54 protein-coding genes and 1 other annotated feature (2 of these 55 only partly in view) are annotated in these 56,986 nt (G+C 55.5%); of the genes, 22 read left to right on the forward strand and 32 right to left on the reverse strand.

Annotation, left to right across the window (positions count from 1 at the left end; genetic code table 11):
* Both GUC22_RS20375 and GUC22_RS20380 read left to right on the forward strand, forming a co-directional pair.
* Positions 1-111, forward strand: the 3' portion of a protein-coding gene (locus GUC22_RS20375; RefSeq protein WP_098363292.1) for a hypothetical protein. The gene continues 2,058 nt to the left of window position 1, outside the view; only the last 111 of its 2,169 coding nucleotides appear in the window; its start codon lies off the left edge, out of view; the stop codon is at positions 109-111.
* Positions 81-797, forward strand: coding sequence for a DUF3142 domain-containing protein (locus tag GUC22_RS20380; protein ID WP_049131892.1), 717 nt, complete (start codon positions 81-83; stop codon positions 795-797). The genes GUC22_RS20375 and GUC22_RS20380 overlap by 31 nt, the downstream gene beginning before the upstream one ends.
* Here GUC22_RS20380 and cueR read toward each other — a convergent pair.
* On the reverse strand, positions 794-1,204 hold the full coding sequence (gene cueR, locus GUC22_RS20385; protein ID WP_004129970.1) for a Cu(I)-responsive transcriptional regulator: 411 nt from the start codon (positions 1,202-1,204) through the stop codon (positions 794-796). The two genes, GUC22_RS20380 and cueR, sit on opposite strands and share 4 nt — an antisense overlap.
* Before the next feature lie 105 nt (positions 1,205-1,309).
* On the opposite strand from cueR, the gene copA reads away from it, so the two are divergent.
* Positions 1,310-3,811, forward strand: coding sequence for a copper-exporting P-type ATPase CopA (gene copA / locus GUC22_RS20390; protein WP_024359010.1), 2,502 nt, complete (start codon positions 1,310-1,312; stop codon positions 3,809-3,811).
* Positions 3,812-3,884: 73 nt separating this feature from the next.
* Here the strand turns inward: copA and GUC22_RS20395 are convergent, their stop codons facing one another.
* The 5 genes from GUC22_RS20395 to GUC22_RS20415 are packed head-to-tail and all read right to left on the reverse strand — an operon-like array spanning position 3,885 to position 9,219.
* Complete coding sequence (locus GUC22_RS20395; RefSeq protein WP_049088814.1) at positions 3,885-5,135, reverse strand: phospholipase D-like domain-containing protein; 1,251 nt, start codon at positions 5,133-5,135, stop codon at positions 3,885-3,887.
* The gene (locus tag GUC22_RS20400; RefSeq protein ID WP_004137930.1) at positions 5,128-5,775 is read right to left on the reverse strand and encodes a MotA/TolQ/ExbB proton channel family protein; all 648 of its coding nucleotides are present in this window, start codon (positions 5,773-5,775) and stop codon (positions 5,128-5,130) included. The genes GUC22_RS20395 and GUC22_RS20400 overlap by 8 nt, the downstream gene beginning before the upstream one ends.
* A gap of 19 nt (positions 5,776-5,794) precedes the next feature.
* Positions 5,795-8,035 (reverse strand): TonB-dependent receptor family protein, encoded by a 2,241-nt coding sequence (locus GUC22_RS20405; protein ID WP_004137932.1) that lies wholly within the window; start codon positions 8,033-8,035, stop codon positions 5,795-5,797.
* Between the two features lie 34 nt (positions 8,036-8,069).
* The gene (locus tag GUC22_RS20410; protein WP_004137935.1) at positions 8,070-8,813 is read right to left on the reverse strand and encodes an energy transducer TonB; all 744 of its coding nucleotides are present in this window, start codon (positions 8,811-8,813) and stop codon (positions 8,070-8,072) included.
* A 1-nt stretch (position 8,814) separates the two neighbouring features.
* A complete protein-coding gene (locus GUC22_RS20415) occupies positions 8,815-9,219 on the reverse strand; it encodes an ExbD/TolR family protein (protein ID WP_024359012.1) in 405 nt (134 codons plus the stop codon).
* Between the two features lie 322 nt (positions 9,220-9,541).
* Between GUC22_RS20415 and GUC22_RS20420 the strand changes: the two genes are divergently transcribed.
* Complete coding sequence (locus GUC22_RS20420; protein WP_116943818.1) at positions 9,542-10,336, forward strand: TraB/GumN family protein; 795 nt, start codon at positions 9,542-9,544, stop codon at positions 10,334-10,336.
* A 201-nt stretch (positions 10,337-10,537) separates the two neighbouring features.
* Complete coding sequence (gene ybaK / locus GUC22_RS20425; protein WP_049085218.1) at positions 10,538-11,017, forward strand: Cys-tRNA(Pro)/Cys-tRNA(Cys) deacylase YbaK; 480 nt, start codon at positions 10,538-10,540, stop codon at positions 11,015-11,017.
* A 115-nt stretch (positions 11,018-11,132) separates the two neighbouring features.
* Here ybaK and ushA read toward each other — a convergent pair whose 3' ends face one another.
* Entirely contained in the window at positions 11,133-12,785 is a 1,653-nt protein-coding gene (gene ushA / locus GUC22_RS20430; RefSeq protein ID WP_049085219.1) for a bifunctional UDP-sugar hydrolase/5'-nucleotidase UshA, read from the reverse strand.
* Between the two features lie 163 nt (positions 12,786-12,948).
* Between ushA and GUC22_RS20435 the strand changes: the two genes are divergently transcribed.
* Positions 12,949-14,169: an MFS transporter gene (locus tag GUC22_RS20435; protein ID WP_024359016.1), complete on the forward strand. Its 1,221-nt coding sequence runs from the start codon at positions 12,949-12,951 to the stop codon at positions 14,167-14,169.
* A 233-nt stretch (positions 14,170-14,402) separates the two neighbouring features.
* Positions 14,403-16,079, forward strand: a complete 1,677-nt coding sequence (gene ybaL, locus GUC22_RS20440; protein WP_024359017.1) for a YbaL family putative K(+) efflux transporter — start codon at positions 14,403-14,405, stop codon at positions 16,077-16,079.
* A 42-nt stretch (positions 16,080-16,121) separates the two neighbouring features.
* Here the strand turns inward: ybaL and GUC22_RS20445 are convergent, their stop codons facing one another.
* The 9 genes from GUC22_RS20445 to GUC22_RS20485 form a co-directional block, all read right to left on the reverse strand.
* On the reverse strand, positions 16,122-17,426 hold the full coding sequence (locus GUC22_RS20445) for an inosine/guanosine kinase (protein WP_004137947.1): 1,305 nt from the start codon (positions 17,424-17,426) through the stop codon (positions 16,122-16,124).
* Positions 17,427-17,489: 63 nt separating this feature from the next.
* Complete coding sequence (gene hemH, locus GUC22_RS20450) at positions 17,490-18,452, reverse strand: ferrochelatase (RefSeq protein ID WP_004137949.1); 963 nt, start codon at positions 18,450-18,452, stop codon at positions 17,490-17,492.
* A gap of 127 nt (positions 18,453-18,579) precedes the next feature.
* Complete coding sequence (adk, locus tag GUC22_RS20455) at positions 18,580-19,224, reverse strand: adenylate kinase (protein ID WP_004137951.1); 645 nt, start codon at positions 19,222-19,224, stop codon at positions 18,580-18,582.
* Between the two features lie 176 nt (positions 19,225-19,400).
* Entirely contained in the window at positions 19,401-21,275 is a 1,875-nt protein-coding gene (gene htpG, locus GUC22_RS20460) for a molecular chaperone HtpG (RefSeq protein WP_049085225.1), read from the reverse strand.
* A gap of 111 nt (positions 21,276-21,386) precedes the next feature.
* Complete coding sequence (gene recR / locus GUC22_RS20465) at positions 21,387-21,992, reverse strand: recombination mediator RecR (protein ID WP_004129946.1); 606 nt, start codon at positions 21,990-21,992, stop codon at positions 21,387-21,389.
* Complete coding sequence (locus tag GUC22_RS20470) at positions 21,992-22,324, reverse strand: YbaB/EbfC family nucleoid-associated protein (RefSeq protein WP_004129943.1); 333 nt, start codon at positions 22,322-22,324, stop codon at positions 21,992-21,994. The genes recR and GUC22_RS20470 overlap by 1 nt, the downstream gene beginning before the upstream one ends.
* Positions 22,325-22,381: 57 nt before the next feature.
* Positions 22,382-24,283, reverse strand: coding sequence for a DNA polymerase III subunit gamma/tau (dnaX, locus tag GUC22_RS20475; protein WP_024359019.1), 1,902 nt, complete (start codon positions 24,281-24,283; stop codon positions 22,382-22,384).
* Positions 22,985-23,049, reverse strand: a sequence feature (DnaX frameshifting element). Its footprint overlaps the gene before it by 65 nt.
* Before the next feature lie 91 nt (positions 24,284-24,374).
* Entirely contained in the window at positions 24,375-24,926 is a 552-nt protein-coding gene (gene apt, locus GUC22_RS20480) for an adenine phosphoribosyltransferase (protein WP_024359020.1), read from the reverse strand.
* A 150-nt stretch (positions 24,927-25,076) separates the two neighbouring features.
* Positions 25,077-25,454, reverse strand: coding sequence for a DUF454 family protein (locus GUC22_RS20485; RefSeq protein WP_049131895.1), 378 nt, complete (start codon positions 25,452-25,454; stop codon positions 25,077-25,079).
* Between the two features lie 69 nt (positions 25,455-25,523).
* Between GUC22_RS20485 and priC the strand changes: the two genes are divergently transcribed.
* From priC to GUC22_RS20500, 3 genes are all read left to right on the forward strand, one after another.
* A complete protein-coding gene (gene priC / locus GUC22_RS20490; protein WP_004136061.1) occupies positions 25,524-26,051 on the forward strand; it encodes a primosomal replication protein N'' in 528 nt (175 codons plus the stop codon).
* Between the two features lie 14 nt (positions 26,052-26,065).
* Entirely contained in the window at positions 26,066-26,239 is a 174-nt protein-coding gene (gene rsmS / locus GUC22_RS20495) for a pleiotropic regulatory protein RsmS (RefSeq protein ID WP_004136059.1), read from the forward strand.
* A gap of 66 nt (positions 26,240-26,305) precedes the next feature.
* On the forward strand, positions 26,306-26,824 hold the full coding sequence (locus GUC22_RS20500) for an Rpn family recombination-promoting nuclease/putative transposase (RefSeq protein WP_049131896.1): 519 nt from the start codon (positions 26,306-26,308) through the stop codon (positions 26,822-26,824).
* A gap of 36 nt (positions 26,825-26,860) precedes the next feature.
* Here the strand turns inward: GUC22_RS20500 and mscK are convergent, their stop codons facing one another.
* Both mscK and acrR read right to left on the reverse strand, forming a co-directional pair.
* Entirely contained in the window at positions 26,861-30,202 is a 3,342-nt protein-coding gene (gene mscK / locus GUC22_RS20505; RefSeq protein ID WP_004136058.1) for a mechanosensitive channel MscK, read from the reverse strand.
* A 130-nt stretch (positions 30,203-30,332) separates the two neighbouring features.
* Positions 30,333-30,983 carry a multidrug efflux transporter transcriptional repressor AcrR gene (acrR, locus tag GUC22_RS20510; RefSeq protein ID WP_004136056.1) on the reverse strand — a complete coding sequence of 217 codons (651 nt, stop codon included), beginning with the start codon at positions 30,981-30,983 and terminating at the stop codon, positions 30,333-30,335.
* Positions 30,984-31,125: 142 nt separating this feature from the next.
* Between acrR and acrA the strand changes: the two genes are divergently transcribed.
* The 5 genes from acrA to maa all read left to right on the forward strand — a co-directional run bounded on the left by acrA (position 31,126) and on the right by maa (position 37,304).
* The gene (gene acrA, locus GUC22_RS20515) at positions 31,126-32,319 is read left to right on the forward strand and encodes a multidrug efflux RND transporter periplasmic adaptor subunit AcrA (RefSeq protein WP_004136054.1); all 1,194 of its coding nucleotides are present in this window, start codon (positions 31,126-31,128) and stop codon (positions 32,317-32,319) included.
* 22 nt (positions 32,320-32,341) lie between these two features.
* The gene (gene acrB / locus GUC22_RS20520; RefSeq protein ID WP_004848339.1) at positions 32,342-35,488 is read left to right on the forward strand and encodes a multidrug efflux RND transporter permease subunit AcrB; all 3,147 of its coding nucleotides are present in this window, start codon (positions 32,342-32,344) and stop codon (positions 35,486-35,488) included.
* A 468-nt stretch (positions 35,489-35,956) separates the two neighbouring features.
* The gene (gene tomB, locus GUC22_RS20525; RefSeq protein ID WP_004129911.1) at positions 35,957-36,331 is read left to right on the forward strand and encodes an Hha toxicity modulator TomB; all 375 of its coding nucleotides are present in this window, start codon (positions 35,957-35,959) and stop codon (positions 36,329-36,331) included.
* Between the two features lie 26 nt (positions 36,332-36,357).
* Complete coding sequence (locus GUC22_RS20530; protein ID WP_004099646.1) at positions 36,358-36,576, forward strand: HHA domain-containing protein; 219 nt, start codon at positions 36,358-36,360, stop codon at positions 36,574-36,576.
* A 161-nt stretch (positions 36,577-36,737) separates the two neighbouring features.
* Positions 36,738-37,304, forward strand: coding sequence for a maltose O-acetyltransferase (gene maa, locus GUC22_RS20535; RefSeq protein WP_004136050.1), 567 nt, complete (start codon positions 36,738-36,740; stop codon positions 37,302-37,304).
* On the opposite strand, the gene GUC22_RS27460 is transcribed toward maa, so the two are convergent.
* The gene (locus GUC22_RS27460; protein WP_223226911.1) at positions 37,276-37,410 is read right to left on the reverse strand and encodes a hypothetical protein; all 135 of its coding nucleotides are present in this window, start codon (positions 37,408-37,410) and stop codon (positions 37,276-37,278) included. The two genes, maa and GUC22_RS27460, sit on opposite strands and share 29 nt — an antisense overlap.
* 20 nt (positions 37,411-37,430) lie before the next feature.
* Between GUC22_RS27460 and GUC22_RS20540 the strand changes: the two genes are divergently transcribed.
* A complete protein-coding gene (locus GUC22_RS20540; RefSeq protein ID WP_004136048.1) occupies positions 37,431-37,901 on the forward strand; it encodes a YlaC family protein in 471 nt (156 codons plus the stop codon).
* On the opposite strand, the gene GUC22_RS20545 is transcribed toward GUC22_RS20540, so the two are convergent.
* Positions 37,876-39,330 carry a PLP-dependent aminotransferase family protein gene (locus GUC22_RS20545; RefSeq protein ID WP_049131897.1) on the reverse strand — a complete coding sequence of 485 codons (1,455 nt, stop codon included), beginning with the start codon at positions 39,328-39,330 and terminating at the stop codon, positions 37,876-37,878. The genes GUC22_RS20540 and GUC22_RS20545 overlap by 26 nt on opposite strands.
* A gap of 100 nt (positions 39,331-39,430) precedes the next feature.
* On the opposite strand from GUC22_RS20545, the gene GUC22_RS20550 reads away from it, so the two are divergent.
* Positions 39,431-40,129 carry a GNAT family N-acetyltransferase gene (locus GUC22_RS20550; RefSeq protein ID WP_004136044.1) on the forward strand — a complete coding sequence of 233 codons (699 nt, stop codon included), beginning with the start codon at positions 39,431-39,433 and terminating at the stop codon, positions 40,127-40,129.
* Here the strand turns inward: GUC22_RS20550 and ykgO are convergent.
* From ykgO to GUC22_RS20565, 3 genes are all read right to left on the reverse strand, one after another.
* On the reverse strand, positions 40,126-40,266 hold the full coding sequence (gene ykgO, locus GUC22_RS20555) for a type B 50S ribosomal protein L36 (RefSeq protein WP_003859006.1): 141 nt from the start codon (positions 40,264-40,266) through the stop codon (positions 40,126-40,128). The two genes, GUC22_RS20550 and ykgO, sit on opposite strands and share 4 nt — an antisense overlap.
* Entirely contained in the window at positions 40,266-40,529 is a 264-nt protein-coding gene (locus GUC22_RS20560; protein ID WP_004129897.1) for a type B 50S ribosomal protein L31, read from the reverse strand. The genes ykgO and GUC22_RS20560 overlap by 1 nt, the downstream gene beginning before the upstream one ends.
* 111 nt (positions 40,530-40,640) lie before the next feature.
* Entirely contained in the window at positions 40,641-41,714 is a 1,074-nt protein-coding gene (locus GUC22_RS20565) for a LacI family DNA-binding transcriptional regulator (protein ID WP_024359025.1), read from the reverse strand.
* A gap of 269 nt (positions 41,715-41,983) precedes the next feature.
* On the opposite strand from GUC22_RS20565, the gene GUC22_RS20570 reads away from it, so the two are divergent.
* Complete coding sequence (locus tag GUC22_RS20570) at positions 41,984-43,255, forward strand: maltoporin (protein ID WP_160183745.1); 1,272 nt, start codon at positions 41,984-41,986, stop codon at positions 43,253-43,255.
* A 123-nt stretch (positions 43,256-43,378) separates the two neighbouring features.
* On the opposite strand, the gene GUC22_RS20575 is transcribed toward GUC22_RS20570, so the two are convergent.
* The 6 genes from GUC22_RS20575 to GUC22_RS20600 form a co-directional block, all read right to left on the reverse strand.
* Positions 43,379-43,693 carry a glucose PTS transporter subunit EIIB gene (locus tag GUC22_RS20575; RefSeq protein WP_049131898.1) on the reverse strand — a complete coding sequence of 105 codons (315 nt, stop codon included), beginning with the start codon at positions 43,691-43,693 and terminating at the stop codon, positions 43,379-43,381.
* A gap of 65 nt (positions 43,694-43,758) precedes the next feature.
* On the reverse strand, positions 43,759-45,816 hold the full coding sequence (locus GUC22_RS20580) for a beta-galactosidase (RefSeq protein ID WP_024359027.1): 2,058 nt from the start codon (positions 45,814-45,816) through the stop codon (positions 43,759-43,761).
* A 31-nt stretch (positions 45,817-45,847) separates the two neighbouring features.
* A complete protein-coding gene (locus tag GUC22_RS20585; RefSeq protein WP_024359028.1) occupies positions 45,848-47,050 on the reverse strand; it encodes an arabinogalactan endo-beta-1,4-galactanase in 1,203 nt (400 codons plus the stop codon).
* A gap of 4 nt (positions 47,051-47,054) precedes the next feature.
* A complete protein-coding gene (locus GUC22_RS20590) occupies positions 47,055-47,906 on the reverse strand; it encodes a sugar ABC transporter permease (protein ID WP_004136033.1) in 852 nt (283 codons plus the stop codon).
* Positions 47,907-47,916: 10 nt separating this feature from the next.
* Entirely contained in the window at positions 47,917-49,224 is a 1,308-nt protein-coding gene (locus GUC22_RS20595) for a carbohydrate ABC transporter permease (RefSeq protein ID WP_154915347.1), read from the reverse strand.
* A 56-nt stretch (positions 49,225-49,280) separates the two neighbouring features.
* The gene (locus GUC22_RS20600) at positions 49,281-50,513 is read right to left on the reverse strand and encodes a maltodextrin ABC transporter substrate-binding protein (RefSeq protein ID WP_004136030.1); all 1,233 of its coding nucleotides are present in this window, start codon (positions 50,511-50,513) and stop codon (positions 49,281-49,283) included.
* A 353-nt stretch (positions 50,514-50,866) separates the two neighbouring features.
* On the opposite strand from GUC22_RS20600, the gene GUC22_RS20605 reads away from it, so the two are divergent.
* Together GUC22_RS20605 and GUC22_RS20610 are read left to right on the forward strand one after the other, a co-directional pair.
* Entirely contained in the window at positions 50,867-51,976 is a 1,110-nt protein-coding gene (locus GUC22_RS20605) for an ABC transporter ATP-binding protein (RefSeq protein ID WP_049131448.1), read from the forward strand.
* A 243-nt stretch (positions 51,977-52,219) separates the two neighbouring features.
* Positions 52,220-53,806, forward strand: coding sequence for an EAL domain-containing protein (locus GUC22_RS20610; RefSeq protein WP_004136026.1), 1,587 nt, complete (start codon positions 52,220-52,222; stop codon positions 53,804-53,806).
* Positions 53,807-53,808: 2 nt separating this feature from the next.
* On the opposite strand, the gene GUC22_RS20615 is transcribed toward GUC22_RS20610, so the two are convergent.
* A complete protein-coding gene (locus tag GUC22_RS20615; protein WP_004129869.1) occupies positions 53,809-54,081 on the reverse strand; it encodes a metal-sensing transcriptional repressor in 273 nt (90 codons plus the stop codon).
* Between the two features lie 166 nt (positions 54,082-54,247).
* Here GUC22_RS20615 and GUC22_RS20620 point away from each other — a divergent pair, with 166 nt between their 5' ends.
* Positions 54,248-55,063 (forward strand): nickel/cobalt efflux protein RcnA, encoded by an 816-nt coding sequence (locus GUC22_RS20620; protein WP_049131447.1) that lies wholly within the window; start codon positions 54,248-54,250, stop codon positions 55,061-55,063.
* A 46-nt stretch (positions 55,064-55,109) separates the two neighbouring features.
* Here GUC22_RS20620 and GUC22_RS20625 read toward each other — a convergent pair whose 3' ends face one another.
* Together GUC22_RS20625 and GUC22_RS20630 are read right to left on the reverse strand one after the other, a co-directional pair.
* Positions 55,110-55,463, reverse strand: coding sequence for a DUF1428 domain-containing protein (locus GUC22_RS20625; RefSeq protein WP_004136022.1), 354 nt, complete (start codon positions 55,461-55,463; stop codon positions 55,110-55,112).
* A gap of 92 nt (positions 55,464-55,555) precedes the next feature.
* Positions 55,556-56,170, reverse strand: a complete 615-nt coding sequence (locus tag GUC22_RS20630) for a YczE/YyaS/YitT family protein (protein ID WP_024359031.1) — start codon at positions 56,168-56,170, stop codon at positions 55,556-55,558.
* An 87-nt stretch (positions 56,171-56,257) separates the two neighbouring features.
* Here GUC22_RS20630 and GUC22_RS20635 point away from each other — a divergent pair, with 87 nt between their 5' ends.
* Positions 56,258-56,986, forward strand: partial view of a PLP-dependent aminotransferase family protein gene (locus GUC22_RS20635; RefSeq protein WP_024359032.1) — the 5' portion only. Its footprint extends 699 nt past the window's final position; 729 of the gene's 1,428 nt are visible here — the first part of the coding sequence; its start codon is at positions 56,258-56,260; its stop codon lies off the right edge, out of view.

Raw genomic sequence — 56,986 nt, forward strand, 5'->3', positions numbered from 1 at the left:
GAATGCGGCGGCGAAGATGTCGAAAAACTGCAGCGTAAGGGCTGGTTCACGCAGTTGAAAACGCAGTATCCGGGAAGCCCGTGGGCGCAAAAACTCAAATATTACTGGTAATCGCGCTGCTGTCCGGGCCAACGCAGGCGGCGGAGCGCGTGGATGCGCGCCAGCATTCTGCCTTCTGGCTGTGGTCCGGGGTGAAAGCCAGCAACGATCTGCAGAACGCGCAGACGGTGTATCTGCATCAGGGCGAGGTGCTGACGCGCGCGGGCGAGGTAATATTCCAGCGCCTCGGCCTGCCGGTCAGCCGCCTGACGTTTCCCGCAATCTGGCTTACCGTCCGGTTTACCACACTTGATGTGCCGCAGACTATTGTGCCGCGGATCGTACGCCTGATGCAGCGTTGGCGGGCGGCTGGCAATCAGGTGGTTGGTCTGCAGGTTGACTTTGACGCAGCCACATATCAGCTCGCCGACTACGCCCGATTTTTGCAACAGCTACGCCAGCAGCTGCCGCCTGAGTTCGCCCTGGGGGTAACCGGCCTGCTGGACTGGGCTAAAACCGGCGATATTGCCACACTGAACGCGCTTGCGGTTGATGAACTGGTGGTGCAAAGCTATCAGGGTCGCCACACGGTGGCGAATTATCAGGATTATCTCCCCGCGCTCAGCCGGCTGCGTATCCCGTTCAAACTCGGGCTGGTGCAAAACGGCAGTCGCGATCGGCAGGCGGAAATGCAGCTGAATGACTCTCCATACTACCGCGGCACGGTGGTCTTTATGCTCAACCCGGCGCGGCGTTAAGCCTGCGCTTTGCGGTGACAGCAGCCCGAAAGATTATCGATGATCGGGCAATCCGCGCTGTCATCGCCGGGGCAGGAGTCCGCCAGCGCCAGCAGATGCGCGCGCATCCCCTGCAGCTCGCTGATATGGCGCTCAATGTCCGCCACTTTCTCCAGCGTCCGGCGTTTCACGTCAGCACTGTGCCGCGACGGATCGTTAAACAGAAATATCAGCTCACGGCACTCTTCCAGATTAAACCCCACCTGGCGCGCCTGGCGCAGCAGGGTCAGTTCATCCAGATGCTGCTGGCTGTAGCTGCGGTAGCCGTTTTCGCTACGCAGCGGCGGCGTCACCAGTCCCTTCTCTTCGTAAAAACGGATCGCTTTACTGGTTAAGCCGGTTTTTTTCGCCACATCGCTAATATTCATCTTTCCCCCTTGACCTTCCCCTTGCTGGAAGGTTTAACCTTGCTAATACTCGATGAAAGAGTGTGTTCGGTCAATCATTAACCGGAAATTATTCAGGAGTTATTTATGTCTAACACTATCGACCTTGCGCTTGATGGCCTCTCCTGCGGCCACTGCGTTAAACGGGTAAAAGAGAGCCTGGAACAGCGTCCCGACGTTGAGCAGGCGGAAGTGACCGTTACCGAAGCTCACGTGACGGGCAGCGCCAGCGCGGAAGCGCTGATTGAGACCATTAAACAGGCCGGATACGGCGCGGAGCTCAGCCACCCAAAGGCTAAACCGCTGGCAGAATCATCAATCCCGCCGGAAGCGCTGACAGCGGCCACCACTGAGCTTCCGGCAGCCCGTGACGAAGATGACAGCCAGCAGCTGTTGATCAACGGCATGAGCTGCGCCAGCTGTGTTTCTCGGGTACAAAACGCGCTTGCGGCGGTACCGGGGGTCTCACAGGCGCGGGTTAACCTGGCGGAACGCACTGCGCTGGTGATGGGCAGCGCGTCCGCCGCAGAATTAGTCCAGGCCGTAGAGAAAGCGGGCTACGGCGCGGAAGCCATCGAAGACGACCTCGAACGCCGCGAGCGTCAGCAGGAAACCGCTGTCGCCACCATGAAGCGCTTCCGCTGGCAGGCGATCGTCGCCCTGCTGGTCGGTATCCCGGTCATGGGCTGGGGGATGATCGGCGACAACATGATGGTCAGCGATGATAACCGCTCCCTGTGGCTGGCTATCGGGGTTGTCACGCTGGCGGTGATGGTGTTTGCCGGTGGCCATTTCTACCGCAGCGCGTGGAAAAGCCTGAAGAACGGCACCGCGACGATGGATACGCTGGTGGCGCTGGGTACCGGCGTCGCCTGGCTCTACTCGATGAGCGTCAACCTGTGGCCGCAGTGGTTTCCGATGGAAGCACGCCACCTCTATTATGAAGCCAGCGCGATGATTATCGGTCTGATTAACCTCGGCCATATGCTGGAAGCCCGCGCGCGCCAGCGCTCTTCGAAAGCGCTGGAAAAACTACTCGATTTAACCCCGCCGTCAGCGCGGGTGGTCACCGACGAAGGCGAAAAAGATCTGCCGCTGGCGGAGGTTCAGGCGGGAATGACCCTGCGTCTGACCACCGGCGATCGCGTACCTGTCGACGGGGTCATTAGCCAGGGCGAAGCCTGGTTCGATGAAGCGATGCTCACCGGCGAGCCGGTACCGCAGCAAAAAGGCGACGGCGACGCCGTTCATGCCGGGACCGTGGTGCAGGACGGCAGCGTGCTGTTTACCGCCAGCGCCGTCGGCAGCCAAACCACGCTGGCGCGCATTATCCGTATGGTGCGCCAGGCGCAGAGCAGTAAACCTGAAATCGGCCAGCTGGCGGACAAAATCTCCGCCGTGTTCGTCCCGGCGGTCGTGGCGATAGCCCTGTTCAGCGCCGCAATCTGGTACTTTTTTGGCCCGGCGCCGCAAATTGTCTACACCCTGGTGATCGCCACTACGGTGCTGATTATCGCCTGTCCGTGCGCCCTGGGGCTGGCGACGCCGATGTCGATTATCTCAGGCGTGGGCCGCGCAGCGGAGTTCGGGGTACTGGTGCGCGACGCCGATGCGCTGCAGCGCGCCAGCACCCTCGATACGCTGGTCTTTGATAAAACCGGTACCCTCACCGAGGGTAAACCGCAGGTGGTGGCGATAAAAACCTTTACCGCTATGGATGAATCCGCCGCTCTGCGCCTGGCGGCGTCTCTCGAGCAAGGCTCCAGCCACCCGCTGGCGCGCGCCATCCTCGACAAAGCCGCAGACCAACGTCTGCCTGCGGTAGATAATTTCCGCACGCTGCGCGGCCTGGGCGTCAGCGGCGAAGCCGAAGGCCACCGTCTGCTGCTCGGTAACCAGGCGCTGCTGAATGAGCACAAGATTGCAACGGCTGAAATAGAAGACGAAATGACCGCCCAGGCGTCACAGGGCGCGACGCCGGTACTGCTGGCGGTGGATGGTCAGGCGGCGGCGCTGTTCGCCATCCGCGATCCGCTGCGCGAAGATAGCGTGGCGGCATTAGCCAGGCTGCACCGCCAGGGCTATCGGCTGGTGATGCTGACCGGAGATAACCCCACCACCGCCAACGCTATCGCCAAAGAGGCGGGCATTGATGAGGTGATTGCCGGAGTGCTGCCGGACGGTAAAGCCGATGCGATTAAACGCCTGCAAAGCCAGGGGCACCAGGTGGCGATGATCGGCGACGGTATCAACGATGCGCCCGCGCTGGCGCAGGCCGATGTGGGCATCGCCATGGGCGGCGGCAGCGATGTCGCCATTGAAACGGCGGCTATCACCCTGATGCGCCATAGCCTGAACGGCGTCGCCGATGCGCTGGAAATCGCTAAGGCCACGCTGCGTAATATGAAGCAGAACCTGCTGGGGGCGTTTGTTTATAACTCGCTGGGCATTCCGATTGCCGCCGGGATCCTGTGGCCGCTGACCGGAACGCTGCTCAACCCGGTGGTAGCGGGCGCGGCCATGGCGCTCTCTTCGATTACCGTCGTGAGCAACGCCAACCGTCTGCTGCGCTTTAAGCCCAAAGCATAAGGCAGCCTCTGACGAGGGCGAAACAGGTTTCCCCTCTCCCCCTTCGGGAGAGGGGAAACCTCAGCCGATTTATCTATTCGAACTCACGGCCAGGATGCGGAACCGGATAATCAAAATCGACCTTGATCGGTGCCGCATAGCGGCTATTCCACAGCTGGCTGTAAAGCGCGTCCACGCGCGCGGCCATCGACGCATTATTCAGCACCAGCTCAAGGTTACGTGAGTTATCGAAATAGCCTCCGCTCCAGTTGCTGGTTCCGACCCACGCCGTCGTACCGTCGATGGTCATCAGCTTACTGTGTACCACCCTGGCAAAGGGGATAAACCCTCGGCTGGCGGGAGGTATGGTCACCACTTTTAGCTGAACGTTTGGCACCAGAGAGAGACTCTTCAGCCAGAATACCTCCGGCTTTTTCAGGTTCCAGTTCGCCACCATCAGCTCCACCTGTACGCCGCGGGCCGCCGCGCTGCGCAGGGCGTTATCAATGGGCGCATAAAAGGGCCGGCTCCCCTTTTCTCCCCACGCCAGCGGCGCATAGTCCATCACCTGCACCCGGATCCGCGATTTGGCGCTCGCCAGCAGCTGCGGCAGCGCCACCTGCGAATCAATCACCCCGCTCGGGTTATAATCGCGCGGGCTGGCAACCAGATAATTGCCCTGCGGGGCCGACGCTACCGCCTGCCGCGCCGGCTTCGGTACCGGCTTACTCTCCGCCAGCAGAGCTTGCGCCTGCCAGTCCTGATCGAAAATAGCCTGAATCTGCTGCACCGTTTGCGGATCGCTGATGCGCAGACCGGTCTCCTGGATCTGTTCCAGCGCGCGCCAGTCAAAATTCTGGCTACCGACAAAAGCCTCTTTGCCATCTACCAGCAGATACTTGGCGTGAACAATACCGCCGGTCAGCCGATGGAACGGAATCACCCGCAATTCCAGGTTCGGGATCGCTTTCAGGGCCGTCAGCGTTTCCGGCGTTGAAAGGCCCACGCCCTTCTCCTCCATCAGAAAACGAATTTTTACTCCACGCTCCCCGGCGGCCCGCAGACGTGCCAGAACCCCATCCAGCAGAGAGCCTTTTTCATTCGCCACATAAAACTGCGCCAGATCGATATGGCTGCGCGCCGCATCGAACATCTGCTGCCAGACTTCGGCGGCATGACGTAAATCATTATCCTGTAAGGTGGTTTCCTGCGGCGCGTTATACACCAGCTCGTAGCCGGGTATAGAGAACGCCGCCCATACCGGCTGGCTTAACAGCATCCAGCTCCCCGCCAGCGCGCTCATCAGGCAGCCTGCCGGCCACCCGCATTGACCATGTTCAGGCATAGCGCTGCGCCTCGTGGCCTTCCCAGCGTTTGCCGCCCTGCTCCGGACGGCTGACCGGGCTGCCGGCGCGGATCAGCAGCACCTTCAGCAGTTCGTTGATTCGCTCCATGCGGCTTTGCAAATAGTTATTGCCCACCAGGCACAGCAGCGCAATCGCAATGCCCAGGCCGGTGGCATACAGGGCGGTCCCCATACCCGCAGAAACCATGCTGGCATCGGAGACGCCGGAGGCGGAAAGGGCCTTAAAGGTATCCATAATACCGAGGATCGTCCCCAGCAGGCCCAGCAGCGGCGCGGCGGTGACAACGGTTTCAAGCATCCACAGCCCACGCGACATCTGCGGTTTGCTGAGCAGATACTGAGCGTCGATCAGATCGCTCATCGCCTCACGGTCTTCCGCCGTCTGCTTTTTCTCCAGCACCGGCAGGATGAGGGTCAGCGGGAGGCTACTGCGGCCGGTCAGCGATTCTGGCAGATCCGACGCGCGACGAACGTCCGGCGTCAGCGCCTTTTCAAAGCGCAAAGCCTGACGCTGGGCCCACGAAAAATAGAGGCCGCGTTCAACCAGTATCACCACGGCGATCGCCAGCGCGGCGTACATAACGTAGAAAATAATATCGTGAATCAGATTGGCATCCATCAGAGTGCCCTCCGGTTAATTAAAAGGTTGCTTCCAGCGAGACGCTAAAGGTGCGCTCTTCGCCAACGTTGTAGTACGGGGTACTGGCCTTCACGCCGTCGTAAGCCGCCGCGTTAAAAGTCGTCGAGCGGACGGAGGTCAGGTACTGTTTATCGAACAGGTTATCGATGCCAAAGCGCAGGGTGGCGCTTTTGACAATCTTTTTATCCACCGGCAGATGCACGCCCGCGGCGACATCAAAGACCGTGCGCCCGCCGATTTTTTCGTCGTTGGTCAAATCGCCGTAGAACGAACTGACGTATTTGCCGCCGAAGCTGCCGTAGTAGAGACCATCGTCATAGCCCAGCGACGCGTTAAGCATGTTTTTCGGTACGTTTGGCACCGTTTTTCCCGCTGTTGGCAGCGGATGTCCGCCGTTGCTCACAATGTCGTCTTTTTGTTCGGAATGGGTGTAGGTATAAGAGGTGTAGTAGTTGAAGTTGTACGGCAGCTTACCGCTCCACTCCAGCTCCAGACCTTTACTCTCCACGCTGCCGATGTTCATCATTTCGTAGTCACCATCCGCATTGGTGGTCGAAATCTGCCGGTCGGTATAGCGCATATAGAAGAGCGTCGCGCTCAGCAGCATATCTTCGCGCTGAAAACGCCAGCCCAGCTCGTGGTTCCAGCTCAGCTCAGGTTTGGTGCTGATCGAATCGCCGACGTTGTAGAGCACGTAGTTGGGTGGCGTACGCATGTTGCGCGTCAGGTTATAGAACAGCTGATTTTCGCTATCCGGCTTATAGCTGATGCTAAAGTTCGGCAGGAATTCATGGTAGGTCGCCTGGCGTTTTTCCGCAGCGCTATACAGGCTGCCTTTATTATCGCCTTTACGTTCTACATACTGATAAGCCAGCCCGCCCACCAGCGTCCAGTCCGGCGTCACGAACCAGCTGTCCTGAAGCCATACTTTGTGCGCAGGAGTCACCGTGTACTGGTTACGCCCCTGTACCGTATTGCCGTTCGCATCTTTAACCTGATCGGAACCGCCCGGTTTGCCGGAAACGTTCGCCGGGTTGCCATCGTCCTGAATGCTAATAAACGGCTGGGTCTGCGACTGACGCGCGCGCTCGTACCAGTAGCCAATATCCAGGCTGTGTTCGTCGTTAATATCCCACTTCAATTTCGTGGTAACGCCCGGCCGCCAGGTCTGGGTCCACGAAGGCCGGTAGTAGGTATTGGAAGTCAGGTTGCTGAGATCGTACTGTCCGGCGGTATCAGACGTATTGGACAGCACCGAGGCCGTTTGTCCGGTAAAGCTGCCGCCGTTACCCCAGTAGTAATAGGGCTGAACGGTCAACGCGAGGTTATCGCGCAGCTGTAAGCGCTGGGTAAAAGAGAGGGTGAAGGTTTCAAACGGATTACGGTTCAGCTTGTAATATTTGCTCAGTTGACCTTTGCTGTTGTAGACCGGGGTGGTCGAGTAGTCCTGACGCGGGTCTTCTTCGAACTGCGCTTTACTCAGGGTATTATAGTTGCTGTTATCCTGACGGTTATACTTCATGATCAGGTTGCTGCTGTTGCCGTTGCCATCCTCGTACAGCGAGTTCATTTCGAACTTATCGGAATAATTACGCCCCTCCCCGCGCCATTTTTTGGCTTCAGTATGCGAGTACGAGAGCCAGTTGCTAAAACCGTTGTACTCCCCGGTCTCCAGACGAGCGAAAGTTTTGCTGAGGTTATGGCTGCCGAGCGTTTGTTTGACGAAGCCGCCAAACTCCTTTGAGGGACGCTTTGTCACAAGGCCAATATTACCGCCGCTGGAACCAATATGCGGGCCGTCAGCCTCGGAAGAGCCCTGGGTGACAAAGATCTGCTCAAGGTTTTCCGCGTCGCCCAGCAGGTTGGGGTAGACAGCATAGTTGCCCGAGTCGTTAATCGGGATGCCGTCCATCGACAGGCCGATCTGATCCGAGTTCATCCCGCGCATGGTGTAGTCGATACCGCTCAGGCCGCTGGCGTCATTGCTGTTGACGTTCATTCCCGGCGTATATTTCAGCATGTCGATAGCGTTGCTGGCGCCGGGGGCTTTTTCCATCGCCTCTTTGGTCAGGGTGGAACGCGCTTTGCCGCTGTCTTCCTGCACCATCAGACCGCCGCCGAGCGATTGCCCCTTAACGTTAATCTCCCCCACGTCGCTGCTTTCCGCCGCCAGCGAGGCCCCCGATAACAGGGCCGACACCACGGCTAACGCAATCCCAGAATAATTAAAGTTTTTCATTTCTTTTCCTGTAAAAACAAATGATTAATTAGGCTTATGGCGCCTGATAATTAAACGTTGCGGTAAATTTTTTGCTGCTTTGTCCGGCAAAAGCCTCTTCAGGGAAGGGCTTCAGCTGGCTGATGCTTTGCAGGGAACTAAGCGCAGCGCGATTGAGCAGCATGTTCGGCGCCCTGCTGGCAATACCGGAAGCCAGCACTCTGCCGCTGCGGTCAACCTCCAGCCAGACCTCCACGTTGCCCTGCGGGCGCTCCAGCGAAGCCTGACGGCCGCTCGGGTAGCGCTTGCGCTGCTCCAGCTCCCGGCGCAGCGCCTGCAGATAGCCGTTTTCCACCGCCTGCGCGTTCGCCTTCGGCGCCGGGGGAGAAGGCGGCGGGGCCGGTTTACTCGCCGGGCGACGAACGGCGGCGGGCTGCGGAGCCGCGATCGCCTGCGGTTTCGGCGCTTTTTCCTTCACAACCGGTTTGGGCCTGGGTTTGGCTTTCGGTTTAACAACCGGTTTGGCCTGGATAATGGGTTCTGGCGCAGAAACGACGGGTTCAGCGACCGCCTCCGGTTCCGGCTCAGGTTGAATTTGCGGCGGTATTTCCGGCTGCGGTTCCGGGACAGGCTCCGGCTGCGGCGGTTCGGGTTCAGCCAGCGACAGTTCCATGACCGTATCGTCGTAATGCGGTTTGACCTGCAGCACTGCCTGCTGGCTGACAAACAGTAAACATCCGGCGACGACAAGGGCGGGTAGCCAGCTAACAACGTGACGTGAGCGATAAAGCAGGTACATATCACTGCTTCCGTGTGGCAATGGAAATGGAGAAGAAACCACCCTGACGCAGGGTATCCATCACGGCGATCAGGCGTTCCACCGCAACCTCTTTATCGCTGTTCACGATAATGGTGGTGGTTTGGTTTTCCTGCTGCTGCTTCAGGGTATTGACCAGCGCATTCAGGGGCAGCGGCTGGCCATCAAGCTGCAGCTGGTCGTCGGCGCCGAGGGTGATAATGGCTTTTTTTTGCGGTTTAAGCTGTTGGGCGCTGCCAGCCGACGGCAGCTGCGTTTTCAAGCCCAGAGCCGGGATCACATTCAGGCTAATCAGGACAAAGAAAACCAGTAGAAACATCATCACATCGATCATCGGGATCAGCTCGATATGGGCTTTATTCTTTTTAGGCTCACTCCAGTTACGCATGTCACTCCCCCCAAAAATTGAAGGGGCCAATATAGAAGCGTTTTGTTTATTTTTTGTTACAGATTTTTTATTTTATTATCACAATCGAGGAATATTTGAGAAAAAAACACCATATCAATTCACGTTATAAATAGTCATACCATTGTTTTTTAAGTGATAATTAATTTCAAAACGCCATTACAGAAATGACAAAAAAGAGAACATCAAATTTTTTTGTTATTTTCGTGACATTGCAAAACGCCTCTTCCGTCGCGCACGTTGAGTCCCCTTGCGCCCCAGCCCCCCGCGCGCTAGCATGGCTTCCTCACACTACGGAGCACGTATGGGCCTGTTAAACCGAATAAAAATGCTGTGGCAAGCCGCCGTCGGCTCGTCTTATTCCTGGCCCGCGCTGGACATCACCCTGCCCGGCGAGCGCTATCTACATCTGGTCGGCAGTATTCATATGGGCACCCGCGACATGTCGCCGCCGCCCGCCAGGTTATTAAAAAAGATCCGCCAGGCCGATGCGCTGATTGTGGAAGCGGATATTAGCGGCAGCGAAACGCCGTTCAGCAACCTCCCCTCCTGTCCGCCGCTGGCGGAACGCCTGAGCCCATCCCAGCTTGCAGAACTGCAAGATCGTGCGGGAGAAATGGGTCTGTCTATCGCGTTGTTCGACAACCAGCCGCTGTGGCAGGTGGCGATGGTATTGCAGGCGACTCAGGCGCAAAAATTAGGGCTAAGAGCAGACTACGGCATTGATTATCAGCTGCTGATAGCAGCGCGCGAGAGCCATATCCGCGTGATGGAGCTGGAGGGCGCCGATAGTCAGATTGCGCTGCTGCGGGATCTGCCCGACGGCGGGCTGGCGCTGCTGGAAGATACCCTCAGCCACTGGCGCACGAATGCGCGTCTGCTGCAGGTGATGATCGGCTGGTGGCTGGAACAGCCGCCGTCACAAGGAACAACCTCGCTACCGACCACCTTTAGCCAGTCGCTGTATGACGTGCTGATGCACCAGCGCAACCTCGCCTGGCGCGAAACGCTGCTGGCGCTGCCGCCGGGGCGCTACGTGGTTGCCGTCGGGGCGCTACATTTATACGGGGAAGGGAATCTGCCGGATATGCTGACGTAAAAAAATGGCCAATATTTCTATTGGCCCGTCAAAGAGGAATTTCATCATTATTATTATTCCGGGGTTCGCGCCCCGGATCGTCTGATTGTCGCTCAAAGTGACCATCACTGCCAACACTATTGCGCAAGATGATACTATTTTTTAGACAGCCGTCGGGCGTATGCTTATGTCACATTTAATCGGTTGGTAAGAAGGATAACGATGACTCCCGCCGTAAAATTACTCGAAAAAAACAAAATTAGTTTTCAAATCCACAGCTACGATCACGATCCGCACGAAACCAATTTTGGCGATGAGGTGGTGCGCAAGCTGGGGCTCAACGCCGACCAGGTCTATAAAACGCTGCTAGTCGCCGTTAACGGCGACATGAAGCATCTGGCCGTCGCGGTGACGCCGGTAGCGGGTCAGCTGGATTTGAAAAAGGTGGCGAAAGCCTTAGGCGCGAAGAAAGTGGATATGGCAGACCCGATGGTCGCGCAGCGGGTCACCGGTTATCTGGTGGGCGGTATCAGCCCGCTCGGGCAGAAAAAACGTCTGCCGACGGTGATAGACGCGCCGGCCCAGGAGTTCGCCACCATCTATATTTCCGGCGGCAAACGCGGCCTGGATATTGAGCTGGCGGCCAGCGATCTGGCGAAGATCCTTGCGGCGAAATTCGCCGATATCGCGCGGCGCGATTAATTTACGGATTTTCGTCAGAGGACAATCCCGGAGGCGGCGCTGACGCGCCTTGCCCGGCTATAAAATCCACAACCGCTCAGACCTGTAGCCCCCGCCACCGGGGGCTACGCTGACGTTACTGCCAGCTCACCTCGCCTTTCGGCTCATAGGCTGCCGCGTCGAGCGGTGAGTTTTTCTGGATATACTCTTTCAACACTTCGGCGTCGATAAAGCCGGTATTCACATAGCCGGGCTTGGTATCGATATGCGGGTAGCCGTCGCCGCCGGTGGCGTTAAAGCTCAGGGTCGCCATACGGTAGGTCTTCGCCGGATCGACCGGTTCACCTTTGATGGTCAAATTGTTAAGCTTGCCGTCTTTGGCCACAAAACCGACGTTGGCAAACTGCGGATAGGCGCCGGAGTCGGGTTTCATCTGCGCCACCGCGGTCAGATACTCCGTCACTTCCTTACCGCTCATATCGACATACACCAGCACGTTGCCGAAGGGTTGTACCTTCATCACGTCTTTATAGGTGATATCGCCCGCTTCAATCGAGTCACGTACTCCGCCGCCGCTCATCACCGCGAAATCGGCATTGCTACGCGCCATCTGCGCCGCCAGCAGCAGACGTCCCATATTGGTTTGCACAAAACGCACTTTGCTGCGATCGCCCTCCAGATGCGCGTTCACGCTACCAATTTTCACCTGCAGCTGCGCTTTGCCTTTATTCTGGTACGGCGTCAGCAGAGAGAGCATCTGCGGGCTTTCAGGGATTTGCGGCGTATAGAGCACGCGCTCGCTCTCGCCGTTGTCGTAAGTGACCTTTTTCTTCAGGTTGACCGGGATCAGCTGATAGTGCACCAGCTTCATTTCGCCGTTGCGGAATTCGAAGTCGGCGCGGCCCACGTATTTGCCCCACTCGTGGGCCTGCACGATCCAGATACCGTTCTGCTTGTCCGGCGCGCACGGGCTGCCCGGGACATAATCCACCTGCTTTTTATTCTCCGATGCCATGCATACCGGGTCCTGCGAGTGGCCGCCGACGATCATCGCCAGCGATCCCGCAGGCAGGCTGCGCGCCATCTCAACGTCGCCAGGCGCATTAGAGCCGTGGGCGCCGTTGTCATAATGACCCATATGGGTGGTGGCCAGAATCACATCCGGTTTTTCGTTCTGCTGCAGTTCCTGGATAACCAGTTTGGCCTCTTCCGCCGGCTTTCGGAACTCGATATCGGTAAAGAACTCGGGATTGCCGATTTTAGCCGTATCGTCGGTCGTCAGGCCGATAACCGCAATATTCAGTCCGCCGCGCTTGAACAGCGCCCACGGCTTAAACAGACGCTCGCCGGTGCTTTTCTGGTAAATATTGGCGGAGAGGAAGGGGAACTTCGCCCATTTTTCCTGCTGACGCAGTACGCTAAGGGGATTATCAAACTCGTGATTGCCTACCGCCATCGCATCGTAGCCAATCAGGTTCATCCCGCGAAAATCGGGTTCCGCATCCTGTAAGTCGGATTCCGGCACGCCGGTATTGATATCGCCGCCGGATAACAACAGCACGCTGCCGCCCTCGTCCGCCACCTCTTTGCGGATACCGTCCACCAGCGTTTTTTGTGCCGACAGCCCGTATTCGCCGTAGTCGCTGCGCCAGAAGTGACCATGATGATCGTTCGTATGCAGGATGGTAATTTTATAGGTTTTATCCTGCTCATAAGCCTGCGCTGACAGGCTCCCCAGCGATAACGCGGTAAATAGCGCCAGCGCGACGCCTCGTTTAATAAGGTGCATATTTCTCTCCCTGACAAAGTAACAAGTGCCGAAAGTATAGCGAGATAGCGAATTAGACAAATATGTTTTCAGAATTGCGACTTCCTTCAAACCTTAGCGGCAGGTATGTTAGGCAGATAATAATTCCACCTGCATCCTCTATAAAAAACACTTAAGCGAACCTATGGCAATGAATCAGACCGCACAACCCTTATCCGGCCCTGCTGCTGCGCCGCAAAAAGCACGCACTTCGTTTCGCATTCTCGGGGCCATCAGCCTCTCGCATTTGCTGAACGATATGATCCAATCGCTTATTCTGGCTATCTACCCGCTGCTCCAGGCCGAGTTCTCGCTGACCTTTGTGCAGATTGGGATGATCACCCTCACCTTCCAGCTGGCCTCATCGCTACTGCAGCCGGTTGTCGGCTACCTGACCGACAAACACCCGATGCCGTGGTCGCTGCCAATTGGCATGTGCTTTACCCTGAGCGGTCTGGTGCTGCTGGCGATATCCGGCAGCTTCGGGATGGTTCTGCTCGCTGCCGCGCTGGTCGGGACCGGATCGTCGGTCTTTCATCCGGAGTCTTCTCGCGTGGCGCGCATGGCCTCCGGCGGACGTCATGGCCTGGCGCAGTCGATATTCCAGGTCGGCGGCAACTTCGGCAGCTCGTTAGGTCCGCTGCTTGCGGCCCTGATTATCGCGCCTTACGGCAAAGGGAACGTCGGCTGGTTTGTCCTGGCGGCGCTGCTGGCGATCGTCGTGCTGGCGCAGATCAGCCGCTGGTATGCCGCTCAGCACCGTCTGAACAAAGGTAAACCGAAAGCGGTGGTGGTTAATCCGCTGCCGAAAAATAAAGTCATTCTGGCGGTTAGCATCCTGTTAATGCTCATTTTCTCGAAATATTTCTATATGGCGAGCATCAGTAGCTATTACACCTTTTATCTGATGCAAAAGTTCGGATTGTCGGTACAAAATGCCCAGTTCCACCTATTTGCCTTTCTTTTTGCCGTCGCGGCAGGAACGGTGATTGGCGGGCCTGTTGGTGACAAGATTGGGCGTAAATATGTAATTTGGGGCTCTATCCTTGGCGTAGCGCCGTTTACCCTCGTTTTACCCTATGCATCGCTGGAGTGGACCGGTATTTTGACGGTGATTATTGGTTTTATTCTCGCTTCGGCCTTTTCCGCTATTCTGGTCTATGCCCAGGAGCTGCTCCCGGGGCGGATCGGCATGGTTTCTGGTTTGTTTTTCGGTTTCGCCTTTGGCATGGGCGGCCTTGGAGCCGCGGTGCTGGGGCTTTTAGCTGACCATACCAGTATCGAACTGGTCTATAAAATCTGTGCTTTCCTGCCGCTTCTCGGCATTCTGACGATATTTCTTCCTGATAACCGCCAAAAGTCGTGATTATCCGGCAGCCAAAGTGCAACTTTGGCTGCCGCAATCCCTTAATCCATCGGCATTACCCCGCATAACCTGCTGCCATTTGGCTGTCCGTGCCTTTTTAGGCGTCAATTCCATTTTTCTGCAAAATTCAATAATTATTCATAAACAAAACCACTGAAATTGTCATAAACTATTATTCGGTTTTTTGGTTTTTGTGCCGAAAATGGATCAGCTCACCACTGCAAGGAGACGGAATGCACCACGCAACACCGCTAATCACCACCATTGTCGGCGGCCTTGTGCTCGCCTTTATTCTCGGCATGATTGCCAATAAGCTACGTATTTCTCCTCTGGTGGGATATTTATTAGCGGGCGTGCTGGCCGGACCTTTTACCCCGGGTTTTGTTGCTGATACCAAGCTGGCGCCGGAGCTGGCCGAGCTTGGCGTGATCCTGCTGATGTTCGGCGTGGGTCTGCATTTCTCCTTAAAAGATTTGATGGCGGTCAAGGCCATCGCCATCCCGGGCGCTATCGCCCAGATAGCCGTGGCGACGCTGTTGGGCATGGCGCTCTCTGCCATGCTGGGCTGGTCGTTAATGACCGGCATCGTCTTTGGTTTGTGTCTTTCTACCGCCAGTACCGTGGTGCTGCTGCGCGCGCTGGAAGAACGACAGCTTATTGATAGCCAGCGGGGGCAAATCGCCATCGGCTGGCTGATTGTTGAAGATCTGGTGATGGTGCTGACGCTGGTGCTGCTGCCAGCGGTCGCAGGCATGACGGAGAAAGGCGACGTGGGTCTGGCTTCCCTGGCCCTCGATATGGGCATTACCATTGGTAAAGTCGTCGCCTTTATCGCGATTATGATGCTGGTGGGCCGCCGCCTGGTGCCGTGGATTATGTCACGCAGCGCGGCAACCGGTTCGCGCGAGCTGTTTACCCTGTCGGTACTGGCGTTAGCGCTCGGCATCGCCTTCGGCGCCGTTGAGCTGTTTGACGTCTCCTTCGCCCTCGGCGCCTTCTTCGCCGGAATGGTGCTCAATGAATCCGAACTCAGCCATCGCGCCGCCCACGATACGCTGCCGCTGCGCGACGCGTTCGCCGTGCTGTTCTTTGTCTCCGTGGGAATGCTGTTTGATCCGATGATCCTGCTTGAGCAGCCGCTGGCGGTGCTCGCGACGCTGGCCATCATTATTTTCGGTAAATCGGCCGCCGCTTTCTTCCTGGTGCGGATGTTTGGCCACTCGCCGCGCACTGCCCTGACCATTGCCGCCAGTCTGGCGCAAATCGGTGAATTCGCCTTTATTCTTGCCGGTCTGGGAATGGCGCTGGATCTGCTGCCGCAGGCCGGGCAGAACCTGGTGCTTGCCGGCGCCATTATCTCCATCATGCTCAACCCGGTCCTGTTTACCCTGCTGGAAAAATACCTCGATAAAACGGAGACGCTGGACGAACAGACGCTGGAAGAAGTGCTGGAAGATGAGAAACAGATCCCCGTTGATATCTGTAACCATGCGCTGCTGGTCGGTTTTGGTCGCGTCGGGAGCCTGCTTGGTGAAAAACTGATGGCTCAGGGGATACCGCTGGTGGTTATCGAAACGTCGCGCACCCGCGTTGACGAACTGCGCGCGCGGGGTATTCGCGCGGTATTAGGTAACGCCGCCAACGAAGAGATTATGAATCTGGCGCATCTGGACTGCGCCCGCTGGCTGCTGCTGACCATTCCTAACGGCTACGAGGCCGGGGAAATCGTCGCTTCCGCGCGAGAAAAATGCCCGAATATCGAGATCATCGCGCGCGCGCATTACGACGATGAGGTGGAATATATTGTTGAACGCGGCGCCAACCAGGTGGTGATGGGTGAACGAGAAATCGCCCGCGCCATGCTTAAGCTGCTTGAAACGCCGCCAGCCGGCGAGCTTATTACCGGTTAATGCTTCGGCCCCGGATGACCGGGGCCAGCTTTATCCGGCCGCTTAACGATCCCAGTAAGCTTCTTCCAGGCTGTCTTCACGCTCCGGCAGGCCGCGGGTCAGACGCGGTGAATGCTGGTTCAGCACCTGATAGCTCACGCGGTTAGCGTATTTACACACCTGCGCCAGCGAGGAATAGGTCAGCCATTTGCATTTGTGCTTGCTGGAGTTCGGCACGTTATTGCGATGATAATTATTAGCGGTGATGTCGTGCAGCAGCGCCGCCAGCGCGCCGTCGCCCGCGCCGTTGGTATTCATGATCTTCTCCGGCCCGCCCATATAGGGTGCGATATGCGAATAAATACGCAGCGGATTTTCGCAATCCTGATGACGCATCGCGCGGCTGAATTCATACTGGTTAAACTCGGCAATCGCGCCCGGCAGCAGCGGATGCTGCGTTTTGCGCTTAGCCTCATCCTCGGTAAAGCTGGCCATATACAGCCCGGCAGGCCCGGCGGTGCACAGCACCAGGTCAACCCATTCCAGCGCCTTGTCGGAAGCCAGCAGCGGATCGGACAGCCCGGTCAGCGCTTCCGCCTCCTCTTCATTCATCGCCAGAATGGAAACGTGCTCTTTGAGGAACGCCTGCCACCACGCCGGATTATCGGCGATGACGTATTTAGTCCCCAGGGTCAGGACCACCGGTACATCGTGCTTTTTCGCATATGCGATGGCCTGCATCGTCGCGTCCGGCATCGGCTCGCCCGGCTTGCAGCGGACGAGATAGGAGGTCAGCACCAGCGCGGAAGCACCGGCGATTACGCTTTCCGGAATGCTTTCCGGGCGGAGCTTATTCATATGGCCGGGGCTGATCGCAAAGGTGCGCTCGCCGGAGTCGCTAATAAGTGTAAAGCAGCGACCAATCGCGCCATCCACCCCTTGCAGATAGTTCAGATCGGTACGGCTGGAGGTGTTGCACAGGTAGCGATAGGCGTAGCCGCCGATTTCAATATTGCTGCACATCACGCCAAGCAGAACCGAGCGGTCATCCGCCAGCACCGAGTAGTTGTGCATGGTGTTTCCGATGGTACCGCCGGCAAACTGATGGGTAATCAGGTCGTTGCGGACCAGTTCCTGGTACAGCGCCTCGGCGACGTCATCTTCAATCACCAGCGAATGCCCGGCGCTCAGGCCGTAGCGTACGATAAACGCCTCATCCACTTTCGCTTCGATATCAACGAGGGTTTGATCGATGCCGACGACCCAGGCGACGTTAGATTCATTATCCGGCTGAATTTGCTGCAGCAGCGGATCGCGAGCATTGACGGGAAAGTAGTGTTTGGATTTGCGTTTACCGGGAAATTTCATAGTGGCGATTTATTAGCAGTGAACAAGCGGGGAATAGTAGCATACTCCCCGCCGCACGCGCGATCAGCGATATTTCGCCGTCAGGTTGACCATCATTTCAATATGCGCGGTGTCCGCATTAAGCGCCGGAATGTACTCATATTGCTGGCCGCCAGCCTCGAGGAAGATTTCCCGATTTTGCACGGCAATCTCCTCCAGCGTCTCCAGGCAATCGGCGGCAAAGCCGGGACAGATAACCTGGATATGCTTCACCCCTTTCTCACCGAGCATTTTCAGCGTTTCGTCGGTATAGGGCGTCAGCCAGGGCTCACGACCAAAGCGCGACTGGAACGTCATCATCACCCGGTCATGCGGCAGACCCAGGGCGGAAACCAGCTCACGGGTGGTATCGCGACAGCGCTGAGGATAGGTATCCCCCTGCTGCGCGTAACGCTGCGGGATCCCATGATAGGAGAGCAGCAGTAAATCCGGCTCGCCGTGCACCGCAAAGGACGCGCGCACGCTGGCGGCCAGCGCGTGAATATAGTCCACGTCATCGGCGTAATCGCGAATAAAAGAGATTCCGGGGATCGCGCGCTTTTTGGCAAGAATACGCCCCAGCTCATCCCACACCGCCGCCACGGTGGAGCAGGAGTATTGCGGATAGAGCGGTAGCACCACGATGTGATCCACGCCCTGCGCCAGCAGTTCATCGACCGCGCTCTCCAGCGACGGCGAACCATAGCTCATCCCCAGCGCCACCGGCGTATCCGCAAGCCGCGCGGCCAGCGCCTGCCGCTGCTGCTGGCTGTAGACCATCAGCGGCGAGCCTTCTTCCATCCAGATGGACTGATAGAGCTTAGCGACCCTGGGGGCGCGCAGGGGCAGTATCACGCCGCGCAGCAGCGGCCACCACAGTAGACGGGAGGTATCCACCACGCGCTTGTCGCTGAGAAACTGTCGCAGATAGCGCTTTACCGCGTCGGGCGTGGGCGCATCGGGAGTGCCTAAATTGGCTAATAAGATACCTGTTTTCGTCTGATGCATTACCGCCTCTTAACCATTTGAATCGCTGACAATTGTAGCTGAAATGGCGCTAAACGGAACCAATCATAGAAAAAGGTAAAATGAGAGGAGTTCTCACCCCGCCGCTGCGGGATGAGAACTAACGGAATTAACCGAGGATTTTTTCCAGTTCAGCGCGAACGTCGGCCACCGCTTTGGTGCCATCGACTTTCGCGTATTGGGTGTTGCCCGCTTCCGCTTCTTTCTGATAGTAGCCGATCAGCGGAGCCGTCATCTGATGGTATTCAACCAGACGCTTACGCACGGTCTCTTCCTGATCGTCTTTACGGGTGGTCAGCTCTTCGCCGGTCACGTCGTCTTTGCCTTCAACTTTCGGCGGATTAAATTTAATGTGGTAAACGCGTCCGGAAGCTGCGTGAACGCGACGGCCGATAATGCGGTCAACGATCAGTTCGTCAGGAACGTCGAATTCCAGCACGTAATCCACGGCGATGCCCGCTTCTTTCATGGCGTCAGCCTGCGGAATGGTGCGCGGGAAGCCGTCCAGCAGGAAACCGTTGCGGCAATCTTCCTGAGTAATACGCTCTTTAACCAGGGCGATAACCAGTTCGTCGGTGACCAGCTTACCGGCGTCCATAATATCTTTCGCCTGTTTGCCCAGCTCGGAGCCTGACTTCACCGCGGCACGCAGCATGTCGCCGGTGGAGATTTGCGGAATACCGTATTTCTCCATGATGAACTGAGCCTGAGTTCCTTTACCCGCGCCCGGAGCGCCAAGCAGAATAATACGCATTACGAAAATCCCCTCAAAAGTTGATTCAATTTTTCAAAAAACGCTAAACCATACCACCAGAACGCGGATGGCTCAAGGAAGGCGGGGCGGCTGAAACGGTTAATGGTGAGATATTTTACGTATCGTGCGGTTTGATACCCTCTCCCAGCGGGAGAGGGTTAGGGTGAGGGTAAAGATTACGACGCCAGCAGCTGGTTCATACGGCGGATAAACTGGTTTGGATCTTCCAGCGTACCGCGCTCGGCCAGCAGCGCCTGATCGAGCAGCAGCTCAACCCACTCGCCGAACTGCGCATCATCCTGGGTATCCGCCGCGCGTTTTACCAGCGGATGCAGCGGGTTCAGCTCAAAGATGTATTTCACTTCCGGCGCGGCCTGGCCTGCAGCGGCAAACAGTTTCGCCATCTGGGTGCTCATCTCGTCCGCGTCGGTGGTGACGATGGCCGGCGTATCGGTCAGACGATGGGTCAGACGAACCTCTTTCACCCGGTCGCCGAGCAGGGTTTTGGCACGCTCAACGAACGGCTCCAGCGCCTTCTCGGCTTCTTTGGTGGTTTCATCCACTTCGTCCGTCAGCTTATCCAGCGACTCATCGGCTTTCGCCACCGACTGGAACGGCTTGCCGTCGAACTCGGTCAGATAGCTCATCATCCACTCGTCGATGCGATCGGAAAGCAGCAGCACTTCGATGCCTTTCTTACGCAGCAGTTCCAGATGCGGGCTGCTCTTCGCGGCGGCGTAGCTGTCGGCGGTAATATAGTAAATCTTCTCCTGCCCTTCTTTCATGCGGGAGACGTACTCTTCCAGCGACACGGTCTGCGCGGCGGAGTCGGTATGGGTACTGGCGAAGCGCAGCAGTTTGGCGATGGCCTGCTGGTTGGCCTGATCTTCCGCCGGACCTTCTTTCAGCACGAGGCCAAACTGCTGCCAGAAGGTCTGATATTTTTCCGCGTCGTCTTTCGCCAGTTTTTCCAGCATCTGCAGGGCGCGCTTGCTCAGCGCGGTGCGCAGATTGCGGGTGACGCTGCTGTCCTGGAGAATTTCACGCGACACGTTCAGCGGCAGATCGTTGGAGTCGACCAGCCCGCGGACGAAGCGTAGATAGTTGGGCATAAACTGCTCGGCGTCATCCATGATGAAGACGCGCTGCACGTACAGCTTCAGGCCGTGTTTATGATCGCGATTCCACATATCCCACGGCGCCTGCGACGGGATATACAGCAGGCTGGTGTACTCCTGCTTACCTTCAACGCGGTTGTGGCTCCAGGTCAGCGGATCGCTGTAATCGTGGGCAATATGCTTGTAGAACTCGTTGTACTCGTCGTCTTTGATTTCCGACTTATTGCGCGTCCACAGCGCCTGGGCTTTGTTGATTTTCTCCCAGGAGATCACGGTTTCGCCGTCCACTTCTTCGCTTTTTTCAATTTCCACCGGCAGCGCGATGTGATCGGAGTATTTGCTGATGATCGAACGCACGCGCCAGTCGTTGAGGAAATCATCCTCGCCTTCGCGCAGGTGCAGCGTGATCTCGGTACCGCGATCGGCTTTGTTAATGTCGGCAACGGTATATTCGCCTTCGCCAGCGGATTCCCAGAATACGCCGTTTTCGGCGCTGTCGCCCGCCGCGCGGGTACGGACGGTGACTTTATCGGCAACAATAAACGCCGAGTAGAAACCTACGCCGAACTGGCCAATCAGCTGGCTGTCTTTCGCCTGGTCAGAGCCCATGGACTCAAGGAACGCCTTGGTGCCGGACTTGGCGATGGTGCCAAGATGGTCGATGACTTCATCGCGGTTCATACCGATGCCGTTATCGGCGATGGTCAGGGTGCGGTTGTCTTTATCAAATGAAACACGCACGCGCAGTTCGCCGTCGCCTTCGTACAGATCCGGCTGGGACAGCGCGCGGAAGCGCAGCTTGTCGGCCGCATCGGAGGCGTTGGAAATCAGCTCACGCAGGAAAATTTCTTTATTGGAGTAAAGAGAATGGATCATCAGGTGCAGAAGCTGTTTGACCTCTGACTGAAAACCACGAGTTTCTTGTCCTTTCATCTAAATCAACCTCAACAATGCCATTGTTAATGGTAAAAAAACCGTTGAGGGTGAGATGGGGACAGAGGGAGAGGTTTTCAAGCGGAGGCCCCGAAAAGCGCCTCCGTTTGATTAAAAACGAATCTTATGCCGCCCGGCGAGAGAGTGGGACAGCGTTGTGCCGTCAACCATTTCCAGCTCGCCGCCAACCGGAACGCCATGGGCGATACGGCTCGCGTCTACGCCATACTGCGCGCAGAGCTCGGCGATATAATTCGCCGTCGCCTCTCCTTCCACCGTTGGGTTGGTCGCAAGGATCACTTCCTGCATTGATTCGTCACGCAGACGCTGCTCCAGACGATCGAGCCCGATGTCATCCGGCCCAATCCCGTCAAGCGGCGACAGGTGGCCCATCAGCACAAAATAGCGACCGGAAAACTGCCCGGTCTGCTCGATAGCGTAGATATCCGCTGGGCTCTCTACCACGCAAATCTGGCCGTTTTCCTTGCGCCGAGGGTTGCTGCAAATATTGCATACCTCCTGCTCGGTGAAGGTGCGGCAATCGGCGCAGTGGCCGATTTCCGACATCGCGCGCGTGAGCGCCTGCGCCAGGCGCATCCCGCCGCTGCGGTCACGCTGCAGCAGGGTAAACGCCATGCGCTGCGCCGACTTCGGGCCAACGCCCGGCAGGCAGCGCAGTGCTTCCATAAGCTGCGTTAACAGCGGACTGGTCTGCATCAGAACGGCATCTTAAAGCCTGGCGGCAGCTGCATACCGGCGGACACGGACGCCATTTTTTCTTTCTGCGTTTCTTCGATGCGGCGGGCGGCGTCGTTAAACGCGGCGGCCACCAGATCTTCCAGCATGTCTTTGTCGTCTTCCAGCAGGCTCGGGTCGATCTCAACGCGACGGCAGTTGTGCGCGCCGTTGATGGTGACTTTTACCAGCCCAGCGCCGGACTCACCGGTCACTTCCAGACGGGCCACTTCTTCCTGCATCTGCTGCATTTTTTCTTGCATCTGCTGGGCCTGCTTCATCAGGTTACCCAGACCGCCTTTTCCACCAAACATAGGCTTCTCTCTCAGTAAGTCATCGTTAAGGATGCTGACCGCAAGTCAGACTTGCAATCAAATGGGGCGAATACTCTCTTCATCCAGGTCCGCATCGAAGAATCGACGCAGGGTCTGAATGTTATTATCCGCAATAATCGCTTCACGCGCCTGCGCAAGCTTTTCTTCATAAATTGCCTGCCGCCACTCAAGCGGCGTGCGCATCGCGGGATTATCATCTTCCACGATGGTCAATTCAACCGGCGTACCGTACAAAATGCCGAGCGCTTCCGCCAGCTTTTGCTGCGCGCCCGCCGAATTCAGGTGACGCTGGCTCGGACGCAGATGCAGACAGACGCGATTGCCCTCCTGCTCTTTCCAGGCGTTAAGGGCCACCTGCTCCACCAGTTTTGGCACCGCGAGCTGGCTGACTTCCGCCGCCCAACTATCGCGCTCGACCGCTTCGACTGCCAGTTTCGCCGCCAGTTCCGGCGTTTTTTCATGCTCCAGCGCTTTTTTCAGCGCCTTCGGCGTCGCCACTTCTTCTTTTACGGTTTCAACAACCGTCGTCGATTTCCAGCGATAGGCTTCTTTTTTCGCCGGGGCTTTTTCCAGCGCAGCCGCAGCCGGACGCGCCTGTACGCGCTCGGTAATCGAACTCAGTCGTTCCAGCGCAGCGTTATTCACCGGCCGCGCGCGGGAAGCGGCTGCCGGTTCACTCTTTTTTGGGGTGGGCGCTCCCTGGCTACGCTGCAGCTGGCTGCGCGCCGCCAGCACCTGGCTGGTGGTCTGCGGCAAATTCGGCGGCGGCGGTGCGGATTCCGGAACGGCCTGCTGGACAGGTGCGGCCTGAATGGCCGGCATCGGCGGCGCCTCCGGTTCCGGTAATGGCATACGCGGATGGAAAGCCAGCGCACGCAGAAGCGTCATTTCGACCCCCATTCGTCTGTCCGGGGCGTACGGGAGCTCTTTACGGCCAATCAGTAGCGTTTGATAGTACAGCTGAACATCGGTTGGCGGCACCGTCCGCGCCAGCTCGCGCATACGCAGCTCAATCGCGGCCATATCCGCGCCCAGCGCCGACGGCGAGAGCTGAACCATCGCAATACGGTGCAGCAGGCTCTGCATCTCCACCAGCAAGGCCTCCCACTCCACGCCGCGGGCGGCAGCCTCATTCACACCAGCCATGACCCGCTCGCCATCGGCAGCCACCAGCGCTTCAATCAGCGATAGCGCCTGATCGTCGTCAAGGGTGCCGAGCATGGCGCTAACGGACTCTGCCGTCAGACGACCGTCGCCGCTGGCAATGGCCTGATCGGTCAGACTTAACGCATCGCGCAAGCTACCGTCCGCCGCGCGCGACAGCAGCTGCAGCGCGCGCGGTTCAAAAGCAATCTGCTCGGCGCCGAGAATATGCTCCAGCTGATGGCGAATCTGTTCGACGTCCAGCGCCTTGAGATGGAACTGCAGGCAGCGGGAAAGAATCGTTACCGGCAGCTTCTGCGGATCGGTCGTCGCCAGCAGAAATTTAACGTGCGCCGGCGGCTCCTCCAGCGTTTTTAACAACGCGTTGAAGCTGTGGCGCGAGAGCATATGAACTTCATCGATCAAATAGACCTTGAAGCGGCCGCGGGCCGGCGCGTACTGGACGTTATCCAGCAGATCGCGGGTATCTTCGACTTTGGTACGCGAGGCGGCATCGATCTCTATCAGATCGACAAAGCGCCCCTGTTCTATTTCACGGCAGTTATCGCAGACGCCGCAAGGCGTGGCGGTGATGCCGGTTTCGCAGTTTAATCCTTTTGCCAACAGGCGCGCGATAGAGGTTTTACCCACGCCGCGGGTGCCGGAAAAAAGATATGCGTGATGAATGCGCCCTAACGACAAGCCGTTCGCCAGTGCGGTCAGCACATGTTCCTGGCCGACGACGTCAGCAAAGGTTTGTGGGCGCCATTTACGGGCTAAGACCTGATAACTCATGGGCTGGCTCTGAAACGCTGGAAGGTGAAATCACGAGGGGTCATGCTATCACAGCCCCGCTCAATCAGCGAGGCTATGTGGCGGGATTTGCTTAGTGGCCCGGGAAAGGGACCAGGCTGTAGCAGTTGATTCCCCGTTTTTCCAGGCGCTGCTCGCCGCCCAGATCGAACAGATTGATAATAAAGGCCGCGTCATGCACTTCACCGCCCAGACGACGGATGAGCTTCACGGTGGCGTCGATGGTGCCGCCGGTCGCCAGCAGATCGTCAACCACCAGCACCTTATCGCCTGCTTTAATGGCATCAACATGGATTTCCAGCTGATCGGTGCCGTACTCCAGCTCGTAGCTTTCCGCGATGGTTTCACGCGGCAACTTACGCGGCTTACGTACCGGAACAAAGCCTACACCCAGCGCCAGCGCAACCGGTGCGCCAAACAAAAAGCCGCGCGCCTCGGTGCCCACCACTTTGGTAATACCCGCGTCTTTATAACGCTCGGCCAGCAGCTCAATGCTGAGCGCATAGGCCTTCGGGTCTTCCAGCAAGCTGGTGACATCACGGAAAAGGATGCCAGGTTTCGGATAGTCCTGGATGCTTTGGATGCTGTTCTTCAGATATTCAAGCTGCTGTGCTGTTGCGGTCATAAGTTTATGCCTGATTAAAACGGTGTTACTCGCGGACATGCAAAATGGGCCAAGGAAACTTTTGTTTAACCTTTGACCAGGCATACCCGCGCTCGAAAACGCCAGAATTTACTGGCTGTCAGCGACAATTGCAACCATCATTATTGCGCATCAGTGCTTTTGTTGCTTTGCATCAACCACCGGAATGCGCCACATAAATATCAGCAGACAGGCCAGAACGATCAGCAGCAAGATGCGCACCCAGGTAAGATTAACCAGCCACAGGGAAATAGCAAAGGTCAGTAAAATCATCATCACCGCCCGCGGCTTAGCGCCCGGTGGCATAGCACGGTATTGCTGCCAGTGGCGCAGGTAGCCGCCAAACCATGAGCGGTACAATAGCCAGTGGTGAAAGCGCGGCGACGAGCGGGCGAAACACCAGGCGGCAAGCAGGATAAACGGCGTCGTCGGCAGTAGCGGTAAAAAAACGCCCAGCGTTCCCAGCGCTACCGACAGCCAGCCAATGATGATCAAAATAATACGTGGCATAATGCGAATCGTTATCAAGAAGATAACGCTAATGTAGCACAGTTGCTTATCAGGGGATGGAGGAGTTATTTGAAAACCACCCGGCTTTTACATTCGCTGGAAAATCAGCTTGCGGAACTGGCCGCTCAGGTAGCGCCGATGGCGAATCACGCGACCCTCAGCCCGCGTTTCGATCGCCAGCTGTTCCGAACCCGCAGCACGCAGATGCAGGCTTATCTTGATGAAGCCAGAGATCGCTTTACGGAATTAAAACAGGCGGTCGAGCGCCAGCAGCTGGCGCAGGTTGCCTGGCTGGCGGAACGTCTTGTGGCTCAAATCGCCGCGATTAGCCGGGAAACGGCGACCTGGTCATTACGCGCCTGGGATAGCGCGTCGCCGACGCTTACCCGCTGGCAGCGGCGTCGGATACAGCATCAGGAGTATGAACGGCGCCTGCTGGCCATGCGCAACGATCGCCAGAGACAGCTGGCGCAAGCCATCAGCCTTGATGACCAGCAGCGGCTGGCAAAGGAAGTTGAGGCGTATGCCGGACGCCTCGCCCGCTGTCGCGATGCGCTGGAAAAAATTGAAAACAGGCTGGCCCGCTTAACACGCTAACTGGAGGGAGAAGTATGTCGCTGGAAAATGCGCCTGACGAGATCAAGCTGGCGGTCGATTTAATTATGCTGCTTGAGGAAAATAAAGTCCCTGCGCAAACCGTGCTAGCCGCGCTGGAAATTATCCGTCGTGACTATGAAAACAAAGTAAAAAGTGCGGAAGGGGCCTCGCAAAACGCGCCAGAGTAGTCTGTTGCCGAATCGGTGGGGGTGGCAGAGTCATCGCCTGCCCCTTACCACCACGGATAGATGCTCATGGAAAGATTCTCACGTACGCCGCACGATGCCATTTTTCGTCAAATGCTGACCCAGAAAGAGGTCGCTCGCGATTTTTTACAGCTTTACCTTCCCGCGCCGTTTTTAAGTATCTGCGATCTCAATACGCTGCAGCTGGCGTCCGGCAGCTTTATCGAAGAGGACCTGCGATCCAGCGACTCCGACATTCTCTACTCCCTGCAAACGCGGCACGGCGCTGGGTATATCTACGCGCTGATTGAACATCAAAGCTCGCCGGATAAGCTAATGGCTTTTCGCCTGATGCGCTATATGCTGCAGGCGGGATCCACGGAAAAACCCGGGCCACTCATTCGCGAACTGGCGAAGCAGTCGCCCAGGCACAAGGAGCTAATGATGACGATTGCCGAATGGCTGGAGGGGCGTAAAGGAAACTCGCGCAGCATTGCCCTGAAAATGCTCGCCAGCGGGCTGGATCCAAAGATGGTGATGGAGCTGACCGGCCTGAGCCAGGAAGAACTCTCCTCGCTCAGCCCTTAAAACCTGCGGGGCGGCATACCCACCGCCCCATTATGCTTAGCCCATCGTCGGCGAGGCATCGCCGCCTTTATCCCGCTTCACCTCTGTGACTTCATCGCCTTTCTCATTGCGCAGATGAACCTCAAGCTGGTTAAAGGCGATATCAATATTGTTCTCGCGACACAAGCGATCGATAGCGCGGTTAAGCTCATCCACCGCGTAGCTGCGATCGCGAAGTTCACGCACGTACAGGCGCAGTTCATGATCGAGCGTACTGGCGCCGAAGGTGGTAAAGAAGACCGCTGGCGCGGGCTCTTGCATGACTTTCGGATGCTCATGCGCGGCCTGGAGCAGCACTTCTTTGACCTTATCCAGGTCAGAACCATAGGCCACGCCAAGGCGGATGACCACGCGGGTGACGGTGTCGGAAAGCGACCAGTTAATTAAGCGTTCCGTCACGAAGGCCTTATTCGGAATAATGACCTCTTTACGGTCAAAATCCGTAATGGTCGTGGCGCGAATGCGGATTTTGCTGACGGTACCGGAGAAGGTACCAATGGTCACCGTATCGCCAATGCGCACCGGGCGCTCAAAGAGAATAATCAGACCGGAAACAAAGTTACCGAAGATCTCCTGTAAGCCAAACCCTAAACCAACCGACAGGGCGGCTGCCAGCCACTGAAGTTTGTCCCACGAAACGCCCAACGAGCCAAATACCGTCATCGCGCCAATAACAATAATGGCGTAATTAAGAATGGTCGTAATCGCATACGACGCCCCCTGGCGCATATTGAGCCTCGATAGCACCAGCACTTCCAGCAGGCCCGGCAGGTTGCGAATCAACGCCCAGGCGACCATCGACGCGACAATCGCGAACAGCAGGCTGCCCATGGTGACGCTTTTCACGGCGCTGACGCCGGCTTCCGTACCGTTGTAATGCCACAGCGTAATACTGTCGAGATAGGCGAAGACGGTGATCAGATCGGACCAAATCGCCCAGAACAGCACGGCAAATAGCGCGATCATCACCAGCATCGTAATACGTAGCGTTTGTTGGTTAACCTGCTCCAGGGCAATGGTCGGTTCTTCCTGGGGTTCGGCTCCTTCTGCCCCCTCTTTAACCAGATGCTGACGACGCGCCAGCGCCCGGCGCCAGGCAATACGCCGGGCGGCCACGCTCAGGCCGCGCAGAACGGTCTGGTAAAGCAGGTTCCACAGCATCACCAGATAAACGGTTTCAATCCAGCGGCCTGCCAGACGCAGCGTGGTGTAGAAGTAGCCGGTTGCCGTCAGCACCATCAGGGCGATGGGCACTATCGATAGCACGGTGACGGTGATAAGGCGCAGGCTGTGGGATTCTTTATCGCGCCAGCTTTCGCGGCACATCGGCAGGACAAGCACCGCGATCAGCAGCAGGTTGAGGAAAATCACGAACTGCCCGAGCACGTCATCCATCAGATGCAGCGGCGACAGTTCCGACATCACGGACCAGAAGTTCAGCGGCAACAGGGCAAGGCTTACGCGGACAATCTGCCGCCGCCAGTGGCTGGTCAACTGCGACGGCATATTAAAGTGGCTCACCGCCACACCGTCTTTTTCCAGCACCTTCCAGCACAGGCCAAACACCAGCCAGAACAGCGCCAGCTTCTTGCTATAGGCCCACAGCAAATCGCTTATATTCAGCTGCATCGTCAGCAGAATCAGACCAATGGCCAGAATCACCAGTACCACAGGCAGCGCGCGGATCAGATCGATCAGAATCGCTTTCGGCGTGTGGAGCTGAGTATCATTGCGCAGCTGCCCCACCTGTGAAGCCAGCTTCGCCTGATACGCTTTCAGCCAGTTAAGGCGCCAGCGAATCAGACCGGCAATCAGCAGCAACGGCAGGCCGGCAAGGAAAGCGATAAATACCGCAGGCCAGGCTTTTTCCCAGTTTACGGTGATTTTCATCGCCTTAAACTGCCCTTTCAGCGCTTCCGGGAAGGATTTAACCCACTCCCAGTCCATAGGACGGTTGCTGTTTACCCAAAAAATCTGCTGCGTCAGAATGGCTTTCAGGTTGGTCGACACGCTCATTAACTGCTGCTGATTGATCTGCAGGTTAATGGCCATCATCAGCTGGTTACCCAGCTGTTTGTTAAACTGATCGAGCAGCTCACGGCGCATATCAACGATTTCGAGAAGCGCGTCATGCACCTCGGGATTCACCTCGCTGCTATGCCCCTCCTCCAGCTTCGCGACGTACGCATCGCTCTGGAACAACGCATCGCGCTGCTGGTTAACCTCAAACTGCTCGAGGCGCAGGTCAGCGATGCGGTTTGTCATGTCGCTCAGCTCCTCCGCAGAGGGCAGCGTTTGCTGCTGCTGATAAAGGATACGCGACAGCAGAAGGCTACCTTTCAGCACGGAGATCTGCTCTTTTATATCACGCTCGGATTGCAAAGCGCGATCGAGCCAGGTCTTCACTTTGATATTGCGCTGAACCAGCTGATTACCATTTTCCGTCGCTGAAATAAGCCTTTCGCTAAGCTGGTGGTTAATATCCAGCTCCTGCTTCACCAGCGGATTGGCCTGAATACGCGCCGTTTCGTCCGGGGACACGGCTTCCTGAGCCGTCTTTTCCGTCAGCGTCAGGCGCTTGCTATTCACCGCTTCCTGCAATAACTGCAGCTGGTGTTCCAGGCGATTGCTGTAGGCGGTGACGTAATCACGCTGCTTTTGCAGGGTATCCTGCAGCACCGTGTTGCCTTCCAGGCTTTTGCGCTGTTGGTCTATCTGCGCATTCAGCAGAGCCTGCTGCGCCAGCAGCAAATTCTGCTGGGTAGGACGCAGCGTCTCCTCGCCCGTCGAGGTGCCGTTCAGACGATTACGGATCTGCTGCAGCTGCTGCGAAGCGGAATACATCGCATTCTGCACGCGTTCCGGCTGCGTCTGTAGAGAAACGAGCTGGCTGTTGTAGGTTGCCAGGTCGTTCTGCGCGTTTTGCAAATCGTCCAGGGTCTGGGAGACACGCGATTCCAGTTGACGTAGCGATAACGTGCTGAGCGTTTTACGCGTCGCCTCATCATCGGGAACATCGCTTAGCGCGTTCAGGCTATCGATAGCCTGATTCATTTTCGCTGGCGCCTGAGTCACCTGCTGACGCAGCTGCGTCGTTTCCGACTTAATGCGTTCAATTTTATCGAGGGTTTCCAGGGTCTGGGTCAGGTCCTGCTGAACCAGCTTGTCCTGCGGGGTCAGATCCTTTTGCTTATTCAGCGTCGCGAGCTGGCTTTGGACCTCAGAACGTTCAGGTAAATCAGCCGCCAGCGCCGGGTTAACGCTAATACAGCCGATAAAAAACATCAGGGTAAGAACAACAGCGGATATGGCGTTTCGCCAACGGATAGTATGCAGCATAGTGTTAACATGAGTGATTGCAAAAGCCGGAGAATACCGGGGATCGTCGCAGCGCGAAGAATAGCACTTCTGTTATCGCGCGAATAGCGGCGGACAGCAGGAAAAATGTCCCTGATGTCCGCAAGGAGACTTAAGCTTCCCGTTCTTCGGAACCGCGTAAGGAGGGGCAAAATTGATACATTTCAAGCAGCGTTTCGACATAAGCCCGCGCCTCTTTGCGCAGATCGAAGGCGTTCGGCGCCAGCAGCCAATTTTCCATTAGGCCAGAAAGGTAGCTGCGCATTAAAATCGCCGCCCGGCGGGTCAATAAATTCGCGGGCAGCATCTTCGCCGCAATGCACTCTTTTAATGTTTGTTCAATACGATCGTAGCTATCAAGGCATAAACTTCGCTGCGCTTCCTGCAGCGTGACCATCTCACCGACGAATTCACATTTATGGAAGATGATTTCCATCATCAGGCGTCGGCGTTCCTCTGTCACCGTTGCTTCAAGGATATACACTAAGATCTCTCTGATAACTGACAGTGGATCGTTGGGGAATTTTGCCCGATACTCAACTTCGAGATCGTTGATGTTGGCTTCAGAAAGTACCCATATTTCATTAAATAAATCTGATTTATTTTTGAAATGCCAATAGATAGCGCCCCTCGTCACACCGGCCTCTTTTGCAATTGCGGCCAGCGAGGTGGATGATACCCCTTGCTGCGAAAACAAACGCAGAGCAACATCCAAAATATGTTGCCGGGTCTCAAGCGCCTGTTGTTTGGTTTTTCGTGCCATAGGTCGATGAGTTTACAGAGGTTACGTTTACATACATTTATGAATGTATGTACCATAGCATGACCATAATAGAAACACAGCAGTGGGTTTGTGGTCGATTGAGCCACTGAACAATTTGAAATTGGACACTCGAGGTTTACATATGAACAAAAACAGAGGGTTAACGCCTCTGGCGGTCGTTCTGATGCTCTCAGGCAGCTTAGCGCTAACAGGATGTGACGACAAACCGGCTCAGCAAGGGGCCCAGCAAATGCCGGAAGTCGGTATTGTGACGCTCAAATCCGCTCCTCTACAAATTACTACCGAACTGCCAGGCCGTACCAGCGCCTATCGCGTTGCGGAAGTTCGTCCTCAGGTCAGTGGCATTATTCTTAAACGTAACTTCACCGAAGGGAGCGATATCCAGGCGGGCGTGTCTCTTTATCAAATCGATCCGGCGACCTATCAGGCCACGTATGAAAGCGCGAAAGGCGATTTAGCCAAAGCGCAGGCAGCGGCAAATATGGATCAGTTAACGGTTAAACGTTATCAGAAACTGTTGGGCACTAAGTACATTAGCCAACAGGATTACGATACTGCCGTGGCGACGGCTCAGCAGAGCAACGCTGCCGTAGTCGCCGCCAAAGCTGCGGTTGAAACCGCGCGCATTAATCTGGCCTACACCAAAGTCACCTCGCCAATCTCCGGCCGCATTGGTAAATCCGCCGTCACGGAAGGCGCTCTGGTGCAAAACGGGCAAACCACCGCGCTGGCGACCGTGCAACAACTGGATCCTATCTACGTTGACGTGACGCAATCGAGTAACGATTTCCTGCGTCTGAAACAAGAGCTGGCCAACGGCAAGCTGCAGCAGGAAAACGGTAAAGCGAAGGTTGAACTGGTCACTAACGACGGTCTGAAATACCCGCAGAACGGTACGCTGGAGTTCTCTGACGTCACCGTTGACCAGACCACCGGTTCTATCACGCTGCGCGCTATTTTCCCGAACCCGGATCACACTCTGCTGCCCGGCATGTTCGTCCGCGCACGTCTGGAAGAAGGGGTAAACCCTGATGCGTTGCTGGTTCCTCAGCAGGGCGTAACCCGCACTCCGCGTGGCGATGCCAGCGCTATGGTTGTCGGCGAAGGTGATAAAGTCGAAGTTCGCCAGATTACCGCCACTCAGGCTATCGGTGATAAATGGCTGGTCACCGAAGGGCTGAAAACGGGCGATCGCGTCATCATAACCGGTCTGCAAAAAGTCAGACCTGGTGTGCAGGTTAAAGCGCAGGAAGTCGTTTCTGACGATAAACAGCAAGCCGCAGGCAACGCTCAGTCAGAACAACCCAAGTCTTAACTTAAACAGGAGCCGTTAAGACATGCCTAATTTCTTTATCGATCGCCCCATATTTGCGTGGGTGATCGCCATTATCATCATGCTGGCTGGGGGGTTGTCGATCCTCAAGTTGCCGATAGCGCAATATCCGACGATTGCGCCGCCGGCAATTTCCATTACAGCCATGTACCCCGGTGCCGATGCTGAAACCGTGCAGAACACCGTGACCCAGGTTATCGAACAGAACATGAACGGTATCGATCACCTGATGTACATGTCTTCTAATGGCGACTCCACCGGTACAGCAACCATTACGCTAACCTTTGAATCCGGTACCGATCCGGATATTGCCCAGGTACAGGTGCAGAACAAGCTGGCGCTGGCGACACCGCTGCTGCCGCAAGAAGTTCAGCAGCAGGGTATCAGCGTTGAAAAGGCATCCAGCAGCTTCCTGATGGTTGTCGGCGTTATCAATACCAACGGCACCATGAATCAGGATGACATTTCTGACTATGTCGCCGCCAACATGAAGGATGCGATTAGCCGTACCAGCGGCGTCGGTGACGTGCAGCTGTTTGGTTCCCAGTACGCCATGCGCATCTGGATGGATCCGAACAAGCTGAATAACTTCCAGCTGACGCCGGTTGACGTTATCAGCGCCCTGAAAGCGCAGAACGCCCAGGTTGCAGCAGGACAGTTAGGCGGTACGCCGCCGGTGAAAGGCCAGCAGCTGAACGCCTCCATCGTGGCGCAGACTCGTTTGACCAATACTGAAGAGTTCGGCAACATTCTGCTGAAGGTTAACCAGGACGGTTCCCAGGTGCGTCTGCGCGATGTCGCGAAGATTGAGCTGGGTGGTGAAAACTATGACGTTATCGCGAAGTTTAACGGTCAGCCCGCCTCTGGTCTGGGTATTAAATTAGCGACCGGCGCGAACGCGCTGGATACCGCCAACGCCATTCGTGCCGAACTGAAGAAAATGGAGCCTTTCTTCCCTTCAGGCCTGAAGATTGTTTATCCGTATGACACCACGCCATTCGTGCAGATCTCCATTCACGAAGTGGTGAAAACGCTGGTTGAAGCAATCATTCTGGTGTTCCTGGTCATGTATCTGTTCCTGCAGAACTTCCGCGCAACGCTGATTCCGACTATCGCCGTGCCGGTCGTATTGCTGGGGACGTTCGCTATCCTCGCGCTGTTCGGCTTCTCGATAAACACGCTCACCATGTTTGGTATGGTGCTCGCCATAGGCCTGCTGGTGGATGACGCCATCGTGGTGGTGGAAAACGTCGAGCGTGTGATGGCCGAAGAAGGGCTACCGCCGAAGGAAGCCACGCGGAAATCAATGGGCCAGATTCAGGGCGCGCTGGTGGGTATCGCGATGGTGCTTTCCGCGGTGTTTATCCCGATGGCCTTCTTCGGCGGTTCTACCGGTGCGATTTACCGTCAGTTCTCGATCACTATCGTTTCCGCGATGGCGCTGTCGGTACTGGTGGCACTCATTCTGACCCCGGCGCTCTGCGCCACGATGCTGAAGCCCATCCAAAAAGGCAGCCATGGCGCAACCACCGGCTTCTTCGGTTGGTTTAACCGCATGTTTGATAAGAGCACGCATCACTACACCGATAGCGTAGGCAACATCCTGCGCAGTACCGGTCGTTATCTGGTGCTGTATCTGATCATCGTTGTCGGCATGGCCTGGCTGTTCGTTCGTCTGCCGAGTTCGTTCCTGCCGGACGAAGACCAGGGCGTATTCCTGAGCATGGCGCAGCTGCCAGCGGGCGCAACTCAGGAGCGTACCCAGAAAGTTCTGGATGAGATGACTGATTACTATCTCACCAAAGAGAAAAACAACGTTGAATCGGTATTCGCCGTTAACGGCTTTGGTTTCGCGGGTCGTGGGCAGAACACCGGCATCGCGTTCGTCTCTCTGAAGGACTGGAGCCAGCGTCCAGGCGAAGAGAACAAAGTTGAAGCGATTACCGGGCGCGCAATGGGCTATTTCTCGCAGATTAAAGACGCAATGGTCTTCGCCTTTAACCTGCCGGCAATTGTTGAACTGGGTACCGCAACGGGCTTCGACTTCCAGCTGATCGACCAGGCAGGATTGGGCCACGAAAAACTGACTCAGGCCCGTAACCAGCTATTTGGTATGGTCGCGCAGCATCCTGACGTCTTAAGCGGCGTTCGTCCAAACGGCCTGGAAGATACTCCGCAGTTCAAAGTGGATATCGATCAGGAAAAAGCGCAGGCTCTCGGCGTGTCTATCAGCGACATTAACACGACGCTTGGCGCAGCATGGGGTGGGAGCTACGTCAACGACTTCATTGACCGCGGTCGTGTGAAGAAAGTGTATATCATGTCTGAAGCGAAATACCGTATGTTGCCGGAAGATATCGGTAACTGGTACGTACGCGGTAGCGATGGACAGATGGTGCCCTTCTCCGCCTTCTCAACTTCACGCTGGGAATACGGCTCACCGCGTCTGGAGCGTTACAACGGTCTGCCATCGATGGAAATCCTCGGCCAGGCGACACCGGGTAAGAGTACCGGTGAAGCGATGAACCTGATGGAAGAGCTGGCGGGTAAACTGCCTGCGGGCATTGGCTATGACTGGACCGGCATGTCTTACCAGGAACGGTTGTCAGGCAACCAGGCACCTGCGCTGTACGCCATCTCGCTGATTGTCGTCTTCCTGTGTCTGGCTGCGCTGTATGAAAGCTGGTCGATCCCATTCTCGGTAATGCTGGTCGTTCCGCTGGGGGTTGTGGGTGCACTGCTGGCTGCCACCTTCCGCGGATTGACCAACGACGTTTACTTCCAGGTTGGCCTGCTGACCACCATCGGCCTGTCGGCGAAGAACGCGATACTTATCGTTGAATTCGCCAAGGATCTGATGGATAAAGAAGGCAAAGGCCTGATTGAAGCAACGCTGGAAGCCGTTCGTATGCGTCTGCGTCCGATTCTGATGACCTCGCTGGCGTTCATCCTTGGGGTAATGCCGCTGGTTATCAGCTCCGGCGCAGGCTCCGGCGCGCAGAACGCCGTCGGTACTGGCGTAATGGGCGGGATGGTGACCGCGACGGTTCTGGCGATTTTCTTCGTGCCGGTGTTCTTCGTGGTCGTGCGTCGCCGCTTTAGTAAGAAAAATGAGGATATTGAGCACAGCCATCCGGTTGAGCATCATTAATCTCTCTTCACAGGGCCGCATACGCGGCCCTTTTCTTTTCTCTGATTTAAAGCGCACGGATTGTTATTGTTTATTTTATAACCTGAGATATAATATTTAATGATGAGTCGTGGTGCTTATCTCCGTTTTTTCTCTGCGACTTTCCTTCCCGTTTACCCTAACTCAGAATATTCTCAATCACTGACTTTATGTATGGTTGTCTTCGTATAACGGCAAAACGCAGCGGCTAACTTGATGAAATATAAGGTCAGTGTTCGTTTTTACCGATCGGGGTAACGGCACGATATAATAAAGACCGAGGCATCGAAGATAAATGGACGCTGATAATTGTAATTTTTCGTAATAGCACGATGAAATCTTTTTAAGAGTGGATTATAGTTAAACAGCAAGATTACAATGTATGTGTCAGGTCTGTTAGTCGTGTTCATCCCACAACGGTCGTTTAAACCACTCAAAAGGGGATGCGTTATGGACGAATACTCGCCAAAAAGACATGATATTGCGCAGCTTAAATTTCTCTGCGAAACCCTGTATCATGACTGTCTTGCAAACCTGGAAGAGAGCAACCACGGCTGGGTTAATGACCCGACCTCGGCTGTCAATCTTCAACTTAATGAATTGATCGAGCACATTGCCGCGTTCGCGCTTAATTATAAAATTAAGTATGCTGAGGATAATAAGCTGATTACTCAGATTGACGAATATCTGGATGACACTTTCGTCTTGTTCAGCAACTACGGCATTAACAGTGCGGATCTGCAGAAATGGCGCAAATCTGGCAATCGGTTATTCCGCTGCTTTGTCAACGCCAGTCGGGAAAACCCGGCCAGTCTTTCTTGTTAGTATTATTACAATCAAAAGGTGAATTTATGTCTGATAAAACATTAACCAAAATAGACTATTTGATGCGCTTACGACGCTGTCAGACAATTGATACGCTGGAGCGCGTAATTGAAAAAAATAAATATGAACTTTCCGATAATGAACTGGCGGTATTTTACTCAGCGGCCGACCATCGTCTTGCCGAACTGACGATGAATAAACTGTATGACAAGATCCCGCCTTCAGTCTGGAAATTTATCCGCTAGTTTATTTCAAATGAAAGTCATACATCTCGTGTCGAAAACGCCCCGCTTTGGTGATGATAATAAGTGTGATAGTGCTCACAGATGTTGGCTTAATGCACAGATGAAACCGGTTTCTTTTTATACTATGGCGGCCTGACGATAAGGAAATAGGGGAAGCGTCCATGAGTGAAGAGAAACAAAAAATGATTGCCGGCGAACTGTATCTGGCAGGTGACGCCACGTTGAAAGCCGATCGCCTGCGGGCGAGGCAACTGTTGCACCGCTACAATCATTCGGCGCCTGAAGAACATGAATTAAGAAAAGCATTATTGTCTGAACTGCTTGGGCACGCGAGCGATGCGTATATCGAACCCACTTTTCGCTGCGACTACGGCTACAATATCTCCCTCGGCAAAAATTTCTACGCGAACTTTGATTGCGTCATGCTGGACGTCTGTCCGATTCAAATTGGGGATAACTGCATGCTGGCGCCGGGCGTACATATTTATACCGCCACGCATCCCCTTGACCCCGTCGATCGCAATAGTGGTCAGGAGTACGGAAAACCCGTCACCATCGGGCATAATGTGTGGATTGGCGGCCGGGCAGTCATTAATCCTGGCGTGACTATCGGCGATAATGCCGTGGTGGCTTCAGGTTCCGTGGTAGTGAAAAATGTGCCAGCCAACGCCGTCGTCGGCGGAAACCCGGCACGGATTATCAAAATGCTGGAGAGCGAAAAACGGTAACTGTTATGCTTTTCTGCAACCAATCTGTTACTTTCCCCCTGGATTTACGCAACATAAAATACCCCCCAGGCTGAGCCCGGTTTGTCACGCCTGCATACGGGCTCATGGCAGAATTTGGGGAATAAGATGACAGAAATACAGCTGCTGCTAAAAAGCACCATTGATGAACTTAATGTGAAAGAGAAGCGCGACAATCGTCCGCGCTTTAGCATTAGCTTTATTCGCAATCACCCATGGCTTTTTGTCGCCATGTACGCGGCTTTCCTGGCCACGCTTATTGTGATGCTTCGTTCCGAAACGCTGGTGGATTCTGTCTGGCTGTTAATCGTGTTATTTGTTCTGCTAAACGGTTTCTTCTTCTTTGACGTCTATCCGCGCTATCGTTATGAAGATATCGACGTTCTTGATTTTCGCGTTTGCTACAACGGCGAATGGTATAACACCCGGTTTGTCCCTGAACAACTGCTCGAACGCATTCTGCAATCGCCACGCGTCGGTCGCGATCAGAAGGCGCAGCTACAAAAAATGATCGCCACCAAAGGCGAACTCTCATTTTACGATGTGTTTTCCCTTACTCGCGTCGGTTCTGCGCAATAAGACGATTGAGCGTCCGTACCGCAGCAATAAAATGTGAGGCGGACGTATTTCCGTAGCCCAGAACCAACCCGCTTCGCGCCGTTTTTGCATCGAGATAAAAACGGCTTAATGCCCCGGGCGCCAGCTGAAACCGCCGGGCCTGCTGCGCAATCGCCTGGTCATCCACGTTGTCGATAGCGACGGTCAGGTGCAAGCCCCCCTCGCCGCCCAAGAGTTCATAAGGATGGTTAAGTTCTTGAGCCAGGACGTCCCGCAGCTGCTGCTGGCGTTTGCGGTACAAACGGCGCATGGCGGCCAAATGACGTGCGTAGTGCCCCTCTTCAATGAACAACGCCAGCGCCTTCTGTTCAGCCCGGTGCCCGCCGCGTAATAGCGCCCCAATGGCGCCTTGTGCAGCGTCCGCCAGCGCGGGAGGCATCACCATAAAACCGATGCGCAGCGCTGGAAACAGCGTTTTGCTGAACGTCCCCAGATAAACCACCGGCCCGTGCTTCGCCATCCCCAGCATGGCCGGAATGGGCTCGCCGCTATAGCGAAATTCGCTGTCGTAATCATCCTCAATAATCCACGAATCATACCGGCGGGCATATTCCAGTAACGCCAGTCGTCGCCCGGCGCTCATTACGGCTCCGCAGGGGTACTGATGTGAAGGTGAAGTAAAGATCAATCGCGGCGCTTCGCTATCATCAGAGGTATCAAAACGCATTCCTTCACGATCAACCGGTACGCCCTTTATATGAAGCCCTGATTTGAGAAAGATGCTTTTTGCTCCCGGATAACCGGGCTCTTCCACCCATGCCCTATCGCCGGCTACGCTCAGCAGGTGCGTGCATAAATCGACGCCTTCCAGCGCCCCTTCAGTAATCACAATCTGGCTGGCTTCGCAGCGGATCCCCCGGGAGAGCGCGAGGTGCCGGGCAATGGCTTTTCGCAGTACGAGCTCTCCCTGCGCATCGCCGTAGCCCAGTAATGCGCTGGCCTCTTCGCGCAGTACCCGATCGAGCAGTCGACGCCAGATGGAAAGTGGAAAGTAATTAACCGCAGGCATTCCCGGCGTAAAGAGCAGCGTGGGCGAATCACGGTGAATTGCTGCCGGCAGTCCCTGTAAATATTCAGGGAGCACAATAACGCGCGCCTCAATGTCCCCTTCTCCCTGAGACCTCAAGGGCGCGACGTACGTCCCCTGGCGACTACGCAATAGATATCCTTCTATCGCCAACTGCTCCAGCGCGCTGTTGATGGTATTGCGCGACAGCCCCAGATGCTGCGCCATGGCGCGCGAACCGGGTAGACGACTATCGCCCGCCAGCGTGCCCTGCAAAATAGCCTCGCGCAGTTGCTGATAGAGGGTACGCTGTAGGGTTTCACTTCCCTTAGCGCGCAGGGCCTGCTCGAGTAAAGTAAAAAAAGCATCATCCGGAATATTCATCACCGCTCCTCGTGGCACCATAAAAACATACTCTTATGGCACTTTTTATGGAACCAACAAGTGCTTAATCTCATGGCATTCGCCCACAAAGGAAACCCCCATGAGCCATCTTAATCAATTCGATCAGCCCGTTGGCGCTGCCCTGCCCGACTGGCAGCCCCGTCAGCATCCCGAGAGGTTGAACCTGCAGGGTCGCCTTTGCCGGCTTGAGCCATTGCGCTCCACGCACGCCGGTGCGCTGTTTGACGCCCATCGACTGGCCCCGGATACGCGAAGCTGGACATGGCTGCTGCGTGAGCCGGATAACAGCGTCGAGGAATATCGCGCGTGGATAGAGAGCGTGGCCATGCAGGCCGACCCCATTCACTTTGCGGTGATAGATCAGCAGACAGACCAGCCCATCGGCTCACTGGCGCTGATGAGAATCGATGCCAAAAATGGCGTTGTTGAAGTCGGCCACGTTCACTTCTCGCCTCTGTTGAGCCGGACGGCGATGGCAACCGAGGCCCACTGGCTGCTGATGCACTACGTATTTGCTACGCTCGGCTATCGTCGCTACGAGTGGAAATGCAACAGCCTGAACGAGCCTTCACGCCGGGCGGCGCTGCGGCTGGGGTTTCAGTATGAGGGACGCTTTCGTCAGGCGCTGGTGATAAAGGGCCACAACCGCGATACCGACTGGTTTTCGATTATCGATTCCGAGTGGCCACAGATTGACAGAGCAATGCGGCAATGGCTGGCCGCCGACAACTTTAGCGCCGACGGCCAGCAGTTACGAACGCTGGAGAGCTTCCGTTAACGTCTTTTCTTGCGGCCCTGTACGGCCTTAAAGCGGGGATTGCTTTTGCAGATAACGTACAGCCGCCCCTTTCGTTTAACGATCTGGCAATCCGGGTGGCGCTGTTTCGCGCTACGTAGTGAGTTGAGTACCTGCATTATTTGCTCCTCTTCGCATCAATAAAGCCGCCGAAGCGCTGGCGGAAACGTGCGGTGCTGCCTTCGTTGTTGAAGGCCTTCTGTTTACCGGTGTAATACGGATGCGATTTGGAGGAGACGTCGAGCGTCACGTAGGGATACGTCTCGCCATCCAGCTCAATCTCACGCTCGGTGCGGATCGTTGAACCGACTTTAAAGAATTCGTTAGCGCTGGTGTCGTGAAAAACCACCGTACGATAATGCGGATGAATATTGGGTTTCATAGCGACCTCAATCATTATGTTATAACATAACAATATCGTACGCCGTGCGAGTCTAAAGATCAACCCTGAGAATGAGAAGGATTATGGGCGGCACAGGCCGCCCGTTACGGATTAAGGGCTCAGCCGATGCGCCAGGGCCCTGAGCTGTTCGGCAATAGACTGCAGGTCTTTGCCGGGCTCCGTTTTCGGCCCGGTAGAGTGGCGCACGACCAGACGGGCCGGAAGAATAGAAGAAGTATGGGAGGTTTCGTTATCGCCGCTATCGAGAAGGCGCCGAACGGCCTCTTTTCCCTGTAAGTCAAGATCCAGCGAAACGGTGGTTAGCGCCGGGTAAAAGAACGAACTTTCATAGGTATCATCATAACCAATAACCGACTTTTCCCCCGGGATCGGTACCTGATGCTGGTGAAACGCGCTAAGCACGCCCAGCGCCATCTGATCGTTCCCCACCAAAACGGCGGTAAAGTTTGGCGTCTCCCGCAACATTTGCAGCGCGCCGGCATAGCCGCTCTGCGCATCCCAGTTACCACGAATCACCGTGACCGGCTGTAGGCCATAACCTTCGAGGGTTTCTAGCCAGCTTTTCAAACGCAGTTTGGCCGATACCGAGCTTTCCGGACCGGCCAACAGCGCTATCTCCCGATGCCCCATTTCATAGAGATATTTGACGCTGGCTCGGGTGCCGTCCGCCGGGTTAAACGAAACGTTAAACACAGAGCTATAGGGATCGACATCTAAAAACAGACAAACGATATCATCGTTATCAGCGGCAATTTTCTGAGCCTGATCAGTCTCCAGCGGCACGTTGATGATGACCTTATCCACCAGTTGAGACTTAAGTTCATTAATGGAATCTTGAATGCTTTGGTTGACGCTCTCATCAATCATTGAAATGAGCACCTGATAACCTTCCACATTCGCATAGCGTTTTACCGCCGCGGCCACCTGGGAAGGCGCATGCAATGCGAGGGAGATCGTAACCAGGCCCACGGTACGGCTTTGCTTGCCTACCAGCTGTTGCGCCAGGCGGTTTGGGACATAGCGTAGCTCCTCAATGGATTTCTCCACCTTGCTGCGCGTGGCTTTGGATACATTAGCAGATTTGTTGAGTACCCTGGACACGGTCTGATAGGAGACGCCCGCATGGCGAGCAACGTCTTCTAAGGTCGCGCTTTTAGACTTCATGGTCCGGTTCCTTATGTTGTTATCCCTGAATTGTAACAGGGGCAATGTAAAAAAACGCTCATTGCCGCCTCCCCCGAACAACAATCAGCATTAAAAGTATTACGCTCACAATACAACAAATTGTGAATGGACTCACCACTCGTAACAAAACCCGCTAATTTATTTGCAGTTAATCACACTATAGCGATCATTCAATTGCCTGAATTTTGGTTTAGGCATTTTATAACATCGGTTATGTGAACGTAATACAAAACAATAAGAGGATAGACATGAACACTACGCTGCGCACACTCTCCGCTGCGTTGGCCGCTGCGCTGATTTCACCATCCGTGTTTGCTGCTTCCGCCACGCTTCCGGGTATCGATTTTCATGGCTATATGCGCGCCGGGGTTGGGGTCTCCGGCGACGGTAGTCAGGCCGAATGGCAAAAAAACAAAATTGGCCGTCTGGGTAACGAGTCCGATACCTACGGCGAGCTGGAGTTGGGCTCGGAGGTCTACAAGAAAAATGACGTGAGCTTCTATCTCGATAGCATGGTCAGCATGGTTTCAGACGGTTCGAACGATAACGAAACCACGCTCGATGATGATGCGCAGTTCGGCCTGCGCCAGCTCAACCTGCAAATTAAAGGGCTGGTCCCCGGCGATCCGAACGCGGTCATTTGGGGCGGTAAACGCTACTACCAGCGCCACGATCTGCACATCATTGATACCAAATACTGGAACATTTCCGGATCCGGCGCCGGGATCGAAAACTATACCCTCGGCCCTGGCGCCGTCTCATTTGCCTGGATCCGCGGCGACGCGAATGACGTTGACTACCGCGTCGACGGCGACAGCAACGTGAATATTAACTACCTTGACCTGCGCTACGCAGGCTGGAAGCCATGGGCCGGGTCGTGGACCGAATTTGGTATCGACTACGCGATGCCTAATACCACCAAAAAGCAGGACTCCTACGGCGGCCTGTATGATGCAGAAAACGGCGTCATGCTAACCGGTGAAATCAGCCAGGATATGCTGGGCGGTTACAACAAAACGGTGCTGCAGTACGCAAACAAAGGGCTGGCGCAGAACATGGTTTCCCAGGGCGACGGCTGGTATGACATGTGGAACTACGTCAATGACGCCACCGGCTATCGGGTGATCAATACCGGTTTAATTCCGATCACCGAAAAATTCTCTATTAACCACGTGCTGACCTGGGGCTCCGCGGACAACATCACCGATTACACGGATAAAACGCGCATGCTGTCGCTGGTAGCTCGCGGACAGTATCAGTTCACCGAATATGTACGCCTGATTGGCGAAGTAGGCGGTTTTTACCAAAAAGATAGCTACAAGAACAATACGGACTATAAGCAGGCCGGTGAGAAATACACCATCGCGCTGGGCCTGGCCGATGGCCCTGACTTTATGTCTCGCCCGGAACTGCGTATTTTCGCTTCTTATCTGAATGACTCAGAAAATGGTAAACCGTTCGAAGATCAAACTGCCAATAATACGTGGAACTTTGGTGTCCAGGTCGAAGCCTGGTGGTAAGAGTAGCTAAACTGTTTTATCTCCAACTGTAAGGTCGTTAATTACCCTCCGGTAATGATTATTGCCATTGAATGCTTTGTTTTATTTTCGGGATAACCCATTATTGCGTTATCCCGTTTTATTTTATTTACGGCTGGCAAAGTGTTCGTCAAGTAATTGTCGCAAAGCATCCGACTGCTTACCGAAAATAGCATGCACCTGCTGCCCAAGAATAATCACGCCAAGCGCGCCCTGCTGCTGTAGTCCCTGAGAGTCAACAATCGACAGATTGTTCACCGTGACGCGCAAGCGGGTAATACAGGCGTCAACGTTGATGATATTTTCCTCACCGCCGAAAGCCTGAATTAACCGTTCAATCTGTTGTTGTTCCGCAGGGCTTAACGTTACCGCCGGACGAGACGGGGAGAAGTAATTCAGAAAGGATTTTAAACTCACCATAATAGACTCCTGATAAGCAGATAAAAAAACGCCTGCTCGCAGGAGCAGGCGCGGATAGAGAGAAATTACGCGTGACGACTGAGGATGCGGCAATCCCATGCTTTTAAGATCAACGGCGCGTTCAGGGCCGTGCCGGTGAGGGTATCCTGATAGCCATGCGGTAAGGTCACCTGCTGCTGCTGCGCGCTGTAGTTTTGCAGGAACACGTAAGTAGTCTCACCGTCCGTGCGCGCGGTCGCCACCACGCCCGGCGGGAAATCGGCCTCCACCGCGCGCGGCAGCGCCAGCTCTTTACTTATGGCGCTGAAGAAGTCCCGCTGGAAAGCCAGATCGTTGCGCGAAGCGACGTGCCAGGCCTTGCCTTTACCTACGTGATTGACGGTGACCGCCGGTCTTCCCGCGTAAAAATCATCGCGGTAGGTCGCCAGCGGCTGCGCCGTTTCGGCGTGGATCAGTTCACACAGATGGCGTACCTGATACGGCCCCTGCAGCCCCCCTTCATTGCCCGCCAGCCCCTGTACCAGATTACGTTCGCCATCGTTCAGGCAGTCAATCTCTTCCGCCCAGATGCCCAGCAGCTTGCGCAGCGGACCCGGGAAGCCGCCGAGATAGCACAGGTCCGATTCGTTAACAATTCCCGTCCAGTATGTTGTAACTAAGTGGCCGCCGTTGGCCACAAACGCTTCCGCGCGTTCGGCAAAGCCGTCGCGAACCATATACAGCATCGGGGCAATGACCAGCCGATAAGCGCTCAGGTCAACGTCGGCATCAATAATATCTACCGCAATCCCCTGTTCCCAGAACGGACGATAGTGCTCGTTGACGGTATTTTCATACTCCATCCCGAGATTACGCGGCCCCTGAGCATCATCCAGCGCCCAGCGGTTTTGCTGGTCAAAGATAATCGCCACTTGCGCATCCGTCCGGCAGCCCACCACGCCCGGCAGCTGGCTTAACATCTCGCCAAGCTTAGTCACTTCACGGCCCACGCGCGTATCCAGGTGACCGACGTGATCGATAATTGCGCCATGGAATTTCTCTACCGAACCGCGACTCTTACGCCACTGGAAATACTGTACCGAGTCAGCCCCGTGCGCTACCGCCTGCAGAGAAGAGAGAATATGCATTCCCGGTTTTTTCAGCTTGCTGGTCGGCTGCCAGTTAGTCGCGCTCGGCGTGGACTCCATCAGGACAAACGGTTTTCCGCCCTTCAGGCTGCGCATCATATCGTGATACATGGCGGTGTAGCAGGCCAGCGTGGTTTCATCTTTATCGCGATGCCACATGGGGTAGCTGTCCCACGAGATGAAGTCCAGCGCCGGCGCCAGCTGCCAGTAGTCGTAATCGTAGAAATACTCCATAAAGTTGGTTGTCACTGGCAGCTCAGCATTCGCCGCTTTCAGCGGCGCAATTTCGTGGCGGCAGAAATCCGTCACCTGAGCGGTATTGAAGCGATGCCAGTCAAGGTTCAGACCATGAATGGAGACTTCCCCCTGCGGAGCCGGGGATTCGATCTGCGACCAGTCGCTATAGGTGTGGCTCCAGAAGGTGCTCCACCAGGCGTGATTAAGATTATCCAGCGTTTCATAGCGCGCTTTCAGCCAGTCGCGGAAACGCTCCTGGCACAGGCTACAGTGGCACTCGCCGCCATACTCATTGGAGATATGCCAGCCCAGCACCGCCGGATGCTGCGCGTAGCGCTCCGCCAGCAGGGTGTTAATTTTCAGGGTTTTCTCACGATAGACCGGCGACGACATACAGTGGTTGTGACGCCCACCGTGCAGCGCAGGCACGCGATCGCGACCGACGCGCAGGACCTGAGGGTACTTTTGCGACATCCACGCCGGGCGCGCGCCGCTTGGGGTCGCGAGAAAGACGTGAATTCCGGCGGCATACAGTTTATCCAGGATACTGTCCAACCAGCCAAACTCAAATACGCCTTCCTGAGGTTCAAGTTTCGCCCAGCTAAATATTCCTACCGACATGACATTACATTTTGCCTGCTGCATCATGGCAATATCTTTATCGATAATATCGGGATAGTTCTCCCACTGCTCCGGGTTATAGTCGGCGCCATGCAATAGCGCATTGACCTTCGGACTCAAAGGCGCAAATTTTTTCATAATAAACATCCTGAAGTTTAAAGCTGAATAATTAATTAAATACCTTCATCGACGGCAACGCTTTCCCCTGGCAATCAAACAGCGCCTGATTTTCCCGGGCATTCCCCTCTTTCCACTCATCGTGGATATATTTCATTCCGGCAGGCGTCGCCCAGGTATTTCCCGGCACGGCAATCCACGTCGGCTCCCAATAAAAAATACCTTTACCGCGGTGGCCCGGTACGTCCGCAACGGCCTGCATTAAGTCGTGAATATAATTATATTGCCCCTGTATGGTGGCAGGATAACCGCCATCCTTTTCCTCTTTTGCCTGGAAACTATTTTCGGCGTTGTCGCAGTTTTCCAGGGTATAGGCATAAGCGGCCTCTACCACAATCACGTCTTTGTTATAGCGCTTGCTGATATCATCCATATTAGCCTTCAGCGCGCTAATCGGGCCATTCCAGTAGGTGTACATCGACAGACCAATAATGTCGTAAGGCACGTTGCGCTTGCTGATTTCATCAAACCACCAGCGGAAGGTGTCGTTTTTCGTGCCTTCGGCCAGGTGAAGCATAATTTTAACCTGCTCACCGGCGGTGAGGTTTTCCTTCAGGCCATCGATGGCGGCATTAAGCAGCCCCGCCAGGCGATCGAACTCGCCGCCGCCCTGCCCCCAGCTTTTGCCTTCCGGCCACAGCATACCGCCGTTGATCTCGTTGCCGATCTGCACCATATCCGGCAGTACGCCCTCCTGCTTAAAGCGGGCAATCGTATCGCGGGTGTAGTCATGAATGGTGGTTTTCAGCTGCGGATAATCCATTTTCTCCCAGGCCTTCGGCTTGAACTGCTTGCCGGGATCGGTCCAGAAATCGCTGTAGTGAAAATCAAGCAGCAGCTTCATCCCCTGTGCTTTTGCCCGCTTCGCCAGCGCCAGCGTCGCCGCCAGATCGTTATCGCCGCCGCCGTAGCGCTGACCCTGGGCGTCTTTTGGATCGACCCACAGGCGCAGGCGAACATAGTTCACGCCGTCGGCCTTCAGAATCGCGATCGGATCCTGCTGCTGATTATTGTGGTTAAAAAACTTTGCGCCATGCTTTTCCGCGTCCAGCAGCGTGGAGATATCCGCGCCTTTAATGAAATCAGCGGGCATGTTGCTAAACGCTTTGGTTTGTAGCGCGTCCGCTGCCAGCGTACTGGCGGAGAAACAGCATGCCAGAGAAACAGCAAGCCACGCGGGTGTTAATCTTTTCATGGGGTTATCCTTTTGTACTGCCAGAGGTGAGGCCGGAAACAAAGTATTTTTGTAGCGCCAGATAGAGAATCGCTACCGGCACGGCAATCAGCACCGCGCCCGCCGCGTAGGTGGTGTAGCTGGCACCCATTTTCTGCGCCACCAGGTTATACAGGCCGATCGGCAGCGTGTACTTATCCGGGGTACGCAGAATGGTGCTGGAAAGGATGAAATCCCCCAGCGGGCCGGTAAACGAGAACAGCGCCACCACCGCCAGAATCGGCTTCGACAGCGGCATAATGATTTCGAAGAAGATGCGGAAGCTGCTGGCGCCATCCATCCGCGCGGACTCATCCAGATCTTTAGGGATCGCGTCCAGGTAGCCCTTCATGAGCCAGGTATTCATCGGGATCATGCCGCCCACGTAGATCAGCACCAGCGCCAGATGGCTGTTGATCAGCCCCAGCAGCTGAGAGAGAACAAAGATCGCAATCAGCGCCGAGAACTGCGGGATCATCTGCAACAGCAGAAATAACATCAGCCCGTTCTGCCGCCCTTTGAAACGAAAGCGCGAAAACGCGTAGGCGGTGAAGCTCACGCTGATTAAGGTCAACACCATGGTCATGAAGCTGATTTTCATCGAGTTCCAGTACCAGGTGAGATAATTCACATTGCCGTTAAACAGATCCGCGTAATGCTGGAACGACAGGTTTTCAGGAATAATCGACGTACTCAGCAGACTGTTCCCGGCGTTCAGCGACGCCCCTACCGTCCAGACCAGCGGGTAAATAATCATCGTCGACACAAAGATGACCACTAGCCAGGTGAGTGACAAGCGAATCCACTTTTCGCGTTTAATACTCGGTGATTTAGCCATGTTGCTTCCCTTACGCCATGTCGTCGTTTTTGAAGGATTTCGTGGCGCGGAACTGCCACAACGCCAGGCCGACGACAAAAATCGACAGCAGGATCGTGATGGTCGCCGCGATAGCGTATTGCGAAGACGACATGGTCAATTTGTAGATCCACGACACCAGAATATCCGTACCGCCGGCATTCGACCCCGCTACCGCCGGCCCGCCGTTGTTGAACAGGTAGATGATGTTGAAGTTGTTAAAGTTGAAGGTGTACTGAGTGATGATGATCGGCGCAATAGAGTAGAGCACCAGCGGCAGAGTAATGGTCCGCAGGCGGGTAAACGCGCTGGCGCCATCCATGGTGGCCGCTTCATACAGATCGTCCGGGATCGCCTGCAGGACGCCGGTGGTCATGGCGAAAACAAACGGGAAACCCAGCCAGGTCTGCATCATGATCAGCGCCGTCTTGGTCCAGAACGGGTCGGTCAGCCACGCCTTCGGACTGATGCCAAAGAAGGACAAAATGGCGTTGTTAATCACCCCGAATGAATCATTGAACATGCCGGCAAAAACCAGAATCGTCACGAATCCCGGTACCGCCCACGGCAGAATGAAAATCGTACGGATCATCGGCTTAAAGCGCAGATCTTTCTGGTTGACCAGAATCGCCAGCAGCACGCCGACGGTACATTGCAGGGTCGTCGCCAGCAGCGTCCACACCACCGTCCACTGCAGCACATCAAAGAAGGTCGAACGCCAGATGGATAATGTGAAAATGTTGATGAAGTTTTTGAATCCCACCCAATCCACCAGCTTCGCCGGCGGCGTGTGGTAAAGATTGTAGTTAGTAAAGGCGATAGCAAAACCAAACAGGATCGGGAAGATGACCACAAACACCAGCAGTATGAAGCCGGGCGTGATCATCAGATACGGGAAACCCTCGCTGAGCAGCATCTGATACTGCTTGCGTACGCTATTCAGCGCCACGCCTTCATCGCGCTTTTTGCCGTTAACCCAGGCGTCGCGCAGCGAGAGGAAATAGGCCAACACACCGAATGCGATAATCAGTACGCTGATTATCCCTTCCGCCAGCAGGAAAATAGAGTTATCCCGCGGGACTTCCTCGCCTAAGGTATATAACCCCCACAGGCCTTCGCTGAGAAAGTCATAGAAAATACTCATAAAACTGCTCAGCAGCACCAGGAAGACGATCCCCTTCAGCCACTGGCGGTGATAAAACTGCCCAAAACCCGGCACGATAGCCAGCAACAGGCCGCACCACGCATGGCGTCCTGCGCCGCGCGCTTCGGCAATATTTTCGCTGGGATTGATAATCACACACGACTCCTTCTGAAAACGGGAGGATGACCCTCCCGTTCTGTTACATCACCGGATTATTGATTGCTGGCCTGCATGGCTTCGATCTGCATCTTGATCTGCTTCTCTGCGTTATCGAGCGCCGCCTTCGGTTCCTGTTTACCGGTCAGGCTAAGCTCCAGCGCGGCGTTCGCCGGGCCCCATACTTCGCCCATCTCCGGGATCCCCGGCATCGCCGTCGCCCGCGCTGACTGCACCGCCACCGCGCTGGCCTTTTCGTCATTCTTAATCAGCGGATCGTCAATCATGGCCTTCAGCGGCGGGATTTCCCCGGTGGCGACATAGCGCGCTTTTACGTACTGCGGCTGGTTGATGAACTCGATAAACTGCTGCGCCAGCGCTTTATCTTTACTCCACGTCGAGACCACATAGCCTTTCACACCGAGGAAGGAGCTCATCGGTTTGCCGTCCGGCAGCGTCGGCAGAGGCGCGACGCCATAATGAATGCCTGCCGCTTCATACGGCTGGAAAGCCCACGGGCCGTTAATCACCGCTGCCGCTTTCTTCTCGGTGAACAGCGAGTCGATGGCGTTCAGCCCGTTATCGCCGAGGATCCCCGCCGGGAAGACCTTGTCGGTGTAGAATTTTTTCAGGAAAGTCACCGCTTCGACCGCGCCTGGCTTATTCAGGCCAACATCCTGCGGGTTGAAGCCGCCCTTATCATTTTTGCCAAAGATATAGCCGCCCATCGGACCGATGGCGCCCCAGCTGTAATAAATTTGGTCAAACTTCGCCAGCAGGCCGTACTTACCCTCTTCGCGCTGCTTCTTCGAATAGTCGAACCACGCCTGCAGGCTATCCAGCGGCTTGTCGATCAGGTCTTTGTTGTAAATCAGCACCAGGGTTTCCACCGCTTTCGGTACGCCGTAAAGCACGTTATCCATATGGAAAGCGTTGATTGATGCTGGCGTAAAGGCCTCCTGCTTCGCCTGGTCCAGCGTCAGGGGAGACAGCAGCCCCTGGACGACCGCACCGCCTAGCTGGTCATTAGGGATCACCAGCACGTCCGGGCCAATGCCCGCCGGGCCATCAAGGCGCAGCTTTTCCAACTGCTGGGCATACGGCATTTCCTGCACGTTCACCTTAACGTTGAACTGCTTTTCAAAATCATTTACCGCAGCCTTAATGCCGTCGGATTTTTTGATGTCTTCCCAGACGTTGAGCTGTCCGGCCGCGTGCGCCTGCAGGCTCACCAACTGCCCGGCAGCCAGAGTAGTAAGGATCAGTGCAGCAAGAGTGTTCTTTTTCATTATCAACCTCATGTGAAGGTATAACAATTTAATGGTTTTTATTGGGCGATGTGACTTCCGAAAATCTTTCAGTTAACTGATAAACGGTGATTCATAAACAAATATGCCGTTATTCCTGATTTGTTATACGGTACGCTTTGAATGCTGACAAAACTACTGAAAGCTGCCAGTTGTGTGATCATGATTGCAGAAATGAAACATCGATATAGGGTGCTAAAACTCTGGAAGTTATAGTCACTACATGATTTTAGTGTCGTTGAGCATCGCTCGGCTGAATTGTTACACGTTATACAAATAGCGCGTCACAGCCCAAATCCCAACGGCAAAAACGGCTACTAACCCGGGGAATGTTGATGTCCAATATACGACTGAGGAATGTCACCAAACGGTTCGGCAGTACAGTGACGCTGCATCAGGTAAACCTTGATATTGAAGATGGCGAATTTGCGGTTTTCGTCGGTCCGTCAGGCTGCGGCAAATCAACGCTGCTGCGAATGATTGCCGGTCTCGAAGAGGTGAGCGAAGGTGAAGTACTGATAGGCGATGAGGTTATGAACGACGTCGTTCCCGCCCATCGCGGCGTCGCCATGGTATTCCAGTCCTATGCGCTCTATCCGCATATGACGGTAGCGGAAAATATGGGCTATGGCCTGAAGGTGAATAAAGTGCCAAAAGATGAAATTCGCCGCCAGGTTGAAATGGTGGCAAAAACGCTGCAGCTCTCTCATCTGCTGGATCGCAAACCTAAGCAGCTCTCCGGCGGCCAGCGCCAGCGCGTGGCGATCGGTCGCGCCATCGTGCGTAATCCACGGGTGTTTATGTTTGATGAACCCCTCTCCAACCTTGATGCCGAGCTGCGCGTTGAGATGCGCCTGCATATTGCTAAACTGCATCATGAACTCAAAACCACCATGGTTTATGTTACCCACGATCAGGTTGAAGCGATGACGCTGGCCGATAAAATCGTGGTGATGAACTACGGCAAAGTTGAGCAGATGGGTTCGCCGATGTCGCTGTATTACAACCCGGTCAATAAGTTCGTTGCGGGATTTATCGGTTCGCCGAAAATGAACTTCCTGCCCGCGACGGTCACCGCATGGCAGCCGGGCCAGCTTAGCGTCAAGATGGCGCAAGATCACAATCTGACGCTCAATATCACCACATCGCCACTGCAGCCCGGCGCTGCCGTTACCCTCGGTATTCGTCCTGAACATCTCTCAACCGATGTGAATATCGGTACCGTGGTTGAGTTTCAATGTGAAGTCGTCGAGAGACTGGGTAACAACACCTATCTGTTCGGCCAGTGCTACGGCCACGATAACGTCAAAATTCTGCTGCCCGGCGACGTTCATTTCCGTCCCTGGCAGAAAATCAGCGTCGCGTTCGACGATCTCTACTGCATGGTCTTCGACGAAAATGACCTGCGGATTAGCGCCGACATCGCCGCGCCGGACGCTCATTAAACGCAACATCTGATTGTCATGATTGCGCTTTAGAATATGAATCTGTGCTGACAACGCTTATTGCCAGCATACCTGCCCTCGTTTTTCTCCGCGACGCTTCATGCCTTGAGCGTCGTGGTTCATCCACTGTTAGCCCGAATTCGTTGCTATCTTGCGGTTCGGGCCTTTTTCTACCCCGTGGTGAATCCTCTTTTATCTTTCGCGTATACTCATCGAACCCCTCCATAAAATAAGGAAATACTCATGACGACCCGGCATCAGGTGAGTCTGGTTACAGGGGTATTGATACTCGCCATTATCTTGCCGGTCATACTGAGCATCTGGCTGGCGACGCAGCAGGCCAAAGAGCAGTTTTATAGTGAGCTGGACAACTTTTCCGTCCGCGTGCTGGCGCGCGTTCAGCAGGTTGCCGATCAGGCAAGAGAGGCGCTGAAAGAAGCAGATGCGCATACGGCCACGACCTGCAGCCCGGAGCATCTGCTCACTATGCGACGGATCGCCTATACCCACCGCTACATTCAGGAAGTGCTGTGGCTACGCGAGGGTATTCCGCAGTGCTCCTCTCTTGAAGAGCACCAGGTGTCGGTCACCTTTCCCGCTCCCGACCATCTCACTGCCGATGGCTACCGTACCTGGCTCACGTCGGTTAGCGACCTGGGACTGAAACATAAAATGACGGCCATGGGCAGCGAACATCACGTGGTGATGATCGATCCGGTGTCGTTTATCGATGTCATTCCGTTAGGTCATGAAGAAATTCACACGCTTTTGTTTGGCACGAAGCGCGATCAAATCATTATCAGCAGTAAACCGCTCAGCGCTGCCGTCTGGGAGAAAATTAAGCATCTGGATGCCGAAACCTTAACCCTCGATAGCACCGTTTATCGTCTCCATCGTATCCCGGAACTGGGGTTGGCTATCGCCACCTGGTCCTCGACGGTGCCGCTGCAGAATAAGCTACATCAGCAGCTGATGCTGTGGCTGCCGATTGGTTTGTTCACCAGCCTTCTGGCCTCATTTCTGCTGCTTCGCCTGCTGCGCAGGCTGCGCTCGCCGCGTAATGGGATGCTGGATGCGCTGAATTCCCATGCCATCCAGGTCTATTACCAGCCTATTATTTCGTTGCAGAGTGGAAAGATCGTCGGTGCGGAGGCGCTTGCTCGCTGGAGGCAGCCCGATGGGAGTTTCTTATCGCCGGATATTTTTATTCCGCTTGCCGAACAAACCGGGCTGATTACCCGCTTAACCGAAGATATTGTACGGAAAATTTTTGCCGATCTCGGTACCTGGCTGCGCCGGCGTCCGGAGATACACATCTCGATAAACCTGTCGGTCGATGATTTGCGCTCGCCAAAGCTGCCGCTCCTGTTGCAAGAGCAGCTTCAGCTTTGGGGCATCAGCGCTCAGCAGATCATTCTGGAAATCACCGAGCGCGGTTTTGTCGACCCGCAAACCACTTTGCCGGTGCTCGCCGGCTATCGTCAGGCCGGACACCGTATTTCCATCGATGACTTCGGCACCGGCTACTCCAGCCTGAGCTATTTACAAAAACTGGACGTAGACACCCTGAAAATCGATAAATCGTTTGTCGATACGCTGGAGTATGAACTGCTGACGCCGCACATTATTGAAATGGCGAAAGCGCTCAATCTGACGACCGTCGCAGAAGGCGTCGAAACCGAAAGCCAGCGCGACTGGCTACGTATGCATGGCGTGCAGTATGCCCAGGGCTGGCTTTATAGTAAGGCGCTGCCAAAAGAGAAATTTATCCTGTGGGCGGAGAATAACCTGAAGGCGGATTCGGCGCCCTCCGTGGTCGCTCACCTTTGAGCCTATTTCAGATAGGATTTTATTACCTGCATTACTACATCAAGGTCAGCTTCGCGCTGGCCCTCCTCCGGCTCTTTAACGACGTGATCCGTTAAATGCCCCTGGATAACCTGCATCATCATGCCGTTTACCGCACCGCGAATCGCAGCCAGCTGCTGTAAAACCTCGGCGCATTCATGTTCGCGGTTTAGCATTTTTTCCAGCGCGGCGCTTTGTCCCTGAATTTTCTTCAATCGGGTCAATAACATCTTCTTGTGACGAACGGTATGTGACATTACGCGATCCACTATTTGATTAATCGATCGTTTTGACTAACGACCACGATACACAATGAGAACAGCATAACATGCTCTACTCCCCCGGAGTATTTTTCTACTGGGGGGTAGTATTTATGTACTGGGGGGGAGTAGCATATCAACACTTTAGGTTAGAGATCACGTTATGACCGATTTCGCTTCACTCCTGCAGCAGGGCAATGCCTGGCTATTTATTCCCAGCGCTATTTTGCTGGGCGCCCTGCACGGCCTTGAGCCCGGGCATTCAAAAACCATGATGGCGGCGTTTATCGTAGCAGTCCGCGGAACCCTGAAGCAGGCGGTGCTGCTGGGGCTGGCGGCGACGGTGTCGCATACGGCGGTGGTCTGGCTGGTGGCCATGGCAGGCCTGTGGTTTGGCCGCGGCTGGAATGCGCAAACGTCGGAACCCTGGTTTCAACTGTTCTCAGGGATCCTTATCGTACTGATTGCCTGCTGGATGCTGTGGCGTACCTGGCACGAATCTCGTTCACATCACCATGAGCATGAGCATAATCATGAGCATCACCACCACCCGCATGAACATCATCCCCACGTTCATCAACCTCCGCTGGTTGTCGCCGATGACTGGCAGGACGCCCATCAGCGCGCGCATGCGCAAGAGATCAATCGCCGCTTTAACGGGCAACGGGTCACGACCGGGCAGATCGTCTTGTTTGGACTGACGGGGGGGCTCATTCCCTGTCCGGCGTCAATAACCGTGCTGCTTATTTGCCTGCAGTTGAAAAAGTTCTCGCTGGGCGCAACCCTGGTGCTGGGGTTTAGCGTTGGGCTGGCGCTCACTCTGGTGGCTTCCGGCGCAATTGCCGCGCTGAGCCTGAAGCACGTAGCCAACCGCTGGCCTGGGCTGAACGATCTCTCGCGCAAAGCGCCGTGGATTTCCGGCACCCTGATTATGGTGGTGGGCTTGTATATGCTGCTGCATGGCTGGAGTCATCTGTAACGCGTCTATCGCCATCCCCACAAACGATGGGGATGGCAAAGATGAATTACTCATCCAGGAGCGGAGCAAAGCCGCCGTATATCATTCGTTTTCCATCAAAGGGCATATTATCGCCAAACTCTTTCATTCGCGGGTCGGCCATCATTTTGGCATTGGCGGCATCGCGAGCCTCTTTAGAGGGATACTCAATCCAGCTGAATACCACCTCTTCACCCTCCTCAGCTTTCACCGCCATGCGAAAATCGGTCAGCTTGCCATCCGGGACATCATCCGCCCAGCACTCGACCACGCGTAATGCGCCAAACTCTTTAAATAATGGCGCGGCCTTTGCTGCCATCTCGCGGTATGCCTCCTTATTTTCCGCCGGTACGGCAACGACAAAACCATCAACATACTTCATGAGTCTGCTCTCCGAAGTGAACAGTACGACCGGAGAATCCGGCCGTATCTGAATTGATAAGTTTAGTCGCCAGGCCTGATGGCAGCGTAAAATCAGGAAATAGCCTCACCGGGTTTCGCCAGAGCCTTACGCGCGGCCGGCTGATGGAACCACGGCAGGCACAGCTGGATCAGCGGGCCGATAGTTAACGCGTAGAGTACGGTTCCCACGCCAAACTTGCCGCCCATCATCCAGCCAATCAACAGAACCGAAACTTCAATCGCGGTGCGAATACCGCGCAGCGACCATCCCGTACGGGCATGCAGGCCGGTCATCAACCCATCGCGCGGCCCGGGACCGAAACCCGCGCCAATATACATCCCCGTCGCCAGCGCATTCAGTACGATAGCCCCACCCAACAGCAGGCTACGCGCCACCAGCGAATCTAACGGCGGCAGCACGGCCAGAGTCGCGTTTGCCGCCAGCCCCAGCACAATAACGTTGCTTACCGTCCCCAGCCCCGGCATTTGCCGTAGCGGGATCCACAGCAGCAGTACTGCCGCTCCCGTCAGGATCATGACCGTACCGAAATCCAGATTAAACTGTTTGCCGATCCCTAAATGAAAAACATCCCACGGGTCTGCCCCCAGATTGGCGTGAACAAATAACGCGGTCGACACGCCGTACAGGACCAGACCAATGTAAAGTTGCAGCAAGCGACGTACCATTTTTCACCTCAGGACAATTGCGATTTCCCTCATCATCAGCAAAAATGGATTGATAATTAATGGCCAGTTTTTAAAAAGTGGATTGCTATGTCATCTCGTCGCTTTGGTTCACAATCGCTGGTACGGCTGCTCGGCAACTGGCAGGAGTCCACCTCTCGTACGCCTATCTGGCGTCAGCTGGCGGAAGCGCTGCGCCTGCTTATCCTCGATGGCCGCCTGGCGCTGGAAACCCGCCTGCCGGGCGAGCGTGAACTGGCGGCAGCCCTGAATATCAGCCGCACCACGGTTGCCAGCGCGCTCGGGCAGCTGCGGGAGGAGGGCTATCTCTATAGCCGCCAGGGAAGCGGTTCGCGGATCGCCCTGCCGGAGCGTCCGGTGGAAGCGTCAGCCCAAAAACCGGACCCGCTCTCGGTGAATTTGGCCGTTGCCGCCCTGAGCGCCGGACCCGAGATCCATCAGGCCTACAGCCAGGCTCTGAAGATCATGCCTGAGCATTTATCCAATACCGGTTACGATCAACAAGGGCTAGCGCTGCTGCGCGAAGCTATCGCCCGCCGCTATAGCGAACGCGGGCTGCCAACCCGCAGCGATGAGGTGATGATCGTCAACGGGGCGCTTAGCGGCTTTGCGCTGGTTCTGCGTTTATTCACCGGGCCCGGCGATCGGGTGGTGGTGGATGCGCCAACTTACCCCATGGCGCTTAGCGCGATTCAGGGCGCATCATGCCGTCCGGTTAGCGTTGCGTTACCGCAGCAGGGATGGGATTGCGACGGTTTGGCGGCAACGATCGCCCAAACGGCGCCGCGCCTGGCGTGG

Source organism: Klebsiella sp. MPUS7 (assembly GCF_009905335.1).
Classification (GTDB): Bacteria; Pseudomonadota; Gammaproteobacteria; order Enterobacterales; family Enterobacteriaceae; genus Klebsiella; species Klebsiella grimontii.

What these genes read in the sequence shown, in the direction of transcription:
- cueR (WP_004129970.1), bottom strand. Translation starts at nt 1,204, where the DNA reads ATGAATATTAGCGATGTGGCGAAAAAAACCGGCTTAACCAGTAAAGCG.
- copA (WP_024359010.1), top strand. Translation starts at nt 1,310, where the DNA reads ATGTCTAACACTATCGACCTTGCGCTTGATGGCCTCTCCTGCGGCCAC.
- GUC22_RS20395 (WP_049088814.1), bottom strand. Translation starts at nt 5,135, where the DNA reads ATGCCTGAACATGGTCAATGCGGGTGGCCGGCAGGCTGCCTGATGAGC.
- GUC22_RS20400 (WP_004137930.1), bottom strand. Translation starts at nt 5,775, where the DNA reads ATGGATGCCAATCTGATTCACGATATTATTTTCTACGTTATGTACGCC.
- GUC22_RS20405 (WP_004137932.1), bottom strand. Translation starts at nt 8,035, where the DNA reads ATGAAAAACTTTAATTATTCTGGGATTGCGTTAGCCGTGGTGTCGGCC.
- GUC22_RS20410 (WP_004137935.1), bottom strand. Translation starts at nt 8,813, where the DNA reads ATGTACCTGCTTTATCGCTCACGTCACGTTGTTAGCTGGCTACCCGCC.
- GUC22_RS20415 (WP_024359012.1), bottom strand. Translation starts at nt 9,219, where the DNA reads ATGCGTAACTGGAGTGAGCCTAAAAAGAATAAAGCCCATATCGAGCTG.
- GUC22_RS20420 (WP_116943818.1), top strand. Translation starts at nt 9,542, where the DNA reads ATGGGCCTGTTAAACCGAATAAAAATGCTGTGGCAAGCCGCCGTCGGC.
- ybaK (WP_049085218.1), top strand. Translation starts at nt 10,538, where the DNA reads ATGACTCCCGCCGTAAAATTACTCGAAAAAAACAAAATTAGTTTTCAA.
- ushA (WP_049085219.1), bottom strand. Translation starts at nt 12,785, where the DNA reads ATGCACCTTATTAAACGAGGCGTCGCGCTGGCGCTATTTACCGCGTTA.
- GUC22_RS20435 (WP_024359016.1), top strand. Translation starts at nt 12,949, where the DNA reads ATGGCAATGAATCAGACCGCACAACCCTTATCCGGCCCTGCTGCTGCG.
- ybaL (WP_024359017.1), top strand. Translation starts at nt 14,403, where the DNA reads ATGCACCACGCAACACCGCTAATCACCACCATTGTCGGCGGCCTTGTG.
- GUC22_RS20445 (WP_004137947.1), bottom strand. Translation starts at nt 17,426, where the DNA reads ATGAAATTTCCCGGTAAACGCAAATCCAAACACTACTTTCCCGTCAAT.
- hemH (WP_004137949.1), bottom strand. Translation starts at nt 18,452, where the DNA reads ATGCATCAGACGAAAACAGGTATCTTATTAGCCAATTTAGGCACTCCC.
- adk (WP_004137951.1), bottom strand. Translation starts at nt 19,224, where the DNA reads ATGCGTATTATTCTGCTTGGCGCTCCGGGCGCGGGTAAAGGAACTCAG.
- htpG (WP_049085225.1), bottom strand. Translation starts at nt 21,275, where the DNA reads ATGAAAGGACAAGAAACTCGTGGTTTTCAGTCAGAGGTCAAACAGCTT.
- recR (WP_004129946.1), bottom strand. Translation starts at nt 21,992, where the DNA reads ATGCAGACCAGTCCGCTGTTAACGCAGCTTATGGAAGCACTGCGCTGC.
- GUC22_RS20470 (WP_004129943.1), bottom strand. Translation starts at nt 22,324, where the DNA reads ATGTTTGGTGGAAAAGGCGGTCTGGGTAACCTGATGAAGCAGGCCCAG.
- dnaX (WP_024359019.1), bottom strand. Translation starts at nt 24,283, where the DNA reads ATGAGTTATCAGGTCTTAGCCCGTAAATGGCGCCCACAAACCTTTGCT.
- apt (WP_024359020.1), bottom strand. Translation starts at nt 24,926, where the DNA reads ATGACCGCAACAGCACAGCAGCTTGAATATCTGAAGAACAGCATCCAA.
- GUC22_RS20485 (WP_049131895.1), bottom strand. Translation starts at nt 25,454, where the DNA reads ATGCCACGTATTATTTTGATCATCATTGGCTGGCTGTCGGTAGCGCTG.
- rsmS (WP_004136059.1), top strand. Translation starts at nt 26,066, where the DNA reads ATGTCGCTGGAAAATGCGCCTGACGAGATCAAGCTGGCGGTCGATTTA.
- GUC22_RS20500 (WP_049131896.1), top strand. Translation starts at nt 26,306, where the DNA reads ATGGAAAGATTCTCACGTACGCCGCACGATGCCATTTTTCGTCAAATG.
- mscK (WP_004136058.1), bottom strand. Translation starts at nt 30,202, where the DNA reads ATGCTGCATACTATCCGTTGGCGAAACGCCATATCCGCTGTTGTTCTT.
- acrR (WP_004136056.1), bottom strand. Translation starts at nt 30,983, where the DNA reads ATGGCACGAAAAACCAAACAACAGGCGCTTGAGACCCGGCAACATATT.
- acrA (WP_004136054.1), top strand. Translation starts at nt 31,126, where the DNA reads ATGAACAAAAACAGAGGGTTAACGCCTCTGGCGGTCGTTCTGATGCTC.
- acrB (WP_004848339.1), top strand. Translation starts at nt 32,342, where the DNA reads ATGCCTAATTTCTTTATCGATCGCCCCATATTTGCGTGGGTGATCGCC.
- tomB (WP_004129911.1), top strand. Translation starts at nt 35,957, where the DNA reads ATGGACGAATACTCGCCAAAAAGACATGATATTGCGCAGCTTAAATTT.
- GUC22_RS20530 (WP_004099646.1), top strand. Translation starts at nt 36,358, where the DNA reads ATGTCTGATAAAACATTAACCAAAATAGACTATTTGATGCGCTTACGA.
- maa (WP_004136050.1), top strand. Translation starts at nt 36,738, where the DNA reads ATGAGTGAAGAGAAACAAAAAATGATTGCCGGCGAACTGTATCTGGCA.
- GUC22_RS27460 (WP_223226911.1), bottom strand. Translation starts at nt 37,410, where the DNA reads ATGAGCCCGTATGCAGGCGTGACAAACCGGGCTCAGCCTGGGGGGTAT.
- GUC22_RS20540 (WP_004136048.1), top strand. Translation starts at nt 37,431, where the DNA reads ATGACAGAAATACAGCTGCTGCTAAAAAGCACCATTGATGAACTTAAT.
- GUC22_RS20545 (WP_049131897.1), bottom strand. Translation starts at nt 39,330, where the DNA reads ATGAATATTCCGGATGATGCTTTTTTTACTTTACTCGAGCAGGCCCTG.
- GUC22_RS20550 (WP_004136044.1), top strand. Translation starts at nt 39,431, where the DNA reads ATGAGCCATCTTAATCAATTCGATCAGCCCGTTGGCGCTGCCCTGCCC.
- ykgO (WP_003859006.1), bottom strand. Translation starts at nt 40,266, where the DNA reads ATGCAGGTACTCAACTCACTACGTAGCGCGAAACAGCGCCACCCGGAT.
- GUC22_RS20560 (WP_004129897.1), bottom strand. Translation starts at nt 40,529, where the DNA reads ATGAAACCCAATATTCATCCGCATTATCGTACGGTGGTTTTTCACGAC.
- GUC22_RS20565 (WP_024359025.1), bottom strand. Translation starts at nt 41,714, where the DNA reads ATGAAGTCTAAAAGCGCGACCTTAGAAGACGTTGCTCGCCATGCGGGC.
- GUC22_RS20570 (WP_160183745.1), top strand. Translation starts at nt 41,984, where the DNA reads ATGAACACTACGCTGCGCACACTCTCCGCTGCGTTGGCCGCTGCGCTG.
- GUC22_RS20575 (WP_049131898.1), bottom strand. Translation starts at nt 43,693, where the DNA reads ATGGTGAGTTTAAAATCCTTTCTGAATTACTTCTCCCCGTCTCGTCCG.
- GUC22_RS20580 (WP_024359027.1), bottom strand. Translation starts at nt 45,816, where the DNA reads ATGAAAAAATTTGCGCCTTTGAGTCCGAAGGTCAATGCGCTATTGCAT.
- GUC22_RS20585 (WP_024359028.1), bottom strand. Translation starts at nt 47,050, where the DNA reads ATGAAAAGATTAACACCCGCGTGGCTTGCTGTTTCTCTGGCATGCTGT.
- GUC22_RS20590 (WP_004136033.1), bottom strand. Translation starts at nt 47,906, where the DNA reads ATGGCTAAATCACCGAGTATTAAACGCGAAAAGTGGATTCGCTTGTCA.
- GUC22_RS20600 (WP_004136030.1), bottom strand. Translation starts at nt 50,513, where the DNA reads ATGAAAAAGAACACTCTTGCTGCACTGATCCTTACTACTCTGGCTGCC.
- GUC22_RS20605 (WP_049131448.1), top strand. Translation starts at nt 50,867, where the DNA reads ATGTCCAATATACGACTGAGGAATGTCACCAAACGGTTCGGCAGTACA.
- GUC22_RS20610 (WP_004136026.1), top strand. Translation starts at nt 52,220, where the DNA reads ATGACGACCCGGCATCAGGTGAGTCTGGTTACAGGGGTATTGATACTC.
- GUC22_RS20615 (WP_004129869.1), bottom strand. Translation starts at nt 54,081, where the DNA reads ATGTCACATACCGTTCGTCACAAGAAGATGTTATTGACCCGATTGAAG.
- GUC22_RS20620 (WP_049131447.1), top strand. Translation starts at nt 54,248, where the DNA reads ATGACCGATTTCGCTTCACTCCTGCAGCAGGGCAATGCCTGGCTATTT.
- GUC22_RS20625 (WP_004136022.1), bottom strand. Translation starts at nt 55,463, where the DNA reads ATGAAGTATGTTGATGGTTTTGTCGTTGCCGTACCGGCGGAAAATAAG.
- GUC22_RS20630 (WP_024359031.1), bottom strand. Translation starts at nt 56,170, where the DNA reads ATGGTACGTCGCTTGCTGCAACTTTACATTGGTCTGGTCCTGTACGGC.